57 protein-coding genes (1 of these 57 only partly in view) are annotated in these 57,501 nt (G+C 52.7%); 37 read left to right on the forward strand and 20 right to left on the reverse strand.

Translation table 11 applies throughout. The annotated features are described in order from the left end of the window. The 4 genes from BR04_RS13085 to BR04_RS13100 form a co-directional block, all read left to right on the forward strand. A partial coding sequence (locus BR04_RS13085; protein WP_496356466.1) for a transposase occupies positions 1-279 on the forward strand: 279 nt, incomplete at its 5' end. A 71-nt stretch (positions 280-350) separates the two neighbouring features. Further along, positions 351-1,211, forward strand: coding sequence for a tyrosine-type recombinase/integrase (locus tag BR04_RS13090; protein ID WP_496356467.1), 861 nt, complete (start codon positions 351-353; stop codon positions 1,209-1,211). Beyond that, positions 1,138-2,463, forward strand: a complete 1,326-nt coding sequence (locus tag BR04_RS13095) for a terminase gpA endonuclease subunit (protein WP_496356468.1) — start codon at positions 1,138-1,140, stop codon at positions 2,461-2,463. Before BR04_RS13090 ends, BR04_RS13095 begins: the two co-directional genes overlap by 74 nt. 41 nt (positions 2,464-2,504) lie before the next feature. Next, positions 2,505-2,699, forward strand: coding sequence for a hypothetical protein (locus BR04_RS13100; protein WP_496356525.1), 195 nt, complete (start codon positions 2,505-2,507; stop codon positions 2,697-2,699). Here BR04_RS13100 and BR04_RS13105 read toward each other — a convergent pair. Genes BR04_RS13105 through BR04_RS13115 form a run of 3 tightly spaced genes read right to left on the reverse strand, consistent with a single transcriptional unit; the run spans position 2,620 to position 4,473 of the window. Continuing rightward, the gene (locus tag BR04_RS13105; RefSeq protein WP_496356469.1) at positions 2,620-2,865 is read right to left on the reverse strand and encodes a hypothetical protein; all 246 of its coding nucleotides are present in this window, start codon (positions 2,863-2,865) and stop codon (positions 2,620-2,622) included. The genes BR04_RS13100 and BR04_RS13105 overlap by 80 nt on opposite strands. A 35-nt stretch (positions 2,866-2,900) precedes the next feature. Further along, positions 2,901-3,608, reverse strand: a complete 708-nt coding sequence (locus BR04_RS13110; RefSeq protein WP_496356470.1) for an AbiU2 domain-containing protein — start codon at positions 3,606-3,608, stop codon at positions 2,901-2,903. Between the two features lie 25 nt (positions 3,609-3,633). Further along, positions 3,634-4,473: an HNH endonuclease gene (locus BR04_RS13115; RefSeq protein WP_496356471.1), complete on the reverse strand. Its 840-nt coding sequence runs from the start codon at positions 4,471-4,473 to the stop codon at positions 3,634-3,636. A 618-nt stretch (positions 4,474-5,091) separates the two neighbouring features. Here BR04_RS13115 and BR04_RS13120 point away from each other — a divergent pair. The 9 genes from BR04_RS13120 (at position 5,092) to BR04_RS13160 (ending at position 10,069) form a co-directional block, all read left to right on the forward strand. Continuing rightward, entirely contained in the window at positions 5,092-5,526 is a 435-nt protein-coding gene (locus tag BR04_RS13120; RefSeq protein WP_496356472.1) for a BRO-N domain-containing protein, read from the forward strand. Beyond that, the gene (locus tag BR04_RS13125; protein WP_496356473.1) at positions 5,527-5,706 is read left to right on the forward strand and encodes a hypothetical protein; all 180 of its coding nucleotides are present in this window, start codon (positions 5,527-5,529) and stop codon (positions 5,704-5,706) included. It begins immediately after the preceding gene. Positions 5,707-5,877: 171 nt separating this feature from the next. Further along, positions 5,878-6,141 carry a type II toxin-antitoxin system HicA family toxin gene (locus BR04_RS13130; protein ID WP_496356474.1) on the forward strand — a complete coding sequence of 88 codons (264 nt, stop codon included), beginning with the start codon at positions 5,878-5,880 and terminating at the stop codon, positions 6,139-6,141. Then, positions 6,125-6,580 (forward strand): type II toxin-antitoxin system HicB family antitoxin, encoded by a 456-nt coding sequence (locus BR04_RS13135; protein WP_496356475.1) that lies wholly within the window; start codon positions 6,125-6,127, stop codon positions 6,578-6,580. Before BR04_RS13130 ends, BR04_RS13135 begins: the two co-directional genes overlap by 17 nt. Beyond that, a complete protein-coding gene (locus tag BR04_RS13140; RefSeq protein ID WP_496356476.1) occupies positions 6,581-7,003 on the forward strand; it encodes a hypothetical protein in 423 nt (140 codons plus the stop codon). Between the two features lie 163 nt (positions 7,004-7,166). Beyond that, positions 7,167-8,432 carry an AAA family ATPase gene (locus tag BR04_RS13145; protein ID WP_496356477.1) on the forward strand — a complete coding sequence of 422 codons (1,266 nt, stop codon included), beginning with the start codon at positions 7,167-7,169 and terminating at the stop codon, positions 8,430-8,432. Beyond that, positions 8,432-9,079: an RloB family protein gene (locus tag BR04_RS13150; RefSeq protein ID WP_496356478.1), complete on the forward strand. Its 648-nt coding sequence runs from the start codon at positions 8,432-8,434 to the stop codon at positions 9,077-9,079. The genes BR04_RS13145 and BR04_RS13150 overlap by 1 nt, the downstream gene beginning before the upstream one ends. A 137-nt stretch (positions 9,080-9,216) precedes the next feature. Beyond that, complete coding sequence (locus BR04_RS13155) at positions 9,217-9,807, forward strand: Clp protease/crotonase-like domain-containing protein (protein WP_496356479.1); 591 nt, start codon at positions 9,217-9,219, stop codon at positions 9,805-9,807. After that, entirely contained in the window at positions 9,782-10,069 is a 288-nt protein-coding gene (locus BR04_RS13160) for a phage holin family protein (RefSeq protein ID WP_496356480.1), read from the forward strand. The genes BR04_RS13155 and BR04_RS13160 overlap by 26 nt, the downstream gene beginning before the upstream one ends. A gap of 2 nt (positions 10,070-10,071) precedes the next feature. On the opposite strand, the gene BR04_RS13165 is transcribed toward BR04_RS13160, so the two are convergent. The 3 genes from BR04_RS13165 to BR04_RS13175 form a co-directional block, all read right to left on the reverse strand. Further along, complete coding sequence (locus tag BR04_RS13165) at positions 10,072-10,479, reverse strand: GNAT family N-acetyltransferase (protein ID WP_496356481.1); 408 nt, start codon at positions 10,477-10,479, stop codon at positions 10,072-10,074. 51 nt (positions 10,480-10,530) lie between these two features. After that, positions 10,531-11,037: a GNAT family N-acetyltransferase gene (locus BR04_RS13170; RefSeq protein WP_496356482.1), complete on the reverse strand. Its 507-nt coding sequence runs from the start codon at positions 11,035-11,037 to the stop codon at positions 10,531-10,533. 150 nt (positions 11,038-11,187) lie between these two features. Beyond that, complete coding sequence (locus BR04_RS13175; protein ID WP_496356483.1) at positions 11,188-11,334, reverse strand: hypothetical protein; 147 nt, start codon at positions 11,332-11,334, stop codon at positions 11,188-11,190. Here BR04_RS13175 and BR04_RS13180 point away from each other — a divergent pair. Then, complete coding sequence (locus BR04_RS13180; protein WP_496356484.1) at positions 11,325-11,474, forward strand: hypothetical protein; 150 nt, start codon at positions 11,325-11,327, stop codon at positions 11,472-11,474. The genes BR04_RS13175 and BR04_RS13180 overlap by 10 nt on opposite strands. Positions 11,475-11,590: 116 nt before the next feature. Here the strand turns inward: BR04_RS13180 and BR04_RS13185 are convergent, their stop codons facing one another. Further along, positions 11,591-11,806, reverse strand: coding sequence for a hypothetical protein (locus tag BR04_RS13185; protein WP_496356485.1), 216 nt, complete (start codon positions 11,804-11,806; stop codon positions 11,591-11,593). A gap of 114 nt (positions 11,807-11,920) precedes the next feature. Here BR04_RS13185 and BR04_RS13190 point away from each other — a divergent pair, with 114 nt between their 5' ends. Next, on the forward strand, positions 11,921-12,103 hold the full coding sequence (locus tag BR04_RS13190; RefSeq protein WP_496356486.1) for a hypothetical protein: 183 nt from the start codon (positions 11,921-11,923) through the stop codon (positions 12,101-12,103). Position 12,104: 1 nt separating this feature from the next. Then, on the forward strand, positions 12,105-12,233 hold the full coding sequence (locus BR04_RS13195) for a hypothetical protein (RefSeq protein WP_496356487.1): 129 nt from the start codon (positions 12,105-12,107) through the stop codon (positions 12,231-12,233). A gap of 175 nt (positions 12,234-12,408) precedes the next feature. On the opposite strand, the gene BR04_RS13200 is transcribed toward BR04_RS13195, so the two are convergent. The 3 genes from BR04_RS13200 to BR04_RS13210 form a co-directional block, all read right to left on the reverse strand. Next, positions 12,409-12,714 (reverse strand): hypothetical protein, encoded by a 306-nt coding sequence (locus BR04_RS13200; RefSeq protein ID WP_496356488.1) that lies wholly within the window; start codon positions 12,712-12,714, stop codon positions 12,409-12,411. A 108-nt stretch (positions 12,715-12,822) separates the two neighbouring features. Beyond that, positions 12,823-13,281: a hypothetical protein gene (locus BR04_RS13205; RefSeq protein WP_496356489.1), complete on the reverse strand. Its 459-nt coding sequence runs from the start codon at positions 13,279-13,281 to the stop codon at positions 12,823-12,825. Between the two features lie 21 nt (positions 13,282-13,302). Continuing rightward, complete coding sequence (locus BR04_RS13210) at positions 13,303-14,358, reverse strand: extracellular catalytic domain type 2 short-chain-length polyhydroxyalkanoate depolymerase (RefSeq protein WP_496356490.1); 1,056 nt, start codon at positions 14,356-14,358, stop codon at positions 13,303-13,305. A gap of 302 nt (positions 14,359-14,660) precedes the next feature. Here BR04_RS13210 and BR04_RS13215 point away from each other — a divergent pair, with 302 nt between their 5' ends. Further along, positions 14,661-15,008: a hypothetical protein gene (locus BR04_RS13215; RefSeq protein ID WP_496356491.1), complete on the forward strand. Its 348-nt coding sequence runs from the start codon at positions 14,661-14,663 to the stop codon at positions 15,006-15,008. 734 nt (positions 15,009-15,742) lie between these two features. On the opposite strand, the gene BR04_RS13220 is transcribed toward BR04_RS13215, so the two are convergent. Further along, positions 15,743-16,120, reverse strand: coding sequence for a type II toxin-antitoxin system prevent-host-death family antitoxin (locus BR04_RS13220; RefSeq protein ID WP_496356492.1), 378 nt, complete (start codon positions 16,118-16,120; stop codon positions 15,743-15,745). 382 nt (positions 16,121-16,502) lie between these two features. Between BR04_RS13220 and BR04_RS13225 the strand changes: the two genes are divergently transcribed. The 12 genes from BR04_RS13225 to BR04_RS13280 all read left to right on the forward strand — a co-directional run bounded on the left by BR04_RS13225 (position 16,503) and on the right by BR04_RS13280 (position 37,192). Next, positions 16,503-16,715 (forward strand): hypothetical protein, encoded by a 213-nt coding sequence (locus BR04_RS13225; protein WP_496356493.1) that lies wholly within the window; start codon positions 16,503-16,505, stop codon positions 16,713-16,715. A 290-nt stretch (positions 16,716-17,005) separates the two neighbouring features. After that, positions 17,006-18,274: an ABC transporter substrate-binding protein gene (locus BR04_RS13230; RefSeq protein WP_496356494.1), complete on the forward strand. Its 1,269-nt coding sequence runs from the start codon at positions 17,006-17,008 to the stop codon at positions 18,272-18,274. A gap of 9 nt (positions 18,275-18,283) precedes the next feature. Continuing rightward, positions 18,284-20,110, forward strand: coding sequence for a sensor histidine kinase (locus BR04_RS13235; protein WP_496356495.1), 1,827 nt, complete (start codon positions 18,284-18,286; stop codon positions 20,108-20,110). A gap of 10 nt (positions 20,111-20,120) precedes the next feature. Continuing rightward, positions 20,121-21,278 (forward strand): response regulator, encoded by a 1,158-nt coding sequence (locus BR04_RS13240; RefSeq protein WP_496356496.1) that lies wholly within the window; start codon positions 20,121-20,123, stop codon positions 21,276-21,278. Positions 21,279-21,315: 37 nt separating this feature from the next. Then, positions 21,316-22,224, forward strand: coding sequence for a phospholipase A (locus tag BR04_RS13245; protein WP_496356497.1), 909 nt, complete (start codon positions 21,316-21,318; stop codon positions 22,222-22,224). 22 nt (positions 22,225-22,246) lie between these two features. Then, positions 22,247-23,425: a substrate-binding domain-containing protein gene (locus tag BR04_RS13250; protein WP_496356498.1), complete on the forward strand. Its 1,179-nt coding sequence runs from the start codon at positions 22,247-22,249 to the stop codon at positions 23,423-23,425. Further along, a complete protein-coding gene (locus tag BR04_RS13255; protein ID WP_496356499.1) occupies positions 23,422-25,701 on the forward strand; it encodes a LuxQ periplasmic sensor domain-containing protein in 2,280 nt (759 codons plus the stop codon). The genes BR04_RS13250 and BR04_RS13255 overlap by 4 nt, the downstream gene beginning before the upstream one ends. Before the next feature lie 83 nt (positions 25,702-25,784). Beyond that, entirely contained in the window at positions 25,785-27,998 is a 2,214-nt protein-coding gene (locus BR04_RS13260) for a bifunctional diguanylate cyclase/phosphodiesterase (protein ID WP_496356500.1), read from the forward strand. 71 nt (positions 27,999-28,069) lie between these two features. Then, positions 28,070-29,308, forward strand: coding sequence for a DEAD/DEAH box helicase (locus BR04_RS13265; RefSeq protein ID WP_496356501.1), 1,239 nt, complete (start codon positions 28,070-28,072; stop codon positions 29,306-29,308). Positions 29,309-29,499: 191 nt separating this feature from the next. Continuing rightward, positions 29,500-29,727: a hypothetical protein gene (locus BR04_RS13270; RefSeq protein ID WP_496356502.1), complete on the forward strand. Its 228-nt coding sequence runs from the start codon at positions 29,500-29,502 to the stop codon at positions 29,725-29,727. Positions 29,728-29,874: 147 nt separating this feature from the next. Continuing rightward, positions 29,875-30,642 (forward strand): substrate-binding periplasmic protein, encoded by a 768-nt coding sequence (locus BR04_RS13275; protein ID WP_496356503.1) that lies wholly within the window; start codon positions 29,875-29,877, stop codon positions 30,640-30,642. A 187-nt stretch (positions 30,643-30,829) separates the two neighbouring features. After that, positions 30,830-37,192: a beta-ketoacyl synthase N-terminal-like domain-containing protein gene (locus BR04_RS13280; protein WP_496356504.1), complete on the forward strand. Its 6,363-nt coding sequence runs from the start codon at positions 30,830-30,832 to the stop codon at positions 37,190-37,192. Positions 37,193-37,348: 156 nt separating this feature from the next. Here BR04_RS13280 and BR04_RS13285 read toward each other — a convergent pair whose 3' ends face one another. The 4 genes from BR04_RS13285 to BR04_RS13300 all read right to left on the reverse strand — a co-directional run bounded on the left by BR04_RS13285 (position 37,349) and on the right by BR04_RS13300 (position 43,068). Continuing rightward, positions 37,349-37,921, reverse strand: a complete 573-nt coding sequence (locus BR04_RS13285) for a GNAT family N-acetyltransferase (protein ID WP_496356505.1) — start codon at positions 37,919-37,921, stop codon at positions 37,349-37,351. Between the two features lie 87 nt (positions 37,922-38,008). Then, the gene (locus tag BR04_RS13290; RefSeq protein WP_496356506.1) at positions 38,009-38,992 is read right to left on the reverse strand and encodes a virulence RhuM family protein; all 984 of its coding nucleotides are present in this window, start codon (positions 38,990-38,992) and stop codon (positions 38,009-38,011) included. 251 nt (positions 38,993-39,243) lie between these two features. Further along, entirely contained in the window at positions 39,244-40,953 is a 1,710-nt protein-coding gene (locus tag BR04_RS13295; RefSeq protein ID WP_496356507.1) for a GTPase domain-containing protein, read from the reverse strand. Positions 40,954-40,962: 9 nt separating this feature from the next. Next, entirely contained in the window at positions 40,963-43,068 is a 2,106-nt protein-coding gene (locus tag BR04_RS13300; RefSeq protein WP_496356508.1) for a GTPase, read from the reverse strand. 532 nt (positions 43,069-43,600) lie between these two features. Here BR04_RS13300 and BR04_RS13305 point away from each other — a divergent pair. After that, on the forward strand, positions 43,601-44,044 hold the full coding sequence (locus BR04_RS13305) for a hypothetical protein (RefSeq protein WP_496356509.1): 444 nt from the start codon (positions 43,601-43,603) through the stop codon (positions 44,042-44,044). A gap of 151 nt (positions 44,045-44,195) precedes the next feature. On the opposite strand, the gene BR04_RS13310 is transcribed toward BR04_RS13305, so the two are convergent. After that, positions 44,196-44,828 carry a SelL-related redox protein gene (locus tag BR04_RS13310; RefSeq protein ID WP_496356510.1) on the reverse strand — a complete coding sequence of 211 codons (633 nt, stop codon included), beginning with the start codon at positions 44,826-44,828 and terminating at the stop codon, positions 44,196-44,198. Positions 44,829-45,285: 457 nt separating this feature from the next. Between BR04_RS13310 and BR04_RS13315 the strand changes: the two genes are divergently transcribed. After that, complete coding sequence (locus tag BR04_RS13315) at positions 45,286-45,486, forward strand: hypothetical protein (protein WP_496356511.1); 201 nt, start codon at positions 45,286-45,288, stop codon at positions 45,484-45,486. Between the two features lie 20 nt (positions 45,487-45,506). On the opposite strand, the gene BR04_RS13320 is transcribed toward BR04_RS13315, so the two are convergent. After that, positions 45,507-45,887 (reverse strand): VOC family protein, encoded by a 381-nt coding sequence (locus tag BR04_RS13320; RefSeq protein ID WP_496356512.1) that lies wholly within the window; start codon positions 45,885-45,887, stop codon positions 45,507-45,509. 496 nt (positions 45,888-46,383) lie between these two features. Here BR04_RS13320 and BR04_RS13325 point away from each other — a divergent pair, with 496 nt between their 5' ends. Then, entirely contained in the window at positions 46,384-47,970 is a 1,587-nt protein-coding gene (locus BR04_RS13325; protein WP_496356513.1) for a methyl-accepting chemotaxis protein, read from the forward strand. 52 nt (positions 47,971-48,022) lie between these two features. Next, the gene (locus BR04_RS13330; RefSeq protein ID WP_496356514.1) at positions 48,023-48,811 is read left to right on the forward strand and encodes a substrate-binding periplasmic protein; all 789 of its coding nucleotides are present in this window, start codon (positions 48,023-48,025) and stop codon (positions 48,809-48,811) included. Positions 48,812-48,874: 63 nt separating this feature from the next. On the opposite strand, the gene BR04_RS13335 is transcribed toward BR04_RS13330, so the two are convergent. From BR04_RS13335 to BR04_RS13345, 3 genes are all read right to left on the reverse strand, one after another. Further along, complete coding sequence (locus BR04_RS13335) at positions 48,875-50,656, reverse strand: ARMT1-like domain-containing protein (protein WP_496356515.1); 1,782 nt, start codon at positions 50,654-50,656, stop codon at positions 48,875-48,877. 12 nt (positions 50,657-50,668) lie between these two features. Then, positions 50,669-51,940: a cytosine permease gene (gene codB, locus BR04_RS13340; RefSeq protein ID WP_496356516.1), complete on the reverse strand. Its 1,272-nt coding sequence runs from the start codon at positions 51,938-51,940 to the stop codon at positions 50,669-50,671. 68 nt (positions 51,941-52,008) lie between these two features. Next, positions 52,009-53,001, reverse strand: coding sequence for a phosphoribosyltransferase (locus BR04_RS13345; RefSeq protein WP_496356517.1), 993 nt, complete (start codon positions 52,999-53,001; stop codon positions 52,009-52,011). Positions 53,002-53,221: 220 nt separating this feature from the next. Between BR04_RS13345 and BR04_RS13350 the strand changes: the two genes are divergently transcribed. The 4 genes from BR04_RS13350 to BR04_RS13365 all read left to right on the forward strand — a co-directional run. Then, positions 53,222-53,971, forward strand: coding sequence for a GntR family transcriptional regulator (locus BR04_RS13350; RefSeq protein ID WP_496356518.1), 750 nt, complete (start codon positions 53,222-53,224; stop codon positions 53,969-53,971). Continuing rightward, entirely contained in the window at positions 53,958-55,487 is a 1,530-nt protein-coding gene (locus BR04_RS13355; protein ID WP_496356519.1) for a glycerol-3-phosphate dehydrogenase/oxidase, read from the forward strand. The genes BR04_RS13350 and BR04_RS13355 overlap by 14 nt, the downstream gene beginning before the upstream one ends. Next, the gene (locus BR04_RS13360; RefSeq protein WP_496356520.1) at positions 55,484-57,034 is read left to right on the forward strand and encodes an FGGY-family carbohydrate kinase; all 1,551 of its coding nucleotides are present in this window, start codon (positions 55,484-55,486) and stop codon (positions 57,032-57,034) included. The genes BR04_RS13355 and BR04_RS13360 overlap by 4 nt, the downstream gene beginning before the upstream one ends. Positions 57,035-57,105: 71 nt before the next feature. Further along, a protein-coding gene (locus BR04_RS13365; RefSeq protein ID WP_496356521.1) for an NAD(P)/FAD-dependent oxidoreductase crosses the window boundary here: on the forward strand, positions 57,106-57,501 show its beginning. It continues 1,014 nt past the right edge of the window; the window shows 396 of its 1,410 coding nt (coding positions 1-396); it begins with the start codon at positions 57,106-57,108; its stop codon lies beyond the right edge, outside the window.

A 57,501-nucleotide genomic window follows, 5' to 3' on the forward strand; every position in this document is an offset into this window, starting at 1 on the left:
GACCGGATCAAGGCTTTTCTGGCCGACAAGGCATATGACGCGGCCCGGCGAGTCCTGGATGTTCTGGAGAAAGCAGATGTGGAAGCCGTGATTCCTCCTAAACGAAGTCGCACGGATAAGCGCTTATATGACAAGAAATTGTACAAAGAACGCGCCCTGATTGAAAACTTTTTTGCCAGACTCAAGCAATACCGCGCCATTGCTACTCGATACGATAAGCGGGCCGTCGTTTTTTTGGGTGCCATACACTTGGCAGCTTCCGTCATATGGCTTAACTGATGACACGCCCTAGATAGTGACGAAATGGCATGTGGGATGCTCCGTCACTAATTGTACAAAGGACTGTCATCATGGGATTTTTAAATAATTCAAAAATCGATGCAGCCGTACCATCAGAAAAACGAATCACCCTCCGGGATGGGGACGGCCTCTTCCTAGCGGTGGAACCATCCGGGAAAAAGATATGGTTTTTCCGATACTCGTTTCAAAAAAAACAGCAGGATATGAGGTTGGGGGAATATCCTGGGCTGGGCATAAGGGCTGCCAGAGACAGGGCCTTGTCTCTCAGGAGACTGATTGCCGACGGCAAAAACCCCAAGGAAGAAACCCGAACCGAAGAGGAAAAAACCTTTGAGGCCATCGCCTCCAGGTGGCTGGCCAATGTCCATGGGCGTGAGGTGAGAGAGAGCCATCAGGAGAGAAACCGTCTGCTGCTGGAAAAGCATGCGTACCCATATTTCAAAGGAAAACGGCCCGACCAGATTACTGCGCCCATGATTCTGGCCCGGCTTCAGGTCATCTGTGATGCTGGTTTTCTTGTCACGGCCCAGAGGGTTAAAAATCTGATGGGACAGGTGTTCCGGTACTGTGTGGGACAGGGCATGGCGGAGAGAGACCCCACGCAGGATCTCCGGGGTCTGCTGCCTGTCCGGAAGGTTGAGCATTTTGTAGCGATCCTGGAGCCGGTGGAGCTGGGTGCGCTGCTTCGGGCCATGGACGGCTACACCGGGAGTCCGGTGATCAAGGCCGCCCTTCGGCTTTTGCCTATGCTTTTTTGCAGGCCTGGAGAACTGCGGCATATGCGCTGGGCCGAAATTGATCCGGCAAGGGCCCCTTGTGGAGCGGGCGAAGATCTTCATGCTCTCCACCCCCACCACGGAGAACGGCCCCATCTGGAAGTTTATGGAAGAGGAGGCGGAGCTGATCTTTGACTGGCAGGTTCGCTGCCCGGACTGCGGCAGGGAGCAGAAGATGGCCTTCAGCCGCATCCGATGGCCCGAAGGCAGCGCTGCGGACGCCTCCCGGGTGGAATCCCAGCATCTGGCATGGTACGAGTGCAGCCACTGCCCCTCCCACTGGGACGATGAAAAGCGGGACATGGCCGTGCGCCACGGCAGATGGCGCTCACGGGATAAGGGCCTTTCCATAGCCGCAGCCCTGCAATCTTCCCGCCCCAGCCGTGTGGGCGTGCATTTTCCCGGATGGAATTCCCTCTTTGTGACCCTTTCGGAATGCGCGGCCTCCTTTCTCCGGGGGCTTACCAGCAAATCCGCCTTAAGGGATTTCTGGAACAACTATGCCGCCGAACCCTGGAAGATTGTTTTAGAATCCACCTCCGAGGCCGAAGCCCTCAAGGCCCGCTGCACCCTTGCCCCCGGCATGGTGGCCAATGAAGCCGTGGCCCTCACCTGCGGTATCGATCAGCAGCACGGGGGCTATTTCTGGATGGTGCGCGGCTGGGACAGGCACTTCAACTCCTGGCTGGTGGAAAGCGGATTCTCGCCGGACGAGGCGGATCTGGATCATCTTCTCTATGAGCGGAGCTGGCCCATCGACGGAGAACCGGGCCTGCGGATGAAAATCTGGCGGGCGGCCAGAGATTCCGGCGGCAATGCCTACGACACGGGCCAGACCATGCGGGACGAGGCCTATCTCTGGCTGGACAGCCGCTGGGGCCTCTGCCGTGGGTGTCAGGTCTGGGTGACCAAGGGCGCATCCACCAGCCTTCCCACCTTCAGCAAGCTGGGCAACCCCCTGCGTCAGACCCGATCCGGCAAGAAGCTGCGCTCCGACGCGCGCCTCATGCTGCTGGATCCCAACCGGCTCAAGACCTCCTTTTTCGAGCGTCTGGAAAACGCCATTCAGGGCCGTGGCCATGCGGGCTATCTCCATGAGGGCGTGGCTGAAGGATCGGACTATCTGCGCCAGATCACAGCGGAAGAGCTTCGGGAAGAGGCCGGGCGGCAGGTCTGGGTGCAGCTCAGAAAAGACAATCATTTTCTGGATTGCGAGTGCATCGCCCTGGCTCAGGCCCTCTGGGAATGGCCCGGCGGCGGCGTGAACCTTCTTCAGGATCGGGTGAATGTGGTGGAAGAAAGCGCCCCGCCGCCTCCGCCCCGGAGACCGAAGGGGGAAAGGCCGGAGAAGGGGCGCAAACTTCCCGGCTGGCGGGACAGGATGTGAACCATGGAATTTTTTACAACGGACAGAATAAAGGAGGCAGCATGAAACCCAGCCCTACGGCCCTTGTGGGCTTAAAAGAAATTTGTGCCTATGCGCGGATGAGTGCGCCGAGGCTGAAGATTGCCATTCAGGAGCATGGATTTCCTGCCCGGCAGATCATCGGAACGGAGTGGCAGTCGGACATGCAGCTGGTGGATGAATGGCGGCGGGAGAGGATTGGGCGGGGCGCTGCATGAAGGGAAACAGAATATTACCATGCGCATCTTTAACTATGATACCCTCTACATCTGTATCTATGTTCGATTTTGACCATTCATGGCTACACTCAGGACAAACATATAAACTTCCATCATCATATGTATAGGTAGAATTGCATCTTGGGCAATTTGGATATTCAATCATCTTTTATTTTCCTTTATTTGGCTAACGCCGCGAGTTTATGGCAACCAAAAATGCTTAGCAACTTTCTTAAAGTGCCTTTCAGACGACTCATACTTAAAATGTGTTTTGGCTACGATCAAATCGAGATTAACAACAATAGTTTTTGCTTCCTTCAGAGACTGCAAAGTATCATTCCATTTCAACTTGAAGTCCTCGTTATTGAATGTTCTTCTTTCTTTATGATCTAATTTTACTTGATTATGAGCAATCATTTTGTCTCGCGCTGATTGAAGACATTTAAAGTGATTGCTATTGAGAAGATTTTCAAAATTTTTGATGACTTCGTTATATTTATCTTCAAATAATTTTATTTTTTCCGAAACCTGAATTGTTTCGAATATTTCTGTCAATGCTTCATCATGCTTCCCGTCTTGTCCCAAATATTGATAATTTTCTAAAATACAGAATCTTGAATGCAGTTCCTTTCTGACAGAACTATCACTTATTTGACCGATGATACAACGTAGACTGGCAACCTTTTCATGAGCGTCGGATGTGAGAGATGCAATATTTACTGCAAGTGATTCATACAAAGTATTTCTAACGATGTCTAATCCTTCAGCACCAAAGCAATTGTCTCGTTTCGAAACAACGTCTTCATCAAACAATAACTTTTCTAACAAGGCCTGTTGTTCAAAAGCATAGAGTAGTTTTTTCCTCACAATCGACACGTACTCAGTGATTTTTTCAATTCGTTTCTTCATGATTTTTCTGGCGCCATCGTTTGAGTTATGTCGCAGCATCTACAAACACATACTCTCTGTGCCATTTCATGTACTTCGCATGAGCTGACGTGAGGTGTGCCTTAGCCTCATTGGAGCATCCAAGCGCTTTGTAGACGGAGTCTGGCAACGATTTTGATATCAGAACATAACCCTCATCTGTGAAAGAGATCAGTCCTTTGTCAAATAGAGCATCAAAGTTTGGTGATAGAAGAAGGCCATTAAACTTGTCGAGGCGCTCAGCGTTCGTAGAGTCTCGCCATGGCTTGATGTGTGACGCACGAAGAATATTGACGTAGTCACAGCCAGAAACGCAGCATTTGCCCCACATGGCAATAAGGCTTTCACGAAACGAGCCCTGTCCGATGCGAGCCTTTACCAACTGCTTTTTTTCTGTCTCGGTTAGGTCGGGATCTCGAGAAATATCGTTCTCAGCATTGCGCTCAAGATAGTCGAAAACATCTTGGGTCACCCAATATTTTCTTTCGACGCCAAATGTTCCCGTCTTGGATGGATTAACCCCAACTGATCCACAGAATTCAATGTACGCTTTTTCTAGTGTAGCGTTTGTATGCGGCCTAACTCCAAGCACCTGATTTATTGCGGCGTTTGTAATGCGCCCATCTCTGATTGGATTGCTTGCATGGGTTGCCAACTTGTTGTTGATGTATCCAATAAATCTTGATGGTGCGAATGAAAGCCCGGCTTGAGATTCGTATGGCAAGAAGCAGGTCCCGCGCTTAATCAGTGCACGGTATTCCACTTGTGTCTCGTCACTTGATCTCCGTCCTCGTTCCAACTCAGCAATATTACTTTTTATCTGCTCAAGGGTGCCGACGACGTTCATTTGAATGACTCCATTTTAGCGGCATAACGGGGCGGCGGATCAGCTGCAAAGCCGTAGGCAAGCTTGCTTGCCGGAGGATTTGTCTGCTGAATCCGCGTGATGGTCGGCGCGGAGCGCCGGGCAGCATGCGGATGGTATCCGGCGCCCCGATGGCGCGGCGCGAAGCGTCCGCGCCATCAAAATATTATACAGATCCGTATAACATGCAGAAAGTGACATTATACAGCCCACTACACCCTCAAAAAAATGCTCATTTCTACTCCACCCATCCGATCCTGACAAGCCCCCGCGTCCTTTTTCCGTAGTTTTCCGCCTTTTTCCCCTATCCGCAACAGCGTCTTGACATTCCATTCCGGTCTGGGTACTGTTTTCATGCTGCGGCAAAAAACCGTAGTCGGGATTAGCACCCCGAACATCCACGGCGTTCAGCGCCCCCCATATAAGAAATGCAGGCGCATTTTTTGCGCTCTCGCTTACCCTTATGGCGGAGCTGTACAGGCCTTCCTCGGAAGGGCCGGGAGCCGTGAGACCGGTAGTGCTAACCTGTACAGTTCCGCCGCCCCTGTTTAGCACCAGAGCGGCGGATTCCATCCCTTTCTTTTCTCACGGAGGTACACCATGGAAAACGCTCCCGCCAGTTTTGATTTTCAGGAAAAATCCGTCCGGACAATCACCAATCCCGATGGCACCATTTGGTTTGTTGCACGGGACGTCTGCGAAGCTTTGGAAATTTCATGGATGGGCAAAAAAACCCTTGCCAGCATCCCGGAGATATGGTGCCAGGTCGGGAGTTTCCCTACTAGGCAGAAAAACCAGCACGGGGAATCCGGCGTAACGGAAAAAGATGTCATCCTCATCAACGAACCCGCCCTGTACAAGCTGGCCTTCCGATCCAACAAACCCGCCGCCGAAGAGTTCACCAACTGGGTGGTCTCGGAAGTGCTTCCCGCCATCCGCAAAACAGGCCGTTTCTCGGTGACGGCTCCGGCCCTTGCCACGGAAGCCCCGGACAGGGAAGACCCGATCCGCCTTGCCCGCAAGCTCGTGACGTAGATGAACGTCATCCTCCGGGATATGCCCGCCCTCAGCCGCCTGTATCAGGATCTGGGCATTGCCGTGAACGATGTCCTCCGCACCCTCCGCACCCTCTGCGTCCTCAGCCCGGACATCCACCACGAAGCCTATCTTCAGTCCCTCCTGAATCATGATACCGCAGCAAAACCCCGGCACTGATCCATAAACAAAGCCCCTGCATCCTTTTTCGGTGCCGGGGCTTTGTCTTGTCCGGGAGTGATCTTTTTCCCCTTTTCCATCGGGTGAGGGCGTAAAAAACCATTGCCAGATAAGCCGCAACTGAATTACAGTTGCAAAAAGTGGAACCGAATACAAAGGTCTCTCCTGCATATGGGAAAAAAAGAAAAACTTCTGAAAAGACTCTTTTCCAGACCCAGAAATTTTACATGGGATGAACTGGTTTCCCTTCTGAAAGCCCTTGGTTTTGAGATCCTTCAGGGCAGCGGTTCCCAGTGTAAGTTTGTCCATAAAGAAACACAAACCATCATCAGTCTTCACAAGCCACATCCGGGCAATGAACTGAAAATGTATGTAATGGATCAGGTAATTGAAAAATTATCCGATATGGGTGAATCCGATGAAAGGTCTTTTTAAGTACAAGGGGTTTTATGGCTCTTCAGAAATAAGCCATGAAGACAATGTACTGCATGGAAAAATTGAGTGCATCCATGATCTGGTCACCTACGAGGGGGAAACGGTGGAAGCACTGCGTCATGCCTTTGAGGAAGCGGTGGAGGATTATCTGGAAACCTGCAAAATGCTTGGCAGGGAGCCGGAGCGTCCCATGTCCGGAACCTTTAACGTGCGCATCGGGGAAGAGCTGCACAAAAAGGTCTCCCTTGCCGCAAAGGGTTCGGGCATGAGCCTCAACGACTATATAAAGAAAACCCTTGCCGAAAAGCTGGAAAAAAAGCCGGAACTGCACATGCATTTTCACTGGAAACATGAGCAGACAAGCACCTTTTCTTCCAGATCCGGCAGGGAGACGTCTTCCCGTAAGAATGTCCTGAATTTTCAAAGGAGGGCAAACTGAATGCTGCACCATGTGAAATATCTGGGGCATGAACTGACGGCAAGCACCTTCCGGCTTCTTCAGGAACCGGACAATGATGGCCAGTACAGCTATGCCATAGAGGCCCACGATTCCGTCGTCATCGATGAGGTGGCAGAGGATGAGGAAGGCACCGACAGCCCTGTCCGGCATCTCACCATCCCCATGACGGCCACGGTAAAGGGCCTTGAAGCAGAAAGGGAGGTCTTTACCATTGGCCTGCGCTTTCTGCTGCGGTTTGAGCTGGGAAGAGATTTCAGCATGGATGAAGAGGCCCTGTCTGAAAGCTCCTGGTTTTTCATGAACTTTGCCCATGTGGCGGCCAAGGAAATGATTGACGGCATGTTGTCCCATACGGTTTTGAGGGGGACATTTATGCCTGCACACAGAAGATCCGCAGACTAAAAAAGCGCAGCGTCTTCTCCGGACTGCCTTTCCAATGAAAAAAGCCCCTGCATCGTTCGGTATGGGGGCTTTTTATGTCCTAAAAAAAGAATCATATTGCATTTTCTGCAAACTTTATGCAGAAATCAGTTTTAAATTATGTTTCACCCGACCCGGAGGCCGTATGCTCATCGAATTCAATGTTGCCAACTACCGTTCCTTCTGGGAGTCCCAGCACCTCCAGATGACAGCCAGCACCGCAGCGGAGCTGAAGGAAAGCCATACCTTCGCGCCTGCCTCCAAAGAAACGCTGCGGCTTCTGCGGTCTGCGGTGGTCTACGGGCCAAATGCCTCCGGCAAAAGTAACCTGATCAAAGCCCTTTCCTTTATGCGGGAAATGGTGCTGCATTCTGCTCAGGGTCAGGAAGGAGACGCCATCGATGCCTCTCCCTTCCTTTTCCATGAAAGCGGAGACAGCCTGCCCGGTGAATTTGAGGTGATCTTTATTGTGGACGGGGTGCGCTATCAATATGGCTTTGCCGTGAACCGCCAGAGGATTGTGCATGAATGGCTGCTGGCCTATCCCCAGAGCAGGGCGCAGCGCTGGTTTGAGCGTTCCTGGAATGAAAAGGCTCTGGCTTACGACTGGAAATTCAGCACCAGTTTCACAGGCACCAGAAAGCTCTGGCAGGAGGCCACCCGCGCCAATGCCCTTTTTCTTTCCACCGCCATCCAGCTCAACAATGAGCAGATGAAGCCGGTTTTCCACTGGTTCCGGAAAATTTCCATCATTCCCCACAATGCCATCATGCACCGGGCCTTTTCCGTTGAGCACTGCCAGAATGAAGCGCATAAACAGGCCCTCCTTGAACTGCTGAATGCGGCGGATCTCAGCATCAGGGATATCCGGTGTGAAAAAAAGGAACTGGAAAAAGAAGACCTGCCGCCGGGTATGCCCAGAGAACTTCGGGATAAATTTCTTTCTGATTTTCCGGGAGGAAAGGTTGTCCGGGTCTTTCTGGGCCACCAGATGGAGAATTCCGATGCCATTGTCTGGCTGCCTCTGGAAGAGGAATCGGACGGTACCCAGAAACTTTTCGACTATGCAGGCCCATGGTTAGATGGCCTGAAGAATGGGCGTATCTTTATGGTGGATGAACTGAACAACAGCCTTCATCCCCATATTCTGCGGTTTATTCTGGGGCTTTTTCACAATGCGGCGCTGAACCGTGAGAATGCCCAGCTCATTTTCACCACCCATGACACCACCCTTCTGGATCAGGAAATCATGCGGCGGGATCAGATCTGGTTCATGGAAAAGGACAGGCATAATGGCAGCCGTCTCTACCCCCTTTCCGATTTCAAACCCCGCAATACGGAAGCACTGGAAAAGGGCTATCTTCAGGGCCGGTACGGGGCCATTCCCTTTATCGGCGAGGTGAGGTTCTGATGGGAACGGACGATCTGCATCATAAAAGAAAGGAAAGACGGCTTTCCTCCCTTGCCAGGGAAAGGGCAAAACGCGCCCCCTACGAAAGCGTGCTGATTGTCTGTGAAGGCGAGAAAACGGAGCCTGCGTATTTTGAGGCCATGCGGAAGGATCTGAGGCTGAGCAGCGCCAATATCCGTGTGACGGGAGATTCGGGTTCCGCTCCCATCCGTGTGGTGAATTACGGCCTTGAGCACCACAAAAACTATGACAGGGTTTTTTGCGTTTTCGATAAAGACCGGCACGGAAGCTACCAGCCTGCTCTGGACAGGCTGAAGGGGAAAAAACTTCCGAAAATCCGGGCCATTGTTTCAGCGCCCTGTTTTGAATTCTGGCTGCTGCTGCATTTTGAAAAAACCACAAGGAATTTTGATACAAAGGGAAGCGGCTCCGTCTGCGAAAATGTCATTGCCGCCCTCAGAAAACCGCGCCTGTATCCGGACTATGCCAAGGGCCGTGGGGATGCCTGTTCCCACCTGAAAGACCGCCTGCCCCAGGCCATGAAAAACGCCAGGGAAGTGCTGGCCCTTTGTGAACAGTCCCAAAGCTGGGAAACCTTTACGGAGGTGCATCTGCTTGTGGAGTATCTGCAAAACCTGAAAAAGTAGGCTGATGCCCCCCCGTCAAGCAAAATCAGGCCCCATTCAGCAAAAAAGCCCCCCATCCACGCCCATCTGAGCACCCTGTAAAAAACGCCCCCCATCCCGGCCCTATACTCCCCGCCTATCCCCAAGGCAAGGCCGTTATGCCCTTCCAGATGCTGGAACTTCTCAAAACAGAAATCTGGGCCGCTGCGCCTTCGGCTTTAGATGCCCTGGCTTCGGCTCTGCGTCCCCCTACTCTTGCCTCTTTTTCCCAGGCCCCCGATCCGGAGCCTTTCACCCGCTCCGGCGGTATTGCTTTGCTGCCAGTCACGGGAATCCTGTCTCCGGATTACGGCTATGCCGGGGCCTTTGCCCCCCTTCGCACGGGGTACAGGGGCCTGCGCCAGCAGTTTGATCTCGCCATGGCAGACCCCGGCATACATACCCTGCTGCTCTGTTTCAACTCCCCCGGCGGCACGGTGCAGGGCTGCAAAGAGCTGGTGGATCACATGGCTGCCGCTAAAACCGCATCGGGTAAACGGGTCGTGGGCTATGTGGACGGGGCCTGCATGTCTGCGGCTCTGTGGCTTTCATCAGTCTGCGATGAAGTCGCCGCCCCGGCCACGGCGTTACTGGGCAGCATCGGCGTGTTGCAGATCCATGCGGAATCAAATAGCCCTCTTGGTGAGGATCGGGGTGAGGGCCAGACAACAAAGGAGACGCGGCGTGCGGATACCGGAAGAACTTTTTAAAGCCTGCATGGAAGTCGCACCCGCTGTTCTGCTGGCCATGCTGGGAGGGATGGTGAGGATGCTGCAAAACCCAAAAGCCTTTTCGTGGTGCTGGTTTTTCGGCGGGCTGCTCATGAGCGCTTTTGTGGGCATCCTCGTCTTTCTTCTCATTGCCGAGGCCGTGTCCCCCAACTTCCGGGCCGCTGTCTGTGGTGTGAGCGGGTATTCCTCCGCCCAAATTCTGGGTCTTCTGGAAAAAAAGGGGGGAGCTGACTTCTTTTAGCATTAGTGCTCGGTTCCAGCATACACCCACATAGGTTCTGTTTTTCCTGCACGAACAAAACCTACGGACTGGTAAAATGCTATGGCCTCACCGTCGGCAGTCAGCATTTGCTGATGAAAATTTCCGTAAATAGAGTGCATGGCTTCGATCATCTTTCTACCCACCCCCTGCCTTTGATATTCAGGATGAACGAGCATATGCGGATAGTAGACAACCAGGTAACCATCAGAAATGGCATTCGCAATACCAACCAATGCACCTGAAATTCTAGCCGTAACCAAGGTATGTGAATTCCTTAATGCAGGTAAAAGCAGTTCTGGTTTTTCAGCAGATGACCAATGATTTAAACGATATAAATTAATAACTTCAAGCTCATCGACTGTACCGTTTACTTCGATTTCAATATCCATTTTTTCTCTTTTTTATGGTCAATGGGCGGCGTAAAAATAATCTGGCCTCCTTTACGCCATCATTTTTTCAAAACGAAAGAAGTAATCTCCGCCTATCATATCATCTTGTATTTTTGGATCTTTATGGTGATGATTGAAGAACTCAACAGCTGCAAAACCACAACGATTAATATAAAAATGAATATTCCGTTTTTCAAAATATGGAGTAATCGTTTCCCATGCCTTTGTATCAGGATACCTTTTCTCAATTGCAGACCAAATCATTTTACCAATACCTCGAGAATGGGCACCATTTTTTACATATAGAAAATCGAGATGATTATGTCTTGTAGAATCATCAATAACGACAATTGCGCCACCGACAATCTGCCCATCAATAACTGCTTTATATGCGGCAGCACCCTTTTTTGAGAAAGAACTGTCAATATCCTTTTCTGGTAGAATTTGACCATCCAAATCCGAGAATTCAGAGGCAGCTCCCGTTTGGAATGCTTCCTGCATATCTTTTTTAAACACTTGCATATCCTCTGGACATAGAGGAAAAAGCTCAAATATCATTTTTATTGTCCTCATACAGCAGAATCAACTTTAGGGCCTGCTTTCAATTCTGTATAATTTACAAACTGAAAAAATTACGCTGTCCCCCTCACTGCACCTCTAAAAACGACCTTTTTCATACCCCACCCACCCCAGCCTGACAAGCGCCAGTTACATTTCCCGTATTTTTCCATTTTTGTTGCCATCCGCAAAACGGGCCGCTACGGCGCTGCCGCTCCCGTGACCATAACCCATGGCGATGAGGGTCTGATTCTCCTTGCACAGCACCTTGTCCGGAGGATAATGGTATGCTGGCACACTTAAGCACCCTGAGCCAGCTTCATCAGAATATGGTGGTATCCGTAAACAATGTCCTGCGGACGGTCTGTGTGCTGAACCCGGAACTTCACCACGAGGCTTTTGTCCGATCCCTCCGGAGTCAGGGCGGCGGAAAGTAAGCCTTTTCTGATTCCACAAAGAAAGCCCTTGCATCTTTCCGGTGCGGGGGCTTTTCTGTCTGATACAGGAGGAAAAAAGGGCCGGTTCTGCACCGGGGCAGGCGTTCCTTTGCTTTTCATTCAAAAAAAACCTTGTACTTTGGAGTTTTCCATTTCACATGAATGGCCGCAAAGTCGGAATCCCCCAGAGCCGTTGTTCCGATGGGCCTCACAAGGGGAGTTGCCTTCAGGATGTTCCGCCGCTGTTCCGGAGACAGGCGGATGAAGGTTTCCGGAGAGAGAATCTCTTCATCCAGCCCGGTTATTTCCATAACGCTTTTATGCTGTCCCACCGGGGCCTCCTTCTCCTGCTTCCTGATCTTCCATGATGCAGCGCGGAGCTGTTTTGAGGCTCATGGGCGCTGCAAATCAATTTCGATAGCCACCATCTCCTGGCAGGATGCGGTGTGAACGGCTCAGGGGGGAGCCTCGGCCCTGCTGCGGGGGCCATGATCATGCAGTTCAATGAATCCGTCCCCGGAGACAGCAGGATCATCGGGCATATTGCCTTTGGGGAGAATATCACCGTAACGGAAGGGGTCATGTTCCAGCTTAAAAACATGGGCTTTGACCTGAGGCAGGGAGGATAAAATGGCCTTGCAGCGATGGGCGCGGGCGACCATTGACGGCGGCACGGAGCGGTGCTTCCGGAACTCTGCGAAAAACTCCAGTTTTGACGCCATGGCACGGTCTTCGGGACAGGGGCGAAAAACACTGTGAGCAAGAATACGGTGCTCTGGGTGCTGCCCTGCCGGAGAATTGCGGTGATCCCCTCCCCCCCCCCACCAGCCCCTCTTCCATTTGGAAATGGAAACATTAAGGGGTCTGTCCCCTTTTCTGCGTAACAAACAAGGACAGATCGTGTAAAGAACGAACCACGGTCTGTCCTTATCTGTTACGCTTTTACCATACTAAATGGCAATAAAACAGACTGATTGCCATTCCCCTCGTAGTGTAACCAGTCACCCACACCTGCTCCGGCTTTGTGTGTACCCGTGAAAACGTTATTTATGTTCGGGTTGGTTGATGATTTTGGATATTGAATAACAAACGCACCGTCGGGCAACTCTGCAAAATAACCGGTAGACACCTGGCTGTTAGGATATGTAGTCGTAACAGTTCCGTCCGTATTAAATTTCCATGTTTGAGTGCCCATCTTCTCGCCTGTAGCATTCCAAGTTGTTCCAGAAAGTAATGCCATCGTGTTTCTCCTGAGTTTGATTGAACCCGATGATGAGGCTTCTCGGAATCGCCCCGTTTTTAAGTGGTATCTGGACTCCACATTGCAGAAACTGCGACAGCCGGATTTTCATACAACCTTAGCCCCGGCTTGTTTCTTCTGCGAGACCCAGTATTCGTAATCCGTCTGGATGTTCTCCACCATTTCTGTCCAGTTTGCAGCCTGCTGGGTAATCAAGGCACTCCATTGACCTATGATATTGCACTCTTGCTCAACGTACTTGGAGAGAGTGTTTGCTCTTTTCATCTCCTTATATTCTTGCATGATTGCAGCATTTTCCGTGAACCAGCTTTTTTGATTCTCAAGGATGCGGTTGAAAACTGCCTGCTGGAACTGCAAACGTTCTTGAAATATCTCATTGTCAAAACAAGTTGAAAACAGGACAGCTTCGTTAACATTGCTGGTAATCATGGAGCTTACCTGTTTCTGGAACATATCCACTGCTTTGTTGATCCGCAGCACGTATGGCGGATACGCGGGAATGTCCGCTGCCTTGTGTTTTGTCTGCAATGCCTGCTGACTGCTCATGGTTACACCTCCCTTTCTTCGTCATCCACCCAGGCATTCCAGCATTGAGTGAATCGCCTTTATTTGAATAGCATTTTTTGTGTAGTAGTCCGGCTGTTCGGGATTCAGGCACGAATAGCCCCACCAGTCCCAACAACCTTCCGGATTCTGTGTTTCTTCATCATCCCTGCCTTCGGCCTGAGGGTAAAGAACGATGATATCATTCGTGTCTGCAATATGATTGTAACCCGTGGTGGTAAAATACCGGTTGCCATAGGGCGGACAGTTCTGAACATCCGCCTTCCCGTTGGTATACTGTATGTAGTTATACCCCTGCTTACAGCCGTGAAGGGCAATGTGAACCCTGGCAGGAACCCCGTCTTTTTCCACCGACTGGGGAATATATGCATACCCGAAGCGGCTCATGCTGGCGCGCTCTTCGTGATTGAAAAATTCTCTTTGGTCAAACCGGACGATGGATCCGCTCAGTTTCTTTGCAGGAGGTTTTAAATCGGGGTAGATATGGCGCAGGATATCATAGGACTGCATGAAACCACCCTGATTGATATATGGCGGCTGATTGGACTCCAGAGGTAAGTCTTCCGGGTTATCCGTAATGATTGAGTGTCCTGCGGGCACGTCATCGCGATAGGAGATATTCTTTTGTTGAACACCGAGCAGTTCATAAAATTGCCTGGTTCGCAAAACCACATCCGAAAACACGACCTTGTCCCTGCTGCCCGTAAAGATATAAAGCCGGTCATCGGCAAGGTTCTCAACCGGATCGATTTTGCCATCTTTGGCCGTTTTGACAGCAAGCTGGACGAGCTGGTCTGCTTTGGGCGTGGTCTCAGGAATCAGGGGACTCATGCAGATAAAAAGAGAATTCAGCACGTTGGAATCTTCCTTCCCCATTGCCGCAGCCCGATAGGACTCGGCGCATCGGTAGGGGCCACCAGCGATGATTCCCGCGCCAGCGAAACTTGCCGAATGCGCCACATGCATCTGCACCGTCATGAAGGCTCCGGACGAGAGACCGGAAATCGAACTCCGGCCTCGCTGGACATCGTATTTGCGGAGCTTTCCGTCTTCGATCATTTTAGTATCCATTCCCTATGAGTAAAGTTGAGAATATGGGAGTTACACAGTTGAAAAATAACCTGTTGATTTTATTGAGTGCATGATTTTGCCACATCAAATAAATTCAAGTAGTTAAATTCAAACTGCACAAATTATGGAAAAATTCATTTTGTTGAATGCCATGTTTTCGCCAAAAAGTCAAGCTTCCAATATTTGCAATAAATATTAGCCGGTTATACATTATCTTTTTTCAAAAATCATGCTTTACGATCAGGGCCGTAGCACCGGGCTAAGCCTCCGCCGAAGACTTCACCAACTGGGTGACCCCGGAAGCTCTCCCCGCCATCCGTAAAACAGGCCGCTACGGCGCTGCCGCTCCCGTGACCATAACCCATGGCGATGAGGGTCTGATTCTCCTTGCACAGCACCTTGTCCGGAAGATGAATGGTATGCTGGCACACTTAAGCTCCCTGAACCAGCTTCACCAGAATCTGGTGGTGCCCACGAACAAAGTACTCCGGACGGTCTGTGTGCTGAACCCGGAAGTCCACCACGAAACCTTTCTCCAGTCCCTCAGGAGTCAGGGCGGCGGGAAGCAAGCCTTTCCTGATTCCATAAAAAAGCCCCTGCATCGGTTCCGGTGCGGGGCTTTTTGCTTCTATTCTTAGTAAAGGTGTCTGACCCCTTTTAGCTCCATGCTCCGCCTCCGGAAAGAAGACAGCACGGGCTGAATTTTCTGCCCATGAAAGTCCGGAGCCTGTTGCAGTTTTTTGTGACGATGAGGGATTTCAGTTGATGGGGAAGGAGGCTGCCCCTTATTTCTTGCACCGATCCCGGGCTTCATGACACATGCGCTCAACATCAGGGTCGTGGTCTGCCTGATGAATACATCTGTTAAAATAGGTGTCGCACCGGGTCTTATCTTGCGGATCAGGGTCGGGGGGAAATAACCAGGAGCAATCTCCTCCCCCCCCATTGCAAAATATCATACACTTCGTAGGATCCCCAATGGTTCCGAGACATCTGCAAAAGCAGGTGGATCCGTCCGCCCTGGCCCCGGAAGAAGCAAACACCATGATGAAAATCCATCCGGCCACAACGCCCCACAATACTTTTTTATACATCCTGAAAAGTACCATCTCTTTTTATCCTTTCGTGTGTTCCGGGAATTGGATCAGACCCTTTTTCCGTTACTGCCCCCTTTTACCCCAGACTATGAACCATATATAGACCATGCAAACGATGGGCCATGTGAGAACAAAGAGAAAAATGCAAGACCAGACGATATGCTCGCGCCACTGCGTTGCAGTCCGTTTTCCTTTAAACACAGATGAAGAGATGTATGCGAATGAGCAGACAAGCCACCCGCTAAGCCATATGAACAGTAGCCATTGAATCCCCGTCATGGCCATGAAGTCTCCGGATTATCCAAATCCGCGCCTTTCGCGCTGACGTGCGGGGACAGCAGCCAGGATCTCCATGAATCAGGTTTTTTCCACTGCTTCAGCGCAATCGGGAGAAATTTGAGATTATAGGTCATCAATGAAGACCTCGACAGCCTGATTCCTCTCAGCCCTGCGCTTAAGGAGGATTGACCCAGCTCATGATCTTCGAGCTTTTCCAGCAGGGCTTCACAGGTTGCCGCAGGAACAAGACAGGCTGCGGGCTTGTTGCGGTTCAGTATGGTCAAAGGATTGCCGTCGGCCTTCTGGATCAATGTCCCTGGATTTCTTTTGAGTTCTGAGATACTGACGGAAAATGGTGCAGGAAGGGTTTCCATGGCTGTCTCCTTATGAAAAATAAGACCACTTAAAGGCCTTTAAGACTGGTCTTACTATAAAGCCGAAAAAAACAGATTACAATGGAGTTGGAAAGGACTGGGAAAAAGAGACATATAAAAGGATCTCCTTTTTTGCTGAACAGGTGGTGGTGGGCGCCATTGTGACGGCCTCCTTTCCCGTGTGGATCGAAACGCCCTATCCCAATGAAATGGCGGAACAGTTTCTGGATAAAAACGAGATGGCCCAGAGGGGCGAGGAATATCAGGAGACGGGCCGCCCTGCTGGAAGCCTGGAACCTCTTTGGCCTCTACCAGCAGTGGCTGGTGAGCGGCAAGGAGGCTGTACACCCACTGCCGCTGGATACCGCCCCGGCGCGGGCATGTGGATCCGGCAAAGGAGATTTCTGCCATCATCGATGCCATGAACAGCAACATCATGACCCTTGGGGAAGCCATTGCCGAGGTGCGCGGCGGCTCTGCGGACTGGGAAAGCATTCTGGAGCAGAGGGGATGGGAAAGGGCCAGGGAGAAGAAAAAGGATCTGGTGGTGGAGAGGGAGAGGAAAATGGTGGGGAGGGATGAAGAGGAAGAATAAAGGCTTTTCTTTTTTATGTGAGTCCGGATACACTGGGTAAACCTTGTGGCAGGGTTAAAACAGACGCAGAGGTGACAAGTTCTCAAAAAAGTGGTCATGCTGTGGCCGTAATGAAAAGCTTGTTTTATTAAAAATACAAACAGTATCCTACAAAAAAATTCTGATGCCATGCACTTCCGCAAGAGACAATCACATCCAGGGGGGTTAGCTTTCAGAAGCTACCCCCTGCTTTGTTTCAGTCCTCCGCCCGATCCTTTTCCATGGAAAAATGCGTTGTCCAAGAGGCGTCCATGATGAAACATATGCTCATCCCCGCCACTCTTCTCTTCATCTTCTTTGGGGCTTCTCTTTTCTTTTTTCAAACACCGGTTAAGGAAAAAAAGGAATCCCCCCTGATCCTGGCCCATGATAAAGGTAGCCTTCCCAGATTTCAAAAAGCCTTTGAAAACCAGGCAAGCGGAGCCAAAATGGCGACGGGTCAGATTTTTATTCCCGTTTCTTCCCAGACCACAGATCTTTTTATCAGCCAGATGGGGGCCAACCTGCCCACACAGAAGGCTCCGGCCCTGTTTACCTGGTGGTCAGGCAGCAGGGTGGCGGATCTGGTGGAAAAAGGACTGGTGCAGGATCTGACCCAGCTCTGGGACAGACACAAGGACAGCTACCCCGCTGCCATACGTCTGAGTTACACACAAGAAGACAGAATCTATGGTTTTCCCTACAGCGTGGAATACTGGCCCGTATGGTACAACAAGGCCATTTTTGAACGCCTGAACCTCCGTCCACCCCAAAGCTGGGAAGCCTTTATCGAAATCTGTGAGATCCTGAAAAAGGAAGGGATTCCTCCCCTTCTCTCCTCCCTGCAACTGTCCTGGTATGCCACCATCTGGTTTTCCCAGCTTCTCATGAATGAGGATCCTGAATTTTATATGCAGCTCTGTCATGAGAAAGAATGCTACAGCGATCCCAGAATCGAAAAGATCATGTCCCTCTGGCAGGATATGCTGCAAAAAGAATATTTCACTCCGCCTTCCACCCGTATGTTCACCAACGGCGGCCACCTGTGGCGGGAAGAGGCCTTTGCCATGGTACTTTGCGGCTCCTGGTACCCCTCGGCCATTCTCATGGATCAGGGGGTGGAAGAAAAGGAGATTGGTGTGTTTCTGTTACCCTCCCACAACCCTCTGACCCAAAAAAACCTGATGATGGAAACGGGAGCGCTCTTCATCGCAGCCCATGCGCCGGAACGGGAAAGGGCGGAACACCTTGCGGACTGGTGGATGGGATCTGAAGGCAGCCTGCTCTTTTCCCGATCCCTTGAAACCTTTTCCGCCAACCAGGACATTGACACAAGCCACCTTCCGGAGTTCAGAAAGGCCCTGCTCATCCATATGGAAAACGGGAATATCCGTATGCTGCCCCGGTTCTGGGAAGCGGCACCGGGACACCTGCTCCAGCCGGTAACGGAGATTCTTTCCCGTTTCATACTCCACCCGGACAGCCTGGAGGTAACCCTGGAAAACCTGAGCCACCTGCCCTCCATTCAGCCCGACGAATAGGCCTTATGCATGAAACTCAAATTCCGTCTGCTAATGGTTCTTGGTATTGTCATGTCCGGGTTCATGCTCATATCCGGACTGTCTGCCTTTTTTATCTTTAAAACCCATGGCCTGCATCAGGCCAGAACAGAGTGTGATGCTGCCATGGAAGCTCTCATGGATTTAAGACGTCTCACCGTGGAGTTGCTGATTTCCGAGACCCTGGATCACAGTTTTGCAGCATGGCGCAGTGCGGATAAAAAATTAAACGAAAAACTCCACAGGGTTGAAAAGTCTGTTCACCTCCAGAGTCTGCTGAAAACCGAAGCCCAAAGGGCCACTCCCCGAAGCCTCATGGCTTTCTGGGAAAAAACACGACAATGGATGGAGCGGGCAGATACGGATATTGCCTTTCTTTTTCAAAATCCACCGGTATCCCGGGATGGACTCCTCTATCAGGCTCTTCAGTCCAGAAGCTATGCCGTACAAAAGGCAAAAAAAAGCGTGGATGCCGCAAGCCTCTACCTGTCCTCGGAGTTTGAGGGCAAACTTTCCGAACTCATCGCCATGGTGAAAGAAGAAACAGAAGCCCGAATCCAGAGCACCATACGTTCCATTGTGCTGGTAAGTTTCTCAATCTCCCTCTTTGTCTGTCTTCTGCTTATCCTTTTTCTCGGCAAACTCAGCCGTTATCTCGACACCTGGAGACAGGCCATGACCGAAATGGGAAAGGGAGAGTTTCCTGAAAAAATTCCAGACCATGGAAAAGACGAACTGGCAGAGATCTGCCGGGCCATCAACCGTACATCGGACAATCTCAAAGCCATGCACGAAGCCCTGCATGAAAAAATGCAGGAGCTTTTCCTGGCAAAGGAAACCGCCGAAGCCGCCAGCAGGGCCAAAGGACTTTTCCTGGCCAGCATGAGCCATGAATTCCGAACCCCCCTCAACGCCATCATCGGTTTTTCCCGTCTTGTGGCCAAAAATTCCCAACTGGCTTCCGAACAGCAGCAACAGCTTGCCGCCATCCTCCGCAATGGAGAACACCTGCTGAATCTGATCAATCAGGTTCTGACCACCGTCGGCCTGGAAACGGGAAGGGTCTATCTTGACGAAAAGAAAACAGATCTTGTCAGTCTCATCAACGATATACAAACCATGTTCCGTCCCCGGATCGAAACCAAAGGACTTTCGCTGGAAACCCGGATTTCCCCTGGTCTTCCCCCTCACATCACTGTGGATGGTCTGAGATTGCGCCAGGTGTTGATCAATCTCATGGAAAATGCCTTCAAATACACATCCTCTGGGAATATTGGCCTGTATATTCAGCCTTTTCCGGAAAACACGCCTCTTTTCGTCCGCTTTACGGTTCAGGATACGGGAAGCGGCATTCCGAAAGAAGAACTCCCCGGTCTTTTTCAACCCTTCAACCGTGTGGGAACCCGGAAGGAAGGTGGCGCAGGGCTGGGGCTTTCCATCTGTAAAAATCTTATCTCCCTCATGAAGGGAAAACTGGACGTTCACAGTGAAATGGGCAAAGGCAGCATCTTTTCCTTTTCCCTGCCCCTGATTCCGGATACAGTGCGACAAATGGACTTTCCACCTTCCATACCGGGCCCCTTTCCTGTCCGTCCTCCGGATCGCGGATTCAGGGCATCCACGGGAAGACCCATTCCCCGGAACCTCATGGAAAATCTTACGGAAGCCATCCACAAGGCGGAAATTGAACGCATTCAGAACTTTATCCTTGAGGTAACCCATCATGACCCTGCTCTGGCCAGCGAACTGGAGACTCTGGCCAGTACCTTTGCCTATGAACCCATGCTCCTGCTTCTGGAATCCAGTCCTCTGACGTGAAAGGAAACGTATGGCACTGCCAAGGGATATTCTCATTGTGGATGACAACACGGACAACCTACGGGTTCTTTCGGGGATTCTCAAGGCAGGTGGATATGAAGCAAGGCCCGTGAACAGCGGCTCCATGGCGCTGAAAGTCATTGCTGCCCGGCCTCCGGCCCTCATCCTTATGGATATCATGATGCCGGAAATGGATGGTTTCGAAGTCTGTGCGGCCATCAGGGGAGAAATCCAGACCCAGGACATCCCCCTCATCTTCATCAGTGCCCTGGATGCTTTGGAAGAAAAGCTGAAGGCTTTTTCCGCAGGTGCTGTGGATTACATCACCAAACCCTTCCATGAAGCCGAAGTACTGGCCCGCATCCGCACCCATCTGGCCCTCATCCAGGCCAAGGAGAGACTGAAGGAAAGCGAGGCCCTGAACCGCCAGCTCTTCAAGGCAGAAGGCCTGCTCCGCATGTCCGCCGCCATTGCTCACAAATTCAACAACCATCTCCATGCCATTCTCGGAAATCTCGAAATGGCAAAAATCCACGCCTGCGGACAGCCCCTGACCATCCGTTCCATTGAAACCGCCATGCAATCTGCCGATGAGGCTGCCCGACTGAGCGGCCTTATCCTCACCTATACGGGTAAAAACCCCGTCTCCAAAGAACGGATGGATCTGGCATCCTGCTGTCGTGCTGCCCTTGCAGAAATGAGCATCCCTCCTGAAAAAGAGATCCGCCTTGAAAGTCACCTGCCTCCTGAAGGCCCCCTGATTCAGGGAGACTGCCAGAAAATACGACAGATTCTCCAGGAACTTTTTCTGAACGCCCTGGAAGCTTCCGGAGAAAAGGGACATATTGTTCTGGGGCTTGACCGTGTCAGTGCCACCGCCCTTCCCAGAAACCACCGTTTCCCCCTGGATTTCAAACCGGATACGGCAGCAACATACGCCTGTGTGGAAATACAGGACAGGGGCTGCGGCATTCAGCCCAGGGATATTGAAAAAATATTTGACCCTTTTTTTTCCACCAACCTGCTGGGCCGGGGAATGGGTCTTCCCGCCGTTCTGGGGATGGTGCGTGCCCATCAGGGCAGTATTGCCGTTGTCAGTACCCCCGGAGCCGGAAGCCTCTTCCGTCTTTTTTTTCCCATACTATCCGACAGTCCGACACAAGCCTGACGCCATAACCCAAAACCCCCTGAATGGAACTTTGCACATGAGATCTTCATCCTTCCTGCTCCTGTTCTGTCTTCTTTTCTGTGCCATGCCCTGGTCTTCGAATGCCGGTTCTCCCTCAGACCCCCAGGAAAAGCAAACAGCTCTGGAAGAACGCAGAAGGCTGGAAAACAGCAGTGCCACCAATCCCTTTGCCATGGTGCCCCATAAAACCAATTACCTGCTTCCCATCACCTGGAACAGTTCTCCCAACGAAGCCTTTGCAGCACCGGGAACGGATGTGGAAGAGGCTGAGGTTCATTTTCAGCTCAGCATCAAAACCTATCTTTTCAGGAATTTCTGGCAGAATCGGGGGAATCTCGCCTTTGCCTACACCAACCGATCCTGGTGGCAGGCCTATAATAAAGATGCCTCCAGCCCCTTTCGGGAAACCAACCATGAACCGGAATTCCTGCTTTCCTATGACCTCGACAAAGATTTTGGCAGATTGCAGCTTTCCCAGGTGGTGCTGGCCCTCAATCACCAGTCCAACGGGCAAAGCGGTCTGAAATCCAGAAGCTGGAATCGCATCCTTCTGAGCAGCCTCTGGAGTTATGGGGATCGTCTGGCCTTTTCCATCCGTCCCTGGTACCGTATTCCGGAAGCCAGGAAAAAATATGCGGAAGATCCCGACGGAGACGACAATCCCGATATCCATCACTTCATGGGGTACGGCGATCTGCGCCTTGTCTGGAAACTCCGCAACGATCAGAGTTTTTCCCTTATGTTCCGCAACAATCTCCGGGGAAATGGCAACAAAGGAGCCTTTCAGGCAGACTGGACCTTTCTGCTGCACGATCGTCTCAAGCTCTATGTGCAGTATTTCAACGGATACGGAGAAAGCCTGCTGGACTACAACAGCTCTGTCAACCGCATCGGCATGGGCATCCTCTTGACAGACTGGCTCTGAAACGACTGAAGAAAGGCCCCCCATGGAACCTTCCGGTTTTGTCAGATGTTCTGGAAGCCCCCTGAACGGACACAAGGCTGTGGGAATATTCTGGATCTTTATGGTCTTTTTTCTGCTGTCCCCTGCTTTTTCCCTTTCTGCGGACAGGCTCTCTGACCATTGGACCATGAACGCCTTCATGGACAAACATCCCGGAGAAAGAAGAAAACTGAAGGTTTTTTCCAAACGGGTACAGGAGGCGGCCAATCCCCACCCTCTTTCCCATGACATCCGGTCTCCGGTACGCATTGCCATCATTTATCCGGGCTTTGAAAACTCCGACTACTGGGCAAGAAGTGTGACGGCCTTCCAGAAACGCCTTCAGGAACTGAAAATCCACCATATTCTCCACCTCTGGCTGCGCCGGAGCAATACCCCCTACGTCTCCCTTGAAGACATGGATCAGATCCGGGAAGCGATACAGCAGGACGTGGATTATCTGGTCTGCACCCTGGCCTCCCCGGAGCATCACAAAATACTGGATCGTCTTCTGTCGCGCTCAAAACCCCGGATTCTGTTACAGAACATCACCACCCCCCTGCGCCGCTGGGACGGCTGCCAGCCCTTTTTCTATGTAGGCTTTGACCATATGGAAGGCACCCGTATCCTTGCAGAACACATAGGCAGCCCTCCCCGGAAGAGTTATGTGATCCTCAACCCGGAAGAAGGATATCTCAGTGCCGTTCGGGGCGATTTTTTTATCCGCCTTGCCGAAAAACAGGGACTGAGGCTCAAGGATGTCTTTTATACGGGAATTGACAGGGAACGCGCCCGTATTGCCAGCCTTGACGCCCTGGAAAGACACCCGGATCTCACCCACATCTATGCCACCACAACGGATATTGCCCTGGGAGCCGCCGATGCCCTGCGAAAAAAAAACATGAAAGACCGCATTGTCCTGAACGGCTGGGGAGGGGGCAAGGCGGAGCTTGAAGCCCTTAAGCGGGGGGATCTTGATTTTACCCTCATGCGCATGAACGATGACAACGGTGTCGCCATGGCCGAAGCCATTGCCCTGGATATCCAGGGGTTCGGACATCAGGTACCCCGCATTTATTCCGGAGCCATGCACCTTGTGGAGGCCTCTGCGTCCCCCGAAAGCATTAAGGCCCTGACCCGTCAGGCCTTCCGCTACTCCGGAATTCCAGGAGGCTCTGAATGAAAATCCCGAACCCGCTTTCAAAATCTGCTGCCTTTTTCCATCTTTCCGGTATTTCCTACAGAATTCTTCTGCTGGTGGGACTGATTCTTGTCATTACCGGTTCCTTAAATCTGTATCTTGCCATTGCGCTGGGGAAAAAAAATGAACTGCTGGAACGGGAACGCACCTTTGACCAGAGTGCCCAGATGGTCAGCCATTTCATGGATCTGCAGCGCCGTCTGATAGAAGACAGACTGCTGGATCTCAGCCTGCATCCCGGCCTGCTTAAAGCCCTGAAGGAATCCGATGCCCTTACGGCCGAATCCCTTCTGCTCTCCGCCCGACGCCAGGATACCAGCGGTTTTCTGGAACTGCTTTTCATTTCCAGACCCCAGAATTCCCGCTGGGTGGATGTGAGCATGGATCTCTTTCAGGAAGCCAGAGATGCCGCCATCCAGGAAACCTCTGCCTTTTCCCACCGGGAATGGGTCATGGTGACCCTGAAGGAAGCGGAAAAAACCTATCATTATCTCATCTATACCCTGCACCTTCTTGATCCGGTCACCGGCAGGGTGGCGGCCTTTCTCAGGGGCGGTGTCCGTCTGACGGAAAACCCCGTCCTGATCCATGAGTGGCGGCGGAATGCCGGACTCCAGGGCCTTGCTCTGGTCTGGAATGACAACATTCTCCTGACAGCCAGGGAGGATGCCCTCCCCTGGTCACCCCTGACGCAGAACGATCCGGCACTTCACTATGCCCGACGCCCCCTGGAAGGCAGCAGTACAGGCCTTTCCATTATTCTTGCCATTTCTTCCCGAAGCAGCCAGACAGGCAATACCGCACGTATCCTTTTCACCTTTGGCGGCAGCATGGCGCTGTCCCTGCTCCTGCTTCTCTTTCTTCTCCTGAGGCAGGTCGCGGCCCCTCTGAACCTCCTTTCCCGTCAGGTACAGACCCTTGCGCATCAAAAGGACGGCTGGCTTGAAATACCGGGAGGACAAGGCTATGATGAACTCAATACGCTGGTGGAGGCCTTCAATGCCCTGGTTCGGGAAATCCGGAAAAATGAAGCCCGTTTCCGCCTGATCTTTGACCACGGGTATTTTCAGGCAGGCCTCGTCTCTCCCTATGGAGTTGTGGAACTTGTCAACCAGCGTGCCCTGGATGCCATGGGGATGAAGGCTGAAGATGTCACAGGAAAATTCCTGGTGGAAACGCCCTGGTGGCAGCGCGTCGAAGACCGGGAGCGTCTGCTCATGGCTTTGCGATTTGCCTTTTCCGGTATTGAAGATCGTTTTGAAGCCCATCAGAAAATGGCCAATGGCCAGAACCTCACCGTTCTCGTGACAGCAACTCCCATGGAAATCGGGGGCAAACGCCAGATTCTGGTTTCCGGTGTGGACATCACGGACAGAAAAAAGGCGGAACTGGCCCTGGCTGAAGAACGCAGCCGTCTGGCCCAGCTCAACCTTTCTCTGGAAATGCGTGTGGAAGAGCGCACCCGGGATCTTCATGCCGCCCTGGAAAATCTGAAAAGAACCCAGGACAAGCTGCTGCGTTCGGAAAAACTTTCCGCCCTGGGGGCCCTTGTGGCAGGCATCGCCCATGAACTGAACACGCCCATTGGTAACGCCGTCACCGTATCCAGTACTCTCATGGATGCCCAGTCTCACTTCACCCGGAAGATGGAAAAGGGGCTGACACGGGCGGATCTTGATAATTTCCTGGAAACGGTGGAGGAAGCGGGTACCCTGCTCAACCGCAACCTGGACAAAGCGGTGGATCTTGTGAGCAGCTTCAAACAGGTGGCTGTGGATCAATCCAGCTACCAGCGCCGAACCTTTGATCTGAAGGAAGTGGTGGAAGAAATCCGTCTGACCATGGCACCCAGTATCCGCAGAACCCCCCATAGCCTTAGTATAGATATCCCATCGGGCATTGCCATGGACAGCTATCCCGGCCCCCTGGGCCAGATCCTGATGAACCTCATTTCCAATGCGCTGGTTCATGCCTTTGACCCCGGAGAAGCAGGGCTGATCACCATCCGTGGGCGCAAGGAGGAAAACGGAATTCTCCTTCAGGTGAAAGACAATGGCTGCGGCATCCCCGAAGAAAACAGAAACCGGATCTTTGACCCCTTCTTTACCACCCGCCTCGGTCAGGGTGGTTCCGGACTGGGACTGCACATTGTTTTCAATCTGGTGCAGGACCTTCTGGGTGGACAGATTCTGCTGCATGAAAGAATGGAAAAGGGCAGTTGCTTTGACATCCGCCTGCCCCTTAAGGCTCCCTCCTGAGACTTCCATGAAAGGGAAGATACACAGCCGGAAAACAGATGCAGCATCAGAAAATGGATCTTCTGTCTTGAAAAGGAATCCCCATGCCTCCGTCTTCGCCTGACAAAAACGAAATGCTCACCTTTCTCGATGATCCGGAAGACAGGGAACTCTCCGCTTCCCTGTACTGGGCCATCCTGATTGTGGATGACGAGCCCGATGTGCATCAGGTGACCCTGCTTGCCCTGAAAGACATGAAAATTGAAGGCCGGAGCCTGAAATTTTTCCATGCCTATTCCAGTAAAGAGGCCCGTATTCTCCTCCTGAAAGAAAAAGATATCGCCGTTATCCTTCTGGATGTGGTCATGGAAACGGATCATGCCGGTCTGGATCTGGTACATCATATCCGCGAAGAGCTTCAGAATACCTGTATCCGCATCATCCTGCGTACGGGACAGCCGGGGTATGCCCCTGAAATTGAAACCATTCTCCGCTACGACATCAATGACTACAAGACCAAGGCAGAACTGACCCGTACCCGTCTTTTCACCTCCATCACCTCGGCCCTGCGGGCCTTTCAGCAGATTCAGCAACTGGAAATCCATCGCCACTGTCTGGGACTCATCCTCAATGCCACGGCCCGCTGGGAACCCTCCCAGGGCCAGGATGGTTTTGCCCGGGATGTGATCCGGGAAATCTGCACCATGCTTTCCATCCCCGGAGAAGGTCTGGTCTGCACCCTGAAGGACGGCCATATCCGCATACTGGCGGCACTGGGATCTCATGAGAACCTCACCGGATGCACGCTTTCCGAGCTTCAGGATACACGCATCCGTCTGGTTCTTGAAACCACCCTCCAGCAGCAGAAACACCAGCTGGATACGGGAATCTGCCTTTACCTCAGCGATGACCCGCACCGCTCCATCGCTGTTTTCATCGACAAGGCACTTCCTCCGGAAAAAATCGAAAACCAGCTTCTGGACATCCTCTGTCAGCATATCCGGGCAGGATTTGAAAATGCCCGCCTGTACCAGAAAATCCGGCAGACAGCCTTTGAAGATCCCCTCCTGGCCATTCCCAACCGAACCCGTTTTCTCCTGGAGCTGGAACGTCAGCACCCGGAAAACACCGTGCTGGCCCTTCTGGACATTGATGGTTTTGCGGACATCAACAGTATTCTCGATGAAAATTTCGGAGACGCCGTATTGCAGGCTGTGGGAGAACGGCTGCGCAGTCAGTTTTCCCAAAAGGTTTTCATTGCCCGGATCAGCAGCGATGTTTTTGGACTGCTCGGCCCGGAAGAGGAAATTCAGGCGGATCGCATCCTCAAAACCTTTGCACCACCGTTGACCATAGGGCAGGAATCCTTAAGGATTTCGGCAACGGCCAGTCTGGTGTCCCTCAGGGAAAACAGGCTTTCCGCCGCCTCCCTTCTCAAAAATGCGGGGGGCTCCCTGAAACAGGCCAAACGCTTTTCCCGAGGCAAGGTGGTGAATTTTGACCCCAGGGATGTCAGTGCCGCACGGGATCGTATGCAGATGCTCAGCCAGTTGCGTCAGGCCTTTACAGCGGAACGGCTCTTTCTCGTTTACCAGCCCATTGTGGATCTTAAAACCGGAAGAATCGCCGCTGCTGAAGCTCTGTTGCGCTGGCGCAATGACGCAGGGGACTTCATACCACCGGATCGCTTCATTCCCCTGGCAGAACAGTCGGGACTCATGGTTGCCATCGGCGAATGGGTGATGCGCACAGCCTTCCGCTTTCTCAAGGATCTTGAGGATCTGGCACCACCGGATTTCAGAATGGCCATCAATGTCTCCCACATCCAGTTCCGGGAACCGGATTTTGCCACAAGACTGTTTCAGGTGATGGAGGACTGCGGGGTAAAACCCGGTCAGGTGGAGCTTGAACTGACGGAATCCGTGGCCATTGACAGTCTCGAAAAAATCCGCCCCACCCTCAATGCCCTGCGCCATGTTGGGGTTTCCATTTCCCTCGATGATTTTGGAACAGGCTACTCCTCCCTGAGTGTACTCCACCAGCTCCACATCAACCGGATCAAGATTGACCGCGCCTTTGTCAGCGGCCGGGACTGTCAGCTGGACGCCTGTGGTATTGCGGCCACCGTTCTCCAGCTTGCGGAAAAACTTTCCCTTGAAACGGTGGGAGAAGGGATTGAAGACGAGACCCAGCGTGAAGCCCTCTTGCAGATGGGGTGCACGGAAGGGCAGGGCTATCTTTTTTCCCGTCCCCTGCCAGCAGCGGAATTCCGGACGCTGATGGGCAGTACGGATAAAAAACTTGTCATCAAAGCCTGAACGTGGCATCCCTTCTTGCCTGTGTCAGGGGACATTCCCCCATTTTCTGCTATGCATCCCAAGGATATTTCATGAAATTCGAGCAGTACTTCATCTCCGATGAAATCAAGGCCAACCTTGAATCCTTAGGATTCAAAAGGCCCACGGACATCCAGTTCAAGGCCATCCCTTCCATTCAGAAGGGAGAAGACGTGCTGGCCATCGCCCAGACGGGAACGGGCAAAACCGCAGCCTTCGCCATTCCTGTCATTGACCGCATTCACAGGGAAAAGTCCAGCAAACGCAGCTATGGCATCCACTGCCTGATACTGGTGCCCACCCGGGAGCTGGCAGCCCAGATCGGAGAGGTCTTTACCAGACTCTCCCGCCATACCAAGGTGAAAACCTTTGCCCTGTACGGCGGGGTGGAGCAGGACAGCCAGATCCAAAAACTTCAGGATGGCATCGACATTCTCGTGGCCACACCAGGCCGTATGTTTGATCTCATCAAACAGGGGGTTCTCCGTCTGGAGCGCATCCGGATTCTGGTGCTGGATGAGGCGGATCGTATGCTGGATCTCGGCTTCATTGGCGACATTGAAGCCATCAAGAAAAAACTCAGCCAGAAACACCAGACCCTTTTCTTTTCCGCCACCATCAATCCGGAAATCAAGAAACTGGCCTTTTCTCAGGTAAAAAGCTCTGCCATCCGCATCCAGATTTCCCCGGAAGACCCGGTTTCCAAAAATGTGTCCCACCATGTGATGTTTGTGGAAATGGATGACAAACGTTTTTTCCTGGAACGCTACGTAAAAGAACATCCGAAAGACAAGATCATGGTCTTTGTCCGCACAAAAGTCCGGGCGGAACGGGTGGCCAAAGCCATGGACAGGGTGGACATTCCCACGCTTTTCATCCACGGAGACAAGGATCAGCAGGAGCGTCTCGATGCCCTCTACGCTTTCAGAACGGGGCGCTGCCGTCTCCTCATTGCAACGGATGTGTCTGCACGGGGTATCGATATTCCCGATGTGCAGGTGGTCATCAATTACGACCTCCCGGATGTGGCAGAAAATTATGTACACCGGGTGGGCCGTACGGGCAGAGGAGTCAACAAGGGCCTGGCCCTTTCCTTTTGCAGCACGGAGGAAAAGGAAATGCTGGCAGCCATTGAAGCCCTCATCGGAAAACCCGTGCCCCAGCTTTCCATGGACAAGGGAACCTACGCCGAAACCCTCCTGTTTTCCCATGAAAAATCCCTTGAAGAACTCATTGCCAGCCAGGAAGCTTTTGAGGCCGGGAAAAAAAGAAAGAACAAGAAAAAAGACTGAATCCAGGAAAGGGGAGATACGAGTGATCTCCCCTTTTTGGGACATCGACACCGCCCTGTCTTGCCATGGCAGAATTTTAATACTGATTACTATCTTTCTTCAGCTATCGTTCCCATGCTCCAGCGTGGGAACGCCATACCGGGCGCTCCTGCGCCCAGAGCCAGTATCCTCGGGAATTCATTTTCCAGGAAATGGATATTGATGAAGCGCAGGGACAATCCAGATCAAAACATGGAGTGTATCCGGTTTCTGGACTTCCTACAGGCTTTGAGGGCATGACAGTGTTCCGGGATTCAAGACGCTGGAGCGTCTTAAGATGCATTCCCACGCTGGAGCGTGGGAACGATGAGTTTAGTGCTGCATGGGCAAAATCTGCGACTGAATGGCTGAGTCAGGGTGGTAATCAGAATTTTAATTGACAAAAAACAGCGTTCATAGAAAAATCCAAAGCGTACAGTTTAAAATTTTTCAGACCGTCCCGCCCATCAAATCTTCCCAGCCTGCCCGGGCTTCCCTTTCCTGAAAAGAAGCCCTTTTTTTCACTCCCATCCCATCGGAGGTTTCCCATGAAACGCCTTCTTGTACTCGTCTTATCCCTTTTTTTCCTCTCCGGTCTTGCAGCTGCAACGGGAAAAAGCCTGAAAATCGTCACGGACGAATGGCCACCCTATGAATTCAAGGCAGGAGAACCCGGCAATGAATATGTCTCAGGCTTTGCAACGGAAGTTATTCTTGCCGTTCTGAAAAACATGAATGTGGGGATTGATGGGCGCATTATGCAGCATCCCTGGGCCAGATCCGAACGCATGGTCATTGACGGGGCAGCGGATCTGCTCTACACCGCCACCTACAGTGCCAAAAGAGCCGAAGTCACCCATTATGCAACAGAAACTCTCATGGACTCTTCCTGGTCCTTTTTCATCCGCAAGGAAGACGAGGGTAAAATTACCTACAAGGATCTCCAGGACTTCAAAGGCAAAAAAATCGGCGTGGTACGGGGCTATACCTATACACCGGAACTCTGGGATTTCATGAAAGCGGAAAAAAATTTTGAAGAAGTCACCAACGATAACTTCAATATTCAGAAACTCATGGCTGGCAGAATCGACTGCACGGTCATGGATTATGGCAACGGCCTTTACCTGATCCAGCAGATGGGTTTTTCCGGTAAAATTGTCCCCCTGAAAAAGCCCCTTGAAATGACATCCCTTTATGCCGTTTTCAGCAGAAACACCGTGGAAAAAGAGTTTGTGGATCGTTTTTCAGCAGAGTTGAAAACCTTCAAGGGCACAGCGGCATACAAGCAGATTTTCAACAAATATTTTGGGAACTGATACCTGTGGTTAAGGCAATAGACAATAAAGGCTTCCCGGAAAACAGAGCCTGATTTTTGATACCAAAAAACGGATATCGGCGATGCGGCTTTCAGATCCGCGTCGCTGATGTTCTTTTCCCGGCAGCCTCCATAGCTGATCCCTGGATCCGTTTTTCTTCTAACTTTAGCCCGAGATTTCAAATATCATGTCCTCTTTTGCACCCATTGCCATCATCGCCCAGGCCGGAACCTTTCCCGATGCACCGGATGTCCAGACGTTCAAAACCAAGCTTCTCCAGGGCCACATAGCGATCCGTACCATTCCGGAAAACCGCTGGTTTCAGGGAAAGGAAAGTTTTTTGGGTAAAGGAGCGAACAGGACGATTTCCGCCATGGCAGGCATCGCACCCCTTCCGGAAACCTTTCCCTCCTCCCATTCAGAAAACTTCCAGCCCGAACTTTTTTCCGACCCGGCAAGCCGTCTTCTTCTCCACAACAGTGCCGCGCTTTTGAAGGCCTGCAAAGTCTCTGAAGCCACAGCCAGACGCACAGGCCTCATCACAGGACTTCTGGGACTGCCCTCGGATACGGTCACGGATCTGGCCCTGGCCTTTTTCCAGAAAAAAGAGGGGAGAATTCCCCTTTCACGCAACAGAGCCCTCGGCGCTCTCGTTACAGGAACCCCGGCCCTGCTCACGGCCCAGGCTCTGGGGCTTCATGGCCCGGTCTTCACTCTGGATGCAGCCTGCGCCTCCTCCCTTGTGGCCATCCGTCTGGCCTGTGAGCTTCTCCAGGAAAAACGGGCCGATCTCATGCTGGCGGGCGGACTTTCCCGCGCGGAAATCCGCTTTCTTCAGGTGGGCTTTACCCAGTTGAAAGCCCTCTCCCCTTCGGGCTGCTGCCGTCCCTTTGACGCGGAAGCCGACGGCCTCGTGGTGGGTGAAGGCTGCGGCCTTTTCGCCTTAAAGCGTCTGGAAGATGCCCTGAAGGATCAGGATCCCATTCTGGGCCTGATCCGGGGCGTCGGCCTTTCCAACGACATCGGCGGCAATGTGCTGGCCCCAAAATCCGAAGGCCAGATCCGGGCCATAAGCGCAGCCTTTGCCATGGCGGGCATGACTCCTGAGCATCTGGATGCCGTGGAGTGCCATGGCACAGGCACCCCCACGGGGGATCCCGTAGAACTGCAAAGCCTTGCCACCCTCTTTGCCGGACATAGGGGAAAAGGGCCGGTACTGGCCTCCGTGAAATCCATGACCGGCCATCTCCTCACCGCTGCGGGAGCTGCGGGCTTAAGCCGTATGCTGCTCTCCCTTGAAACCCAGACCCTTCCCGCAACCCCCACCTTTGAGAACGCCCCCGAAGACAGCCCCCTGCACAAAAGCCCCTTTTCCATCCTTTCCGCCCCGGCACCCTGGGAGAAGAAAAAAAACAGGGCGCGGGCCTTTGGGGTGAACGCCTTTGGCTTCGGGGGCATCAACGCCCACCTTCTGGTGGAAGCCTTTGAGAAAGGGCCGGAACCACGGCCTTTCATCCCCTCCAGAAAAGAACCGCTCCCCAGTCTTGCCCTTGTCTCCCTGGGGCTTCGGGCAGGAAAGCTTGAAGGGGCAAGGGCCTTTTTCGACCATCTTCTCTCCGGAAACCCCCTTGAAAAAAATATGGATTTTTCCATTCCTGCGGGCCGTTTTCCCATCCCGCCAAAAGAAATGGGGGCCATGCTTTCCGACCACAGGGCCCTCCTCCTCTCCGTGGAAGAGGCCCTGCGTCCCCTTCAGTGGAAAAAGGAGCTCCTGGCGGAAACAGGTCTCTGCGCCCTCGTCTCCTTTGATGCAAACGCCACGGACTTCTGCCTGCGCTGGTCTTCAGATCCGGACAACGCCCCCGGCACCCTCCCGCCCCTCGATGCGGATCATGTCACAGGATCTCTCACCAGCATGGCCGCAAGCCGTATCGCCAAGGTTTTTGGCTTCGGCGGAGCGTCCATCGCCCTTTCCGGAGACGGCAACGCCGCCCTTCTCGCCCTTTTTCACGGTGCCCGAAGCCTGCTTTCAGGAGAAAAGAAGGCCTTTCTTCTGGCCGCCTCGGACGCGGGAAAGCATCCCCTGAAAAGTCTGCTGGAACAAAGCCTTGGGATCTCTTCCCCCCAGGCCGCCCTCTGCCTTGTGCTGCGAAAAGAAGAGGATGCCCTTGCCGCAGGAGAGCCCATCCTCGCCCGGATTCCCGGAGAAAAGCTCCTTGAAAAGCTCTGGCCGGAACGGAACACCCCGCCTTCAGACGAAGGCCACAGCCGGAAAATCACAGCCTTTCACGAAAATCTTCGGGAAGCCCCCCAGCCCCCAGGCCCCGTGGATGTGCTCTTCCACCTTGTCCGGGCGACCTTTTCCCTTCAAACCGGCCTTCTGCCCGAAGAGGAAAGCCTTCCCCTCCGGCCCCTGACCCGGACACTTCCCCAAAAACCCCGCAGCCTGAGCCTTTTCATGGAAAAGGGCCCCCAGCTCGTCCTGGAAGAAGGGGAGCCTTCTTTGGAAAAAATGCGGCCCGATCCCGGAATCCGGCTTTTTCCCCTCTGGGCCAGCTCAAAGGAAGAACTGATCCGCGCCTGCCGGGATCTTGCCGAAAAGGCCCGTGACTTTAAAGGCCCCATCCGGGATCTGCCCTTCAGGCAAATGCCCTTCCAAGGCCCCGACCTGCGTGCGGCCCTCTTTGCCACGGAATGCCCCCGCCTTGCCGCCTGGTGCGCCCAGCTTGAAGAGGCCATTTTAAAGGGCATTCCCCTCATGCCTCAGGGCAGTGAAGGAGCGGCCTATCTGCCGGAAGTCCCCAAAGGAGAGCTTGCCTTTGTCTATCCCGGCTCCGGCAACCACTTTCAGGGCATGGGCCGAAGTGTGGGCCTTTTCTGGCCGGAAATTCTGGATGCGGACGAAAAAAGCTTTACGGGAAATCTGCCCATCCCTCCCCTCTCCCCCTATGACAACGATCCGGATCAGGAAGACCCCACCCCGGCCATCTTCGCCCAGGTGCGCTATGGACGCATCATGACCCGTATGGGCGCACATCTGGGGCTCTCTCCCCAGGCCATTCTGGGCTATTCCTTAGGGGAAACGGCGGGCTTTTTCGCCACAGGACTCTGGGAAAGACCCGAAGCCATGCAGCAGAAACTGGAAGGCTCCGATCTTTTCACCCGAAAACTCTCCGGAGCCTGCATCTCCCTGCGCAAGGCCTGGGGGCTGCCTCCGGAAAAGCCCTTTACCTGGGCTGCGGCCCTCATTCCGGAAAGGGCGGAAATTCTCGATAAAGCCCTGACCACCTTTCCCCTTCTCCGCCGCCTCATTGTCAACACAAAAAAGGAATGCGTGGTGGGAGGCCACAGGCCGGACATCGAAAGGCTGGGCCAGAACTTAAACCTTACGCCCCTTTTCCTGCCCGGTGTCATTTCCGTTCACTGCGAGGCCCTGGAGCCGAGCCTGAAGGCCTATGAAGAACTGCACACCTTCCCCGTGCACCCGCAAAATTTCCGCTACTATTCCTGTGCTGCCGGAAAAAGCTTTACCCCGGATACAAAAAGCTGCTGTGCCGCCATTCTGGAACAGAATCTCCACGGCTTTGACTTCCCCCGGCTGATCGAAAAGGCCTGGGAGGACGGTGTCCGTATTTTCCTTGAAATGGGGCCTTCGGACTCCTGCACCCGCATGATCCGCAGCATTCTTGGGGAGAAACCCCACCTTGCCCTCAGCCTTTCAAGGAAAAACGAAGCGGAGCTTCTCAGCATCACACGGGCCTTGGCCCTGCTCTATGCCGCAGATTTTCCCCTTCGGCTGGAAGGGCTTCCCGGATTTGTTGCCATGGAGGCTTTCCCCTCTCCGGAAATGTCAGGCCGGATTTTTGAAGAAACCCGGTTCCCTCACCCCAACCCTCTCCCAGAGGGAGAGGGGGCGATCAGGACTTCAACCAGGGAGTCCCAAGACGGTACGCCCAGAATCACGCATCCCGTTCTTGACGCCTTTTCCCACATGCAGGCGGAAAAAACCCGGCTCCACGGGCTGTATCTCGAAGGCTGCGGGAAAAACCTCGCCGTTTTTTCCCGTTTGATGGGGCTTTCAGATGGGGAAAAAAGCCCATCTCCTTTCCCATCGCCCCCCGTGACGGAGGCCCAGCCCCAGCCAAAGGCCTTCAATACTAGCCCCCATACCCCACCGGATCGCGTCCGGGACAGTCTCTTTGATGTTGCCTTTGACGCCGAAGCCTGTCTGGAGTTCGCCACTGGCAGCGCCAGCAAAGTGCTGGGAGAGGCCTTCGCCCCTCTGGACCGCTATGCCGTGCGGGTGCGGCTGCCCGCCCCACCTCTCCTCCTTGTGGATCGCATCCTTTCCGTGGAGGCCACCAAAGGGGAGCTTGGCTCCGGAAAAATCGTCACCGAGCACCATGTTGAAAAAGACGCCTGGTACCTTGACGGCGGCCGCACGCCCTTTGCCATTGCCATTGAAGCCGGGCAGGCGGATCTTTTCCTCTGCGCCTACATGGGCATTGATCTGCGGGTGAAGGGCCAGCGGGCCTACCGTCTTTTGGATGCCACGGCAAGCTTTCACCGTCACCTGCCCCTTCCCGGTGAAACCATCCGCTATGACATCGAAATCCAGCGTTTTGTCCGTCAGGGCGAAACCTTCATCTTCTTTTTCCGCTTCACAGGCTGGATCGGAGCGGAAAAGCTCATCACCATGGAAAAGGGCTGTGCGGGATTCTTTACAGAAGAAGAAATCATCCACTCCGGCGGGGTGATCCCCAAGGAGCGCTTTCCCGAAAAAAGCCCCCGGACGGGCATCGGGGAAGGCGCCCTTCCCCTTTCCTCCCTTCCTTCCGCCCTCACACCGGCAAACCTTGAGGCCTTGCGCGCAGGCCATGGGGAAGGAGCCTTCGGCCCGGCCTTTCAGGGGAAAAACATTCCGGAAAAGCTCCGTCTTCCCGGCGGCAGACTGGCCCTTGTCCACCGCATGACCGCCATGGAGCCTTCAGGCGGCCACTATGGCTGCGGCCTTGCCGTGGGTGAGGCGGACATCCGGCCCGATGACTGGTTTCTCACCTGCCATTTTTCCGATGATCCGGTCATGCCCGGCACCCTGATGTACGAGTGCTGCATGCAGACCCTGCGGGTCTATGTCATGGCCGCAGGCTGGATTCCCCAGGGCGAGGGGATTTCCTGGCAGCCCCTTCCCGGAGCCGAAAGCCGCCTCAAGTGCCGGGGCCCCGTCACCCCCCAGACCCGTGTGGTGCGCTATGAAATCCACATCCGCCGCATGGATTTCACCCCCCAGCCCTTTGTGCTGGCAGATGCCCTCATGTATGCCGATGACAAGTGCATTGTCCGCTTTGAAGGCATGAGCCTCATGCTGGAGGGAGCCTCTCGGCAAAGTCTTGAAGCCTTATGGAAAGAAGAAAAAACCGGACAGACCGGCGATCCAATCAGCGACCCAATCAGTGATCTGGTCAACAGCCTCACATGGGACAAAGAGCGCCTCCTTGCCTTTGCGGACGGCAGTGCGGAAAAAGCCTTTGGCCCGGCCTACCGGCCCTTTGACCAGGGCCGCTTTCTCGCCCGTCTTCCAAGACCGCCCTACCTCATGCTGGATGCGGTGACAGAAGCGGATCTCACGCCGGGAAAAGTCAGGGAAAATGCCCATATCACCGCCCTCTGGATGCGAGAAAGCGGAGACTGGACCTTCCGCCAGCCCGGAAACCTGCTGCCCTACAGCCTTCTTCTTGAAGCGGCCCTGCAACCCTGCGGCCTCATGGCCGCCTGGATGGGTGCCTCCCTTCAGAGCACCCGGAGCCTTTATTTCCGGAACCTCGGGGGTAAACTCCGATTTCAGGCCCCGGCCCTTCCGGGAAAACTTCTTGAAACCCGTGCAAGGCTCACCCGCTTTGTGAAAAACGGGGATCTGCAACTGCTTTTCTTTGACATCTCCTGTAAGCAGGAGGGGGCGCTGCTTCTTTCCTGCGAAACCCATTTCGGGTTTTTCACGGAAGAGGCCTTAAAAGACCAGAAGGGCATGAAAGCACCGGAAGGTCTCGAACTGCCCCCACAGCCTCGGGAAGTTCTCCACGATTTCAGCCTTCCAAGCCCCCTGCCCTGGCCCGAAGAACATCCCGAAGGAGCGCTTTCCATGGTGCACCGCATTCTCTCCTTTGAGGAAAAAGGCGGGCCTGCGGGCCTTGGAAAAACCGTGGCTCTGATGCATCTTTCTCCGGAAGACTGGTATTTCTACGCCCACTTCAAAGATGATCCCGTCTGCCCCGGCTCTCTGGGCTTAGAGGCCCTTCTCACAACCCTCAGATGGACAGCAGGCCGGATGTTTGGGCAAGCGCCCCGCTCCTTCCACCTTCTTCCCCAGACCCACACCTGGACTTACAGGGGCCAGATCCGGCCCCACAACCGGGCCATGCACTGCGTCATTGCCATCACAGAAAAAGGAAAAAGCCCGGATGAGGGCCTTTTCTGCGACGGGGCTGTTTTTTGTGACGGGCTTTGTATCTATACGGTGAAGAATTTTGGGGTGGGTATGGGGAAGGGATAAGGGGCCTACACCATGCCATACGCCAGCAGGATGTACAGGCATGGGGTGATCCGCCACAGTATCGTGTGGGAGATAGTTCCTGAAACGGCATGAACCCGATACCGTGCTGCATAGGAGATCGCTGACGGTGACGGCAGCGTCAGCTTGAGCGTACGCTTAACCGGGCTGAGAACAGGGAGCTTTGGTCATGAGAACGGTATCAATACCCGCCGGGTTTGGCCCCATGTGCTGACGCTCTTCGAAACCAAATTTCTGATAGAGATGACGGGCCGTCAGGCCCTCTGGAACCGATGAGGCAAATGTCTGTACAGCAACTGGTCTTGCCGGGTTCAGATGGTTCAGCGCTGTTTCCAGAAGTTTCCCACCGATTCCAAAACCCCGTGCAGACGCGGAAACGGCAAGCCATTCGATTGAATTTTCTTCTTTGGAGATAACGATCCCACCCAGAATGAGACTGGGAAATTCGTCTGAATCCCGTAAAGACACAAACGCCTGTTTGCCTGTAATGGCCTCAGCCAAAGCGTCTTTGAATTCGGGAACCTCGGCCATGGGACCAAAAAGAGGCTCTGCTTCCCTGGCAAGAATCAGCCAGCTTTCGATGTCGTTTGAGACTGCCAATCTGACAGAACGGGTATTCACAGCGTTAAACCTCATTTCCGGCTGCTTTGGCTCCCTCGACGTATGAATCCGCGAGTGCGGCGCAGAAACTTTCCTTTGCAGGGTGGCCAAGGATTACAAGGATACGTTTGCTCATAATTGTGAATTCCTAACGCCCAAAGCAGCGGCGCGGCTTTTTGCGTCCGCTGGATTTTTTTGTTATGTGTTTTTCTTATCTTTTAACAATTTTTTTATCTCACGGTCAAAATCAGAGATATATTTTTTATCCTCTTCTTTTCTATATTTTCCATATTCAATTTTTGCTTTTTCGACCGCTTTTTTATGGCTGACTTTTCCGGCATTGGTTAAAAGTTCTTTCTCACTGATTCGCAGAAAATCATCAAGTTTTTGAATCCAGTCGTTCATTTTCATTAATCTGCCGTTTGTTGCCTGGAGTTCAGCAAAATCAAGATACATGGAGACGATGAGATTGAGCTGTTTGAGTTCATCTTCTGACAGATAATTCTTTGCGATTGAAATATCTCTTGTGGTTATATATTTGCCGTGAAAATTGGTCAGCCCTAGAAATGGTTTTTCTGCGTCAACTCTCTGGCTTATCATTTCTGCTGCTGTCTGGCCGTGGACGGCATAGTGCATTTTATTTTGAACGGTTGCAAAAAATTCCTTGGTCAGAGTAGCATCATTTTTGTAATCAATGCTGGTTGCATAGATATCAGTTACTTTCTGGTAAAAATTTCTTTCACTGCTTCTGATATCCCGAATTCTTTGGAGAAGTTCTTCAAAATATCTTGACCTTGCGCCTTCCTGTTTCAACCGGTCATCATCCATTGTAAAGCCTTTTACAATGTATTCATGAATCCGTTTTGTCGCCCACTGCCGAAACTTTGTCCCCTGTATTGATTTTACCCTGTAACCCACTGAAATTATGACATCGAGATTGTAATAATTCGGAGTTTTCTGCTGAAATTCGGAAATTCCGAATTTCTTCAGGGTCTGGTTTTCTGCAAGCTCTCCTTCGGCATAAATGTTTTTAATATGTTCATTAATTGTTGACTTTGCTTTCCCGAAAAGCATTGCCATTTGATCCTGTGTCAGCCAGACTGTTTCATCTTCCAATTGCACCTGGAGTTTTGTTGTACCGTCTGAAGCCGTATAAATGATAATTTCTGAATTCTGTTCCATGTATCATCCCTCCAGGATCGGCTTTAATATTTCAGGCGATTTTTCGGAAAACTGTTCATGCGTTTGACTATTTCACAATCTGGATCGCTCCAGCGGTTATGAAGCTTGGTTATTATCTGTTTTTTCTGGGTATCGGACAGAGTTTCAAACTCCTTGCCCTGCATAACGCTGCGCTCTGCGGCAAATTTGGAGCGAAGCGTAAAATTTGTCCGACAGCAGCGCTTTGTTAGCAGATATCTCTGTAATTACGCTCAATATAATGATTGTATTTCTTCGCGAAGCATGATCACGTCTTCTAGTTGCAAGCGCAGCGCATTAGCGCTATCTGACTTACCCTCAGCCTGTGAACGTATTTCCTGAAGGGCCTCATCGATATTCGTAATAGGCAGATCAAAGCCGGTATCAAGTAGTTTCTCGAGCTGCGCGTCGATGCTCTTACGCACGGCATCACTGTACTCTTTAAAGCTCTTACGAATATCCCGCTTTATTTTGAGGATCTCTTTTGCATGCTCGGACTGCTGATAGTCGTCATAAATCTGCATACCAACCCCAAAAATCGCCATGGCTGGACCAAGAAACTTCGCGCCCTTCCCTATTTTATCCGCGATTTTCACGGCCTCCCAAGCCTTGAACTTGTAGCCAAAGAAGCCACCAACCTCTTTAATAGCGTTGTGTAGCGTACTACCCGAAACTGATTTGAGCCCTGTTTTAGATGCATCGCCAACAGCGCTTTTCGCAAGGAAGGAAAATCCTTTTTCTGCGGACTTCGTCATACTCTGGCTGAAAGCACTGTTAAGCTTCAAGGGATCATCCTTAGAGAAGCTGCAAACTTTCCCTTGTTTGTCTTCAGGATTGAAATTCTTTGCAGCATCCAAAGCTTCATTGATCTTCAAGCTAGCAGGAGTATTCGCCAACTCGACTAACTCAGCCTCAAGATCTGATAGGCACTCGTTCACAGTGACCTGCAGATCCTCCAAGGCAGAATTTATGAGTCGCTCACATTCGTAAGTTGAGCTGTCCTGTACCTTTTCAAATTCTTCCTGCTCTCCACCCAAAGCATCGGCAAGCCGGTTTCCTTGCTCAACAATCTGGCCGTTAAGCTTATCTATGTCCGCCCCGACCTTTTTGATAAGGTCTCGTCTGTTGGCTTGAAAAACGCGCTTGTTTTGAGTGAGCAGGCTAACCAAGCCCTTTTGCAGCGGATCAGAAATGGTCAGTTCGTCAATTTTTGACTCCATCGTGATTTGAAGCTGCTGGAGCGGCGTCGTCAGCCTGGCGTATAGGCCGCGTTGCGCGACAAAACTATCAATGGCTTTGGTGAACCCTTCATGGTTGGAAAGCGCCAACAACTCTTGGCGCTCTTGCTCGTCTTCCTCATCCAATGAGTCGAAGAATGACTGGGCGTCAGTGAAGACGATGGGAAAATCCTCTGGAATTTTGGGCTCAAGCACCTGTGTGATACCCGCGATCTTGGTCTCTTTGTCAGCCGAGTCACTTTCAAACTTGTTGATAACGACCATCATCTCCTTGGCGCGACCTTGGTTAAAGCAAAGGTTGCGGAAGGCTGCGCCCACGACATCGTCGAACAGTTCATTGGTAATTACGTATACCAGCAGGTCTGCTTTCGCTATGGCCTCAAGCGCTTTGGCATCATGTTGCTCGCACTCACCCGCAAGGATCCCAGGGGTATCCCAGATATTTAGCGATTTATGTTGGTATTGAGTGACCACATCTGTTGTTACGCCGGCTCCAATTTTAATGTGATCAATACCTGTCAACATCTTAATTAAGGAGGACTTGCCAGCACTGTACTGGCCAGCAAAAACAAGATTCAAAGGCGCTAAATTAATATCGAACTCTGCCTCCGATGCTTTGAAGCTGCTGGCCTTCCATAGCTCATTAGAACGCTGGTAAAGGCTTTCGACCTTTTCTTTGAGAACACTGTAACCAATTTCAGTCATGATTCATCCTTAAATGGCGAGGAGGGTAATTTCACAGGAACAAAGTGCAGCCACCATTTTTATTCGACGGTGGTCTTTTCCAATGATCTTGCTAAGATTTTTCTTCGGGGCGAACACGAACACTTTATCTTTTTCAGAAAGCTCGACTTTCTCTACGAGCCCCTTGTAAAGGTGGGAAATTTTCTTATCCAAACTGGCATTATACACTACAATTATTTTTTCCCTCATGGCTTTACTCATAGCCTGAAGAAGTTCAGAACTTCGAAAATAATCCGAGATCAAAAAATAACAAGCATAACCAGGAAGCCTCACTATCTTTAAAACTTTCGGCAGAACAAAGTGCTGCTTTGTGATGATATAAGCAACTCGATTAAGTAGGCGAAAATTAATCTCATGCCTCAGAGTATAGAGCTGACTATCAGTGCTATCCAGCTCACTTATAAACCCATTAAGCGCTTTACAGAGAAGAGACAGATTGTGTTCTGTCGGCAAAATAACTGCCCGATAGAGATTTATGTCGAACCAGCTTTCTAAATTAGCTTTTATTTTTCGCTTACTTTCCTCGACATCCTCAAGCAAAACCTGACGCTGTTTAGACTTAGCCTCTTTGAGTTTTTTAGCACGGCTATCAGAAAAAAATGAAAATATTGTGAACACTATACCGACACCAGCCGCCACCCAGCCTACAGGATTCCATGAGTTAAAAAAGGCAATTGTGCTTATAACCCCGGCTATAGCAGAGCCCCAACCGTTTATACGCTTGAAGTCGAATTCACTGAAGTTCCGCCCATCGTGAGCAACCTCGAAAGATAAGGTAATGTCCAGGCCCTCATTCATTTCTCGATTGAAATCTTGAAGTTCTTCTACCACCTGTTCTGCCAAAGCTTGTACCGATCGCTCTACCTTTTTTGTAATTTTTAAACTCTTGTAATGACGCTCCCAAGCTACTGCTGCATTCTCATCCTCAATGTGGTCATCAACAAAATCTGCAACAGAGTCAACTAGCGGTTTAAAAGCAACATCCACTTCCTTGGAGAGCAACCGTGGCGCATCACGAAGAGTTTTTACCTTCCATTGAGATATACGGGTTAGACTACTTTCATACTGTTGCAAGAGCTTGGTGAGCCGATCCCTTTGGCTTAGGACGAGTAAGCTCTGTTCATCAACATGATGAAGGCTTGAATCGAGAAACGTCTGGACTCTTCGGATCGGCCCGTTACCTTCCACTTCACCAATGAGTGCATTCAGAACGTTATCAATTCGGCTCAGCTCATGTAATTGCGAACCTTCTTTCCCCGAAACTGTGGTCGCCAAGAATGCGGCCTGGGCATGAATTGGGATGATTCGGACTGTGCTCGGATTTATGCCTGCACGGCCGGCAAGATTCTTTAATCGTTCAGTATGTCCCTGAATATCCTCTTCTTTGAAAATATATTTTTCCGGGCTCCTCAATGCCCGTCTCCGGTTACCGTCATTCTCTAGATCTTTTTTCATGTTCAACACGAAGATCAAGGGCTTGTTAAGCTTATGAACATGTTCAAGCTCAACAAAGGTCGACTCTTGGATGCTGTCGCTGTTGAGCATGAACAGCACGACGTCTGACTGTTCAAGGATCTCGTGGGCAATCTGCGTGTCCTCCTGACCGTTATAGGCTCCGAAGCCAGGGGTGTCGATTATCCTCAAGTTGTTCCATTCATACTCTTTAACGTCGCGTGTTGTTCTTTGCGCTCCTTTACCAATGGTCTGGCCATCACCTCGAGTGATAGCCTCACGAATAGTGCTCTTGCCAGCCATCGTTCGGCCAAAGAGCATGACATTGAAGCAATCAAGGCTTCGTTTCTGCTTGGCGAGATTAGCGTTTCGTTTCGAGAGAAGCTTTCCGTAGTCTCTCTCAAGATCCTGCAACATGCTGGTCAGGCCATCCTCCACCATTTTGTCTTCGGATAGAGTCTGGCAGCCATGCTTAATCACGCCCTGCAGTTTTTTTCTCAGCGCCTCAATAATGGTATCGCAGCACTCAAAATAACCTTGTACGGTTATATATTCTTCTCTGGCAATTCGATTACAACTCTGGAGAGATGATAAATAAGGAGTATCCTCTACTGCTTCTTTCATTCTTTCTCCGATTATTATAGAGCCCATAGATTCTACTCAAGATCGAGATTTTTATTTTTCTGCTAACGGGGCGGCGCGAAGCGTCCGCGCCATCATATTATTGTGTGGTTCCGTATAACCACCCTTTTTTAAAAAAAATCCGCAAAAAAACATTTTCCTAACCGTATAATCCCCACTGTATCCTGCTGGACAGAAAACTATCTAAGCCTGATTCCCAGCCCCTGCAAAAATCCCCATCCAAAAGCAGTTTCCACAGCGTCTGAAAAACGATCCGATTTTCATAGTCCAGCCCACCGACTAAGGCAAGTTTTTTCCTCCCATTTTTCCAGCCCATGAGCCCCAAATAGATTATCCCTCACCTTCCTTCCACGCCCCGCACAAGCCAGTCTTTACAAAAAACCTTGATTTTTATTTTTGAAAAGTATTAGCCATATCAAAAATTTTTATCCTGCCTTCCATCGCCGAATAAAAATATGGAGGCGAATAAGAGTGCAGATACCAATAAGAATATGGAGCAAAAAAAGGAGAAAACATGAAAAAATACCTGATTACAGTCATGGTTCTGATGCTGGCAGCCATGCTTGGCGTGGGATGCACATCCAAAAGGGCGGTGGACCCTGCCCTGCAGATCCATCCCGATGGCCGGTACAGGGGCGTGTATGGTGATGGCGGGGAACAGCAGATCAGCATTGAGTTTCATCTGAAAGACGGACTGCTGACAAAGCTTTCCTTCAGACACCTGCAGTACAAGGGCAAGGACTACGGGCGCACGAAAGAGGGCGATGCAGGCTGGCCCGTTCTGCATCAGCATGGGATGGTGCTGGCTTATCTGGAAGGAAAGCCCCTCAGTGCTGTTCTGGATCTCTACACTCCGGAAAAAATGGTGGCGGATGTGGATGGATTTTCCGGCGCTACCATCCGGGGCAGCAAAATCATTTCTGCCATACGGGACGGCCTCAACCGGGGTATTTATTAAAAGCAGCACGAGACTAAGGGATCTTGCTACCGGAGAAGGTGATGTGGCTTTTGCCATGCATCAAGGGCCTGAAGTGCGGGAGGGCTTCCCTGCGGGGGAAGCGTCTCCCGCATTTTTGTTCCTGAAAAAAAATGGCCGCAACAGAACGGTTCTATGGTGTCCGGGCTGCTGCCTTAAGAACATCACTGAGGTCTGCCTGATCCCCTGCCATGCTGTTGATATGCTCAAAGAAAAGCCTGTTTCCGGGGCCGATGACAAAAATCCCTCCCTGCTGCCAGAGATCTCCGGCACTGCGGCCCTGCCGGAATCCCTGTTTCATGGCCTTGAACCCGCGCACCAGAGGAGAAGGCCCCAGTGTCCGCCAGAACCCCCGTTTCAGGTCAAAGGCCTTGTATGCATTCAGTTCCGGATCCAGATACATCTCCCCATGGTATGAAAATTTTTCGATAAAGTGGCGGGCATCCTCAGGCGTTCCGCTGCCGACGCTGACCAGAGCCACATCCATTGCATCCAGCTCTTCTTTGATATCCATCAGGGCAGCTACCTGCTGCCGGGCAAAGAGTCAGCCATAGTGGCGGAGAAAAACCAGAACGATTCTGCGGTTCTGCCACAAAGAATCCAGTGGTACAGGGTGATTGCTGAGATCACCTACAGAAATTTCCGAAACATCCTGGGGTAGATTTTTTCGCATGTCTTCCTCCTTCATTCCTCTGGGATTCTGACTGCTGCATCCTGTCAGTACCATAAGGGCGATACCTGAAATCCCTATGAGCCTGTTTACCATGGAACGTTTTCCTTTCTTTCCTTTTTCCGGGTGACGACACTGTCTCCTTCTCCTGCTTCCTTTTTGCCTGATACCTCTGTGAAAGTGGTCTGTGACAAAAAAAGTTTCTGTCACACAGGGGGAATTTCTGCTGTATCAGAAGTCAGAAGGTCTTTTTGGCTTCCCCATGAAAAGAGGAAAAGGGTGACGGAACATCGGATCTGCTGCTGGTTCAGGCCTGTCTGGATGGGGACGCAAGACCAACCAACCATAGGACACCCACGTTGTCTTTGCCTTTCCCCCCTCCCCTGTAACGGAAACCCTTATGATATCGAAATCCAGCGTTTTGTCCGTCAGGGCGAAACCTTCATCTTTTTTTTCCGTTTCACAGGCTGGATCGGAACGAAAAAGCTCATCACCATGAAAAAGGGCTGTGCGGGATTCTTCACGGAAGCGGCCTTAAAAAAACCAGAAGGGCATGAAAGCGCCGGAAGGTCTCGAACTGCCCCCACTGCCTCAGAAAGTTCTCCACGATTCCAGCCTTCCAAGCCCCCTGCCCTGGCCCGAAGAAAATCCTGAAGAAGCCCTTTCCATGGTGCACAGCATCCTCTCCTTTGAAGAAAAAAACGGGCCAGAGGCCCGCTTCAGGATGCAACATGCGATAAGATCAGGACAATAAAATCAGAAAGACCTTACACCTCAGAGGCTGTGATTTTCCGGCAGAATCTCGATCCAGTAGCCATCCGGATCGGCAATGAAGTAAATGCCCATTTCCGTGTTCTCATAAACCACACAGCCCATCTTCCGGTGCCGCTCCAGGGTGGCTTCGTAGTCCTTCACGGAAAGGGCCAGATGGATTTCATTGTCTCCCAGGTTGTAGGGCCTGTCCCGATCCCTTAGCCAGGTCAGCTCCAGCTGAAAGGGCGTTTTTCCGTCTCCGAGATACACCAGCCGGAAACTCCCGTCCTCCGGGCTATAGGTGCGCACCACGGAAAGTTCCAGGGCTTCCTGATAAAAGGCAAGGCTTTTTTCCAGATCCAAAACCGTGAGATTGGCGTGCAGCCAGGTAAAGGCTCCCATGCTGGTATTCTCCTTATCTTCAATGAGTATTTAACCGTTATTTTTGCCTCTTTTCTTTGTTCACTTTACACTCGCAGGCCCCTTTCAGCCTGTCAAGTATGGATGCAGAAAAGGGGGCAGCTTCCACCGTTCTCTGACATTCAGACAGACAAAAAAACGCCTCAATGCTGAGTTCTGTAAGCTTTGTATACTTAAGATTTACTGTGGACAGCGTCCAGCCGTCATGCTACAAAATCATAAATTTTAAAAAACTTCTTTCCAACCTCCAATGAGAAATTCCAGAAAAGAACTCTGGCTTTAACTTCTGAATCCCTGTACGGAATTTTTAAGAAGATCCCCTGCCTCCAGCCGCCTGACAAAGTCTTCCCTGCCCATGGCAAAAGGGGGCCTGGCCCGGCAGGGCACACCGATTCACAGATCACGTCGGCCTCTGAAAAATCTTTACCCTGCGCTTTTCTCTACATCCCTTTTTTGCACCAAGCCATAAGGAGCCTTCATGGAAAACAAAAACCGTCGCATCCCCCTTCAGAAACGTATTTCCGTGCGCATGGTTGGCACAGCACTGATTCTGACAACCCTGATTCTGGTGCTCATGGGGGTATGGCAATATCAAAGTGCCCGTTCCAGCCTGGAAAAAAACCTCAATGTGGATGCGGATCTTGCCCTGCAACGTATCACGCTGAACCTGCGGGAACCCCTTTACAACTATGACATGGCCCAGGCCGAAGCCATTCTCCGCTCAGAAATGCAGGATCGCCGCCTTCTGGCCCTGGCCCTTTCTGATCCTGCCAGAGAAAAACAGATACTCCTCCTTGGCCGGGATGAAGACAAAAAAACCGCCCCCATTCAGAGACTTCCGGAAAGCACACAGTTCAGACGGGAAGCTCCCATCCAGAGAGAGGACTCCACCCTTGGTCACATCACCGTACTGATGGATCCGGAATACTTTCAGGAAAACCTCAGCAGCATCCTGCAAAACACCATTTTTACCATCCTCGCCCTGAACATTCTGCTTCTGGCCGTCATGTCCTTTTCCCTTCAGGTCATGGTTTTCAATGCCCTGAAAGCCATGATCCGGGCCGTCCGGGATCTGGCCCAGGGCGATGGGGATCTCACACAACGCATTTCCGAAGCAAAAGGGGATGAACTGAGCCTTGCCGCCTACTGGATCAATCTTTTTGTTTCTCAGATCCATGGCATCATGGAACGCATCCGGGATAACGGCAACCAGCTCAACCGGGCTTCCGCCAGTCTTCTGGATATTTCCGCAAAAATGTCTCAGAACTCGAAAACATCCGCCCAAAGAGCCTCGACAGTGGCCAAAGCCACAGGAGACATGAGCCAGAGCATGGGCAATATTGCCTCCGCCATGGAAGAAGCCTCCACCAACACCTCCATGGTGGCTGCGGCTGCGGAAGAAATGACGGCCACCATTGACGAAATTGCCAAAAATACGGAAGAAGCCCGACAGACCACGGAAAAGGCCGTCAACCGTTCCGAAAGTGCCACAGGAAAAATGTCCGACCTTGAGACCATTGCCGCTGAAATCGGAAAGGTCACGGAATCCATCACGGAAATTTCCGCCCAGACCAACCTTCTGGCCTTAAACGCCACCATTGAGGCGGCAAGGGCCGGAGAGGCGGGCAAGGGCTTTGCCGTTGTGGCCGCAGAAATCAAAACCCTGGCAACCCAGACCACCACAGCCACGGAAAATATCCGGAACATCATCGGTTCCGCCCAGAGCATCATCAAGGATGCCACAGGCGAGGTAAAGGAAGTATCAAAGACCATTCAGGCCACCAGTGACATTGTCACCATCATTGCCACTGCCGTGGAGGAACAGTCCGCCGCCACACGGGAAATTTCCAGCAGCGTTATGCAGGCCGCCAGAGGCATTCAGGAAGTCAACAAAAACATGGCCAACATGAACGGCTTTGTCCAGAGTATCCGGCAGGACATTGAGGGTGTGGATCAGATCAGCAAGAGCATGGACAGCATCAGCACGGAAGTGAATGGGAAGGCCAGAGAAGTTTCGGGTATGGCTTCCGGTCTTCAGGATCTCATTGGCCGTTTTTCGCTCTAAGGCATCCAAAAAAAGGGCAGGCTCAGAGCCTGCCCTTCCGTCGGGAAAAAACATGGTCATCCCCAAAAAAGACCCTATCCTGATCTGTCTTCTGTCCTGCCTTCTGACCGTTTTTTCCATAACGGCACCCCAGGCTGCCCCCCTGCACATGCTGACGGACGATTATCCACCCTACAGCTTTAAGGAAAACGGAGGTATCGCGGGAATCTGCATGGACATTGTCCGGGAAGCCCTGAAGGACAGTTCCCATACTTTTCAGGTACAGCTTTATCCCTTTGCCCGGGCCTATGTCACCACCCGGGACGAAAAAAATATCTTTGAATTCTGTGTGGCCAGAACCCCGGAACGGGAAACCTCCTTCCACTGGATCGGCCCCGTTGGCCCCACCAATGAAGGGCTTCTTGCCCTTGCTGCCCGGACGGATATCCGCATTGAAAAAGATGCAGATATGGGAGCCTACAAAATCGGAACGGTCATTTCCGATGTGGTGGATCAGCACCTTTCCGCTATGCAGAAAAAACGAAAGCTCAAACTGGATAAAACCTCCAGCTACCGCCAGAACATGAAAAAACTCATGGCAGGCCGCATGGATCTCTGGGCGGGCAACCTGATTGTGGGCTTCCAACTGGCCCGTGAGCTGGGCCATGATCCTTCGGAACTGCGCGTGGTGCACACCTTCCCGGTTCTCAACACGGATCTGTATCTGGTCACGGGAAAAAAAACAGATCCCAAGCTGGTAGGAGATCTGACCCGGATCTTTCAGGCCTTTGTGGAGCGTGGCGACTATGCCCGCATGACAGCCGCCTTTATAAAAGACCACACCCCAACGGAGTCGGAGTAGGGACAAGCCCCCGTGCCTGCCCTGATGCCCCATGATGCTATGGGGCAATCCCAACCACTCTGCTCACAATTTTTTATCGTGCATCTTCCCCACCCCATAGTCCTTCCTGCGCATGAATTTTTCCGCAGGTGGCCCGATGAGCTGCATTTCCGGGTTCTTTGCCAGCACATCCATGGCAATCTGCATTTCTTTGGTGCATCCTGTGGAGTAGGTGGCGTCTTTCCCCACCCATTCCGGTGGCACCCTTTCCCCTGAAAGGGCAAAGGCCTCGGCAATGTCCTCGTAGGTCTGAAACCGCCAGATGTCGATATAGCCGCTGCGCTGGACAATCTCCCACATGTACATAAGGTCATCGGCATCCATACCCGGCTCGTAGTACTGGGAAGGATTGATAATGAAGGTTTCGGCAAACACGCTGCGCAGATATTCGATAAAGGTGCCCATGATGCGTTTGGCTTCATCGATCTTGCCGGGAATGGAACCGATGATGCCGCTGTAAAACATCACGGCCATACCGTTTTCCCGTGCTCTTTTCATCTGTGTGATGATGTCCTTGGCCCTGCGCTCCAGATCCAGATGGGAAAAACGGATCACATCGGGATGGGCAGGCTTGTAGAGCACCTCCACCGCACCGCCGTCTTTGGTGCAAATATTAAAAACCGGACGGGTGAAATGGAAGCGGGTATCAAAAAAGCGTCTGCGCTGTTCTTCTCCCCTGGAAATCACCGCATCGGTTTCCTTGAAGGCCCGTGCAAAGGTGGTGCAGGCCAGCAGCAGATTCACATTTTCCCGTGTTCCGTCTGAAATTACGACAATGTTTTCTTCCTTCCGCAAAATCTCCACCAGAGCATTTTTACTGATTTCCGGATCACTCACAATGCGGGCACTGTCCAGGGCTTCCTGCAAAATTTTGTCTTCCATGACATCGGCAAAGTCCACCTTGGTGAAAATGGGTTCGCCCTTGAAGCTCACCACCACCTTGTGCCCGAGGCGGGCCAGGTAACGGATGATTTTCAGATCCATGAGGATCTCTCCGGCCTCATTGGCCAGCCAGAGAATTTTTTTCCGGCCCTCGGATTCCGCGCAGTGAAAAGGTTCTCCCCTCACGCCCAACAAACAGAACAGGGTCTGTACATCCCCTGTAAGCGGTCTCGAAAAAATATCGAGAAAGGCTTCCCTGTCCGGTACAGCAGGATCGTCACCCTGCCAGATTTCCCGCGCACCGGTGAGAAGGAAAAGACGCTGCAACTCCAGGGCATTGAGATTGTCCCGGATGCGCCCCAGAGAAACGGGCGTCCTTTTCATGGAAGACAGATCCACAAAATCAAAGGCATCCCGGAAAGCCTGGGATTTCAGGGCCTGCCTTGCCATCAGGTTCCGCTGGCTCTTTTCTCCGAGGTAAGGATCCATGATATCGGTCTGGTTGAGAAAAATCCGGAAAAGGCGTTTCTCCAGACGGGAAGGAATCATGAGTTCATCGCGGGTTTCGTGGGCAAACTTGATGCGGATAAGGGCTTCCAGAAAATTTCTGGATTCAGAATCTTCGATAAAAGTGGCAATAACCTCCAGAATCCGGGAAAGCACCTCCTGATAGCGGTTCTGAAGAAATTCCGAACGATCCCGGCCCATGATGGCCTGATACATCTGTTCGGAGCAGGGATAATAGCGCTCGCCTTCCTTCAGATGCACCATGAAGCCCACCTGCTCCGGTGAGGCGACTTCTTCCGGATAGGCGGCATGATCCAGATGGTTTTCAATATAAAAGGCCGCTTCCCAGGCATCCTGGGCGGCTTTTTTTCTTTTTTCAAAATCGGCTTCCATCTCGGGAGGCGGGAAAGATGGCATAAAAAAAACCTCCTATGCGGTTTTGATTTCCGTCCGTTGGAAAAGGATGCGGATGAGGGTATCTGCTGTCACATAGACCAGCATGGCGCAGAGCACACTGTTCAAGGGGGCGATACCCGGAAGAAAGCGGGCGGCCAGCCCCCCCGCTCCCCAGGCCATGAGGGCAGCGGGCCGGATTGTCTCGAAACGGCTTTTTCCCAGACGCCCGTAGCGTCCCCTTCTTACCATATAATAGTCCGCAATGAGAACCCCGCCGATGGCGGGCAGCATGGTATTAAGAAAGGCCAGCCAGCCCACAAAATTGTTGTAGAGGTAGAGGGCCATGAGGGTGCCAAGGACGCCGTTTACCAGCACAAGGATCTTTTTGGGAAGCCCCGTGATATTGGAAAACCCAAGGCCCGAGGCATAGAGGGCATTGTCATTGGTGGTCCAGATGTTGAGTCCCAGAATGACCATGGCCCAGACGATCATACCCTGCTGCATGAGCACATCGGAAATATCCGCCTGCTGGTAAAAAGCCGCGCCAACGGCACCAAAGAGAAACATGAGGCTGTTGCCTAAGAAAAAGGCAATGAGCGTTGTGGAGACCGCCGTTTTCGTGGATCTGGAAAACCGGGTGAAGTCCGGGGTCAGGGTACCGCCACTGATGAAGGAAGCCACACAGATCCCGATGGCGGCAAACATGCCCATGGGTTCTGCGGGTGTAAGTCCCAGCCAGGCATCGAACCCGCCAAAATCGTTCAGAGCCTTACCCACGGAAAAAAAGCCCAGAATGCCGATGGCCGGAACGGCAATGAAACTTAAGAGGGTCAGGGCCTTCATGCCAAACCAGGCCGTAGCCGTCATGATACTGCCTGAAACAAGAATGATGAGATGAAGATTCCAGCCCGTCACCTTCTGTACGGGCAGGGCGAACATGGCCACCCCTACACCAAACCAGCCCACCTGGGTGATGGCCAGCAGAAAGGAGGGCAGAAAGGAACCTTTCTCTCCAAAGGAAAAACGGGCCAGAAGGTGGGTGGACAGCCCGGTTCTCGCGGCAATGGCGGCCAGAAGGGCCGTGTAGACGCCAAGAAGCAGATTCCCCGTCATGACGCAGATGAAAAATTCCGTAACAGTAAGCCCCGCCCCCAGTTTTCCGCCCGCCCACATGCTGGCGGAAAAAAAAGTGAAGCCCAGCATCACCACCAGCATGGGCCAGAATCCTTTTTTATGGGAGTCGGCCACATGGCTCAGGGCAAAATCTCCGTCCTCTTCTCTCCCGGTCCCGCTCTCTTTTTTCATGTTTTTCCTTACTTTTAAGTTGATTGCAGACAAAAACAGGCATAGGAAAAGCTTCCGGCCACGCCTTTTTATTGTTTCAGGGCGTGCATACGCCGGATTTCCCGGTCACAAAGCTCCTTAAGCTCCACCCTTCCGAAGGGTACGGGATCCAGCCCCGGAAAACGCTCTGCCAGAAGATCCGCAAAACTGACCCCCGTCTCGGCCAGGGCCAGGCACTGCATCCAGTATTCCTGCACATCCTCCACATATTCCGGTGTCCAGAAAGCTCTGGAGCCTGCGTCATAAATGGCGCAGCGCTGAAGGGGAAAGGCGGGATCCTCATACTGGGAGGCCACAAACTCAAGAGCCATATCCGCCTTCCAGCGCACCAGATCCGTTCCCGTGAGTTTGATGGTGAGCGGAGTCCCGGGTGTGGGTACAGTGAAACGTCCCTCCAGATAGATGAGGGTGGTGTTTTCAAAGGTGTCAAAACGATCCCGGCACAGGATATGGGTCTTTTCCAGAATTTCCTCGGCACGGGAACCGCCAAAGGTGAAAAAAAGAATGGAGCGCAGGGAAACCGCCTGCCTTTCCGCTTCCTGAATCAGGGCCTTCATGGCGTACTCCAGACTGGTGCCTGTGGCCACCACATCCCCGATCACAATGCTGGCCACCCTGGGCATATAGACTTTGCTGTATGCGCTTTCCACAATATGCCAGTGCTCGGGGTCGTCGTGCAGCCTTGCCCTCTGGGCACTGATGAAGGAGGCACTGTGACGGTTCCAGCCAAAGGCATGGAAAAGGGCCTCCCGAAGACCAAAATTCAGACCTCCCCGGAGAATCGTCAAAACCAGGGTTTCCTTTTCCTCCAGACAGAGGGCGTTTCCGGCACTGAGGGTTTTCAGAATCCGGGCACAGGCCCTTTCCAGTTTCCGGGTATAGGCCAGCCCCATGACAGAAGCATCGTTGCAGATGGAACGGGTTTCCGGTGTGGAGGCGATGAAGCGCTGAAACCCCCGGGAGGGACTCTCCCCCATGGGTTGCAGGGCACAGTCCTCGGTCAGCAGGCGGGATTGGGACATAACCTTCTCCTTGGTAAGGCGTAAAAAAACCCGCAGAAGCGGGAGGTTCCGGCATGTGTCCGGGAAAACTCCCCGGTCATGGGCTGCTGTCTTTTAGAAGGCCCGCAAAACACTGTCAAGCCGGGAACTTTTTTTAACAAGGGCGTTTCCGGGAATTGACAGGCTTTTTTTCAACTGGTATGACCTCTTACCAAATTTCACCACCAGCAAGGAGTCTCCCATGCCCATACGCCCTTCCCAGCACACGGAACACAACATCCTCCACCGCATCCTTTCCGGAGCCTGGCCTGCGGGAACCCCTCTGCCACCGGAACGGGAGCTGGCCCAGAGTCTGGACGTCACCCGCCCCACCCTGAGGGAAACCCTGAAATTTCTGGAACGTCAGGGCTGGATCACCATCCGCCACGGTAAAAGTTCTGTGGTGAACGATTTCTGGAAAAAAGGGGGACTTGGGATTCTTGGCACCCTGGCCCGGTATACGGAATTCATTCCCCTTTCCCTCATCACCGAACTCCTGGAAATGCGGATGCAGCTCCTTCCGCCCTGTGCCCGCATCGCCGCAGAAAACGACCCGGAAAGCCTTCAGGCCTTTCTTTCTCCGGAAAACCTTCCCGGAGACGACCCCGGAATTTTTTCCGAGTTTGACTGGACGCTTCAGGAAAAAATAGTACTGGCCTCCGGAAGGCAGGTAGCCCTTCTCATGTACAACGATTTCAAGGCGCTGTTTCTTGCGGGCGGCACCCTCTATTTCGACAATCCTGAAACCCGAAAAGAATCTCTTCTTTACTATGCAAGGCTGAGAAAAATTCTGGCCCAGGATCCAGAGGCCGTTGAAGAAAGTGTGGCTGCCGCCATGGAGGAAAGCCTCCGTTACTGGCAAAATCTTTTCCCCAATCTTGTCGAGAGCTCTCCGGAAATTCTTGAGTCCCCCACCTCTCTCCCAGAACAGGAATCCCATGCAGACCTTTGATCTCATCATCATCGGCGGCGGCATCACCGGAGCAGGCATTTTCCGGGAAGCGGCCGCCTGCGGCCTTTCCGTCCTCCTTCTGGAGGCCCGCGATTTTGGCTCCGGCACCTCCAGCCGTTCCTCGAAGCTCGTCCACGGCGGACTGCGCTACCTCAAACAGGGAGCCCTCCACCTCACCCTGGATTCCGTACGGCACAGGGAAAGGCTTTTAAAAGAGCTGCCCGGACTGGTCACCTCCCTGCCCTTTCTCATGCCCCTCTACGGCGATACCGGGCCTTCGGCCCTTCAGATGAAGGCAGGGCTTTTTCTCTATGATCTCATGGCTGGCAGACAGAGCCACAGGTTTACGCCAAAGGAAAAACTCACCGCCACCCTGCCCGGCATCCGGACAACGCATCTGAACGGGGCCTTTTCTTTTGAAGATGCCCAGGTGGATGACGCCCGCCTTGTGCTGCGTCTCATCCAGGAAGGGATCCGGCAGGAACAGGCCATGGCCCTCAACTATACGGAAGTGAAGGGCCTTGTCAGAAATGAAAAGGGCCGGGTCACGGGTGTCCGGGCGCTGGATCGGGAAAGCGGGGAAGAAAAACGCTTTTCAGGCCGCCTTGTCATCAACGCCACGGGGGTGCTGGTGGAAAAACTCCACGGCCTTCCCGACAGAAGGCAGCAGATCCGGCCCCTCCGGGGCAGCCATCTGGTCTTTTCCAGAGACCTCCTTCCCCTGGAAAGCGCTGTGAGCTTTCTCCATCCCGAAGACCGGCGGCCCGTCTTCTTTCTTCCCTGGGAAGGCGCCCTTCTTCTTGGCACCACGGATGCGGATGCAGGCCTTCAGGAAGCGGCCCGGCCCCGCATCACAAAGGAAGAAACCCGCTATCTCCTTACCGCCGCCACCCATCTCTTTCCCCATGCGGGCTTCCACGAAAAGGCCATCCTTGCCACCTTCGCAGGTCTTCGGCCCGTTATCAGCGAAGGCGGGGACAAGGCCCCGTCCGAGGAATCACGGGAACACGAAATCTGGCAGTCTCCCGGCCTCATCAGTGTCACGGGCGGCAAGCTCACCACCTTCCGCAAACTGGCCTGGGACACCCTGAAACACGCCTCCCGTCAGATTCCCATGGCCCTTCCCGACGAAAAGGCCCCCCTCGTTCCGGAAAATCCCATCCCCTGCCCGGATGCCGTCCCCCCCCTGGTCTGGCAGCGTCTTTCCTGCCGTTACGGAAACCTCCTTGAGCGCATGGTCTCCTCTCCCCCCAGGCTTTTGACAGAAATTCCCGGAACCGCTCACCTCTGGGCGGAAATTCCCCTCGCCGCAGGAGAACGGGGGGTCTATCACCTGGATGATCTTCTGCTGCGCCGCCTGCGTCTCGGCCTTCTGCTCCGGGAGGGCGGCATGGACATCATGGAAGGTATCCGGGAGCTGGCCCTGCCCGTTCTCGGCTGGCGCGAAGAAAAATGGGAGGCGGAGGTGGTGCGCTACCAGCTTCTCTGGCAGAAAGATCACGGAGTGCCCGGATGAAAGAAATCCTCCTTGCCATCGACTGCGGCACCCAGAGCCTGCGCGCCCATCTCTTTGACACCCAGGGCCGCCTCATCGCCTCGGAAAAACGCTGCTATGCGCCCTATGAAAGCCCGAAGCCCGGATGGGCGGAGCAGAACCCGGAGCTCTTCTGGAACCATCTCTGCAAGGCCACACTCAGCCTGAAGGAAAAAGCACCGGAGCCCTTTTCCCGCATCGCTGGCTTAGGCCTTGCCACCCAGCGGGCCACCATGATCTGTCTCGACAGGCAGGGCACCCCCCTGCGGCCCGCCATCACCTGGCTGGATCAGCGCAAGGCAGCTCCGGTCTGGAAGCCTGCTCTGCTGACGCCCTTTCTAAGGCTTGCCGGAGCGGCTGACCTCATCCACAAGGCCCAGACCGATGCCAAGAGCAACTGGATCGCCCAGAACCAGCCGGGCCTCTGGAAAAAAACCGCCTGCTACATGCAGGTGTCGGGCTTTCTCCACCAGAGGCTCACGGGTGAATTTTCCGACAGCACGGCCTCCCAGATCGGGCATCTGCCCTTTGACTATAAAAAACAGGGCTGGAGCGGCCCCCTTGCCATCAACCGCCGCCTTTTTCCCATTCCCGATGACAAGCTGCCAAAGCTCCTGCCCCCAGGGGAGTTTATCGGCCATGTGACCCGGGAGGCCGCCGCAGCCACGGGCCTTGTCCAGGGCCTTCCCGTCATCGCCTGCGGATCCGACAAGGGCTGCGAAACCTTAGGGGCCGGAGTTTTTCAGCCGGGCATGGCGAGTCTCAGCTTCGGCACCACGGCCACGGTGCAGACCACCACAAAGGACTACTTTGAGCCCCTTCGCTTCATGCCCGCCTACCCCGCCCCCGTTTCCGGATACTACAATCCTGAGGTGGAAATCTTCCGGGGATACTGGATGATCACCTGGTTCAAGAACGAGTTCGGCCACCCGGAAACCCAGGAGGCCCTGGAATGCCAGCTTCCCGTGGAAGTACTGCTGGACCGTCTTCTGGCCGAAACCCCGCCCGGAGCCATGGGCCTTGTGCTCCAGCCCTTCTGGAGTCCCGGTCTCCACCATCCGGACGCCAAGGGCAGCCTCATCGGGTTCGGGGATGTCCACACCCGCGCCCATGTGTACAGGGCCGTCATCGAAGGGCTGGCCTATGGGCTTCTCGACGGTCTGCACTGCATTGAAAAAAAAGGCAGAACCCCCATCCACACCCTGGCCGTCTCCGGCGGTGCTTCCCAGAGCGATGCGGTGTGTCAGATTTCCGCAGACATCTTCAACCGCCCCCTGGTGCGGGGAGAAACCTGCGAAACCTCGGGGCTTGGGGCCGCCCTGGTCACGGCCGTGGGTCTCGGCCTGCATCCGGATGTGGCAACCGCCCTTTCCCGCATGGTGCGGGTGCAGCAGCGCTTTGTCCCGGATGCCGACAATGTGAGGCTTTATCACCGTCTTTACAGTGAAGTGTACCAGCGCATGTACAAGGCCCTGGCCCCCCTGTACCGGAAAATCCGGGACATCACGGGGTATCCGGAGAGCCGGTGAAAGGGACGGAGTCCCCTTTTTCCTGCCGTAGCCGCAAATTTCCCCAAAACGCTCCGTAAAGGACATCAGATATGAAACCCATGACCCTTCTTCTGGCCTTTATGGCCCTTGTCATCACCGTATCGCTTGGATTCTGGCTTCTGGGCGAAAAAGAAGCTGTTTTTGAAACGAATAACAGCTTCTGGGCAAAGGAAATGAAAGCCGCCAATGCCCCGCTGAACCAGAACCTTGACGTGGATGTGGCCATCATCGGTGGCGGATACACGGGACTTTCGGCGGCCTATCACTTAATGAAATACAACCCGGATCTGAAAGTTGTGGTTCTGGAAGCCCGACAGGTAGGCAGCGGCGCTTCGGGACGGCACGGGGGCATGGTGCTCTCACAGCCGCCGACGGAATCCTTTGAGATCGCCCATGAAGAGGATCTCCACAAAAAGACCTATGCGCTGACCTCACGCAACATGAAA

It is taken from the genome of Desulfobotulus sapovorans DSM 2055 (genome assembly GCF_059569355.1).

Coding starts and splice junctions, on each gene's coding strand:
- BR04_RS13090 (WP_496356467.1), top strand. CDS start 351: ATGGGATTTTTAAATAATTCAAAAATCGATGCAGCCGTACCATCAGAA.
- BR04_RS13095 (WP_496356468.1), top strand. CDS start 1,138: ATGCTCTCCACCCCCACCACGGAGAACGGCCCCATCTGGAAGTTTATG.
- BR04_RS13100 (WP_496356525.1), top strand. CDS start 2,505: ATGAAACCCAGCCCTACGGCCCTTGTGGGCTTAAAAGAAATTTGTGCC.
- BR04_RS13105 (WP_496356469.1), bottom strand. CDS start 2,865: ATGATTGAATATCCAAATTGCCCAAGATGCAATTCTACCTATACATAT.
- BR04_RS13110 (WP_496356470.1), bottom strand. CDS start 3,608: ATGAAGAAACGAATTGAAAAAATCACTGAGTACGTGTCGATTGTGAGG.
- BR04_RS13115 (WP_496356471.1), bottom strand. CDS start 4,473: ATGAACGTCGTCGGCACCCTTGAGCAGATAAAAAGTAATATTGCTGAG.
- BR04_RS13120 (WP_496356472.1), top strand. CDS start 5,092: ATGGAAAACGCTCCCGCCAGTTTTGATTTTCAGGAAAAATCCGTCCGG.
- BR04_RS13125 (WP_496356473.1), top strand. CDS start 5,527: ATGAACGTCATCCTCCGGGATATGCCCGCCCTCAGCCGCCTGTATCAG.
- BR04_RS13130 (WP_496356474.1), top strand. CDS start 5,878: ATGGGAAAAAAAGAAAAACTTCTGAAAAGACTCTTTTCCAGACCCAGA.
- BR04_RS13135 (WP_496356475.1), top strand. CDS start 6,125: ATGAAAGGTCTTTTTAAGTACAAGGGGTTTTATGGCTCTTCAGAAATA.
- BR04_RS13140 (WP_496356476.1), top strand. CDS start 6,581: ATGCTGCACCATGTGAAATATCTGGGGCATGAACTGACGGCAAGCACC.
- BR04_RS13145 (WP_496356477.1), top strand. CDS start 7,167: ATGCTCATCGAATTCAATGTTGCCAACTACCGTTCCTTCTGGGAGTCC.
- BR04_RS13150 (WP_496356478.1), top strand. CDS start 8,432: ATGGGAACGGACGATCTGCATCATAAAAGAAAGGAAAGACGGCTTTCC.
- BR04_RS13155 (WP_496356479.1), top strand. CDS start 9,217: ATGCCCTTCCAGATGCTGGAACTTCTCAAAACAGAAATCTGGGCCGCT.
- BR04_RS13165 (WP_496356481.1), bottom strand. CDS start 10,479: ATGGATATTGAAATCGAAGTAAACGGTACAGTCGATGAGCTTGAAGTT.
- BR04_RS13170 (WP_496356482.1), bottom strand. CDS start 11,037: ATGATATTTGAGCTTTTTCCTCTATGTCCAGAGGATATGCAAGTGTTT.
- BR04_RS13180 (WP_496356484.1), top strand. CDS start 11,325: ATGCTGGCACACTTAAGCACCCTGAGCCAGCTTCATCAGAATATGGTG.
- BR04_RS13195 (WP_496356487.1), top strand. CDS start 12,105: ATGGCCTTGCAGCGATGGGCGCGGGCGACCATTGACGGCGGCACGGAG.
- BR04_RS13200 (WP_496356488.1), bottom strand. CDS start 12,714: ATGGCATTACTTTCTGGAACAACTTGGAATGCTACAGGCGAGAAGATG.
- BR04_RS13205 (WP_496356489.1), bottom strand. CDS start 13,281: ATGAGCAGTCAGCAGGCATTGCAGACAAAACACAAGGCAGCGGACATT.
- BR04_RS13210 (WP_496356490.1), bottom strand. CDS start 14,358: ATGATCGAAGACGGAAAGCTCCGCAAATACGATGTCCAGCGAGGCCGG.
- BR04_RS13220 (WP_496356492.1), bottom strand. CDS start 16,120: ATGGAAACCCTTCCTGCACCATTTTCCGTCAGTATCTCAGAACTCAAA.
- BR04_RS13230 (WP_496356494.1), top strand. CDS start 17,006: ATGATGAAACATATGCTCATCCCCGCCACTCTTCTCTTCATCTTCTTT.
- BR04_RS13235 (WP_496356495.1), top strand. CDS start 18,284: ATGAAACTCAAATTCCGTCTGCTAATGGTTCTTGGTATTGTCATGTCC.
- BR04_RS13240 (WP_496356496.1), top strand. CDS start 20,121: ATGGCACTGCCAAGGGATATTCTCATTGTGGATGACAACACGGACAAC.
- BR04_RS13245 (WP_496356497.1), top strand. CDS start 21,316: ATGAGATCTTCATCCTTCCTGCTCCTGTTCTGTCTTCTTTTCTGTGCC.
- BR04_RS13250 (WP_496356498.1), top strand. CDS start 22,247: ATGGAACCTTCCGGTTTTGTCAGATGTTCTGGAAGCCCCCTGAACGGA.
- BR04_RS13255 (WP_496356499.1), top strand. CDS start 23,422: ATGAAAATCCCGAACCCGCTTTCAAAATCTGCTGCCTTTTTCCATCTT.
- BR04_RS13260 (WP_496356500.1), top strand. CDS start 25,785: ATGCCTCCGTCTTCGCCTGACAAAAACGAAATGCTCACCTTTCTCGAT.
- BR04_RS13265 (WP_496356501.1), top strand. CDS start 28,070: ATGAAATTCGAGCAGTACTTCATCTCCGATGAAATCAAGGCCAACCTT.
- BR04_RS13270 (WP_496356502.1), top strand. CDS start 29,500: ATGGATATTGATGAAGCGCAGGGACAATCCAGATCAAAACATGGAGTG.
- BR04_RS13275 (WP_496356503.1), top strand. CDS start 29,875: ATGAAACGCCTTCTTGTACTCGTCTTATCCCTTTTTTTCCTCTCCGGT.
- BR04_RS13280 (WP_496356504.1), top strand. CDS start 30,830: ATGTCCTCTTTTGCACCCATTGCCATCATCGCCCAGGCCGGAACCTTT.
- BR04_RS13290 (WP_496356506.1), bottom strand. CDS start 38,992: ATGGAACAGAATTCAGAAATTATCATTTATACGGCTTCAGACGGTACA.
- BR04_RS13295 (WP_496356507.1), bottom strand. CDS start 40,953: ATGACTGAAATTGGTTACAGTGTTCTCAAAGAAAAGGTCGAAAGCCTT.
- BR04_RS13300 (WP_496356508.1), bottom strand. CDS start 43,068: ATGAAAGAAGCAGTAGAGGATACTCCTTATTTATCATCTCTCCAGAGT.
- BR04_RS13305 (WP_496356509.1), top strand. CDS start 43,601: ATGAAAAAATACCTGATTACAGTCATGGTTCTGATGCTGGCAGCCATG.
- BR04_RS13315 (WP_496356511.1), top strand. CDS start 45,286: ATGAAAGCGCCGGAAGGTCTCGAACTGCCCCCACTGCCTCAGAAAGTT.
- BR04_RS13320 (WP_496356512.1), bottom strand. CDS start 45,887: ATGGGAGCCTTTACCTGGCTGCACGCCAATCTCACGGTTTTGGATCTG.
- BR04_RS13325 (WP_496356513.1), top strand. CDS start 46,384: ATGGAAAACAAAAACCGTCGCATCCCCCTTCAGAAACGTATTTCCGTG.
- BR04_RS13330 (WP_496356514.1), top strand. CDS start 48,023: ATGGTCATCCCCAAAAAAGACCCTATCCTGATCTGTCTTCTGTCCTGC.
- BR04_RS13335 (WP_496356515.1), bottom strand. CDS start 50,656: ATGCCATCTTTCCCGCCTCCCGAGATGGAAGCCGATTTTGAAAAAAGA.
- codB (WP_496356516.1), bottom strand. CDS start 51,940: ATGAAAAAAGAGAGCGGGACCGGGAGAGAAGAGGACGGAGATTTTGCC.
- BR04_RS13345 (WP_496356517.1), bottom strand. CDS start 53,001: ATGTCCCAATCCCGCCTGCTGACCGAGGACTGTGCCCTGCAACCCATG.
- BR04_RS13350 (WP_496356518.1), top strand. CDS start 53,222: ATGCCCATACGCCCTTCCCAGCACACGGAACACAACATCCTCCACCGC.
- BR04_RS13355 (WP_496356519.1), top strand. CDS start 53,958: ATGCAGACCTTTGATCTCATCATCATCGGCGGCGGCATCACCGGAGCA.
- BR04_RS13360 (WP_496356520.1), top strand. CDS start 55,484: ATGAAAGAAATCCTCCTTGCCATCGACTGCGGCACCCAGAGCCTGCGC.